At 43.8% G+C, this 57,671-nt stretch carries 42 protein-coding genes and 1 pseudogene (2 of these 43 cut by a window edge); 34 read left to right on the top strand and 9 right to left on the bottom strand.

Going from position 1 to position 57,671, the window contains the following annotated elements; all coding sequences use genetic code 11:
* Nucleotides 1-613, bottom strand: partial view of a DUF6799 domain-containing protein gene (locus D2V93_RS07660; protein ID WP_119619033.1) — the 5' portion only. 53 nt of this gene lie to the left of the window's left edge; the window shows 613 of its 666 coding nt (coding positions 1-613); it begins with the start codon at nucleotides 611-613; its stop codon lies beyond the left edge, outside the window.
* Nucleotides 614-1,291: 678 nt separating this feature from the next.
* Between D2V93_RS07660 and D2V93_RS07655 the strand changes: the two genes are divergently transcribed.
* The 3 genes from D2V93_RS07655 (at nucleotide 1,292) to D2V93_RS07645 (ending at nucleotide 3,638) form a co-directional block, all read left to right on the top strand.
* Nucleotides 1,292-1,537, top strand: coding sequence for a hypothetical protein (locus tag D2V93_RS07655; protein WP_119619032.1), 246 nt, complete (start codon nucleotides 1,292-1,294; stop codon nucleotides 1,535-1,537).
* 407 nt (nucleotides 1,538-1,944) lie between these two features.
* Nucleotides 1,945-2,850 (top strand): ATP-binding cassette domain-containing protein, encoded by a 906-nt coding sequence (locus tag D2V93_RS07650; protein WP_119619031.1) that lies wholly within the window; start codon nucleotides 1,945-1,947, stop codon nucleotides 2,848-2,850.
* A 2-nt stretch (nucleotides 2,851-2,852) separates the two neighbouring features.
* Complete coding sequence (locus tag D2V93_RS07645) at nucleotides 2,853-3,638, top strand: ABC transporter permease (protein WP_119619030.1); 786 nt, start codon at nucleotides 2,853-2,855, stop codon at nucleotides 3,636-3,638.
* 276 nt (nucleotides 3,639-3,914) lie between these two features.
* Here D2V93_RS07645 and D2V93_RS07640 read toward each other — a convergent pair whose 3' ends face one another.
* Both D2V93_RS07640 and D2V93_RS07635 read right to left on the bottom strand, forming a co-directional pair.
* Nucleotides 3,915-5,498 carry an aldehyde dehydrogenase (NADP(+)) gene (locus tag D2V93_RS07640; RefSeq protein ID WP_119619029.1) on the bottom strand — a complete coding sequence of 528 codons (1,584 nt, stop codon included), beginning with the start codon at nucleotides 5,496-5,498 and terminating at the stop codon, nucleotides 3,915-3,917.
* Nucleotides 5,499-5,684: 186 nt separating this feature from the next.
* Nucleotides 5,685-6,878: a fumarylacetoacetate hydrolase family protein gene (locus tag D2V93_RS07635; RefSeq protein WP_119619028.1), complete on the bottom strand. Its 1,194-nt coding sequence runs from the start codon at nucleotides 6,876-6,878 to the stop codon at nucleotides 5,685-5,687.
* Between the two features lie 259 nt (nucleotides 6,879-7,137).
* Between D2V93_RS07635 and D2V93_RS07630 the strand changes: the two genes are divergently transcribed.
* The 12 genes from D2V93_RS07630 to D2V93_RS07575 all read left to right on the top strand — a co-directional run bounded on the left by D2V93_RS07630 (nucleotide 7,138) and on the right by D2V93_RS07575 (nucleotide 24,294).
* Nucleotides 7,138-7,635, top strand: a complete 498-nt coding sequence (locus D2V93_RS07630; protein WP_072878919.1) for an RNA polymerase sigma factor — start codon at nucleotides 7,138-7,140, stop codon at nucleotides 7,633-7,635.
* Nucleotides 7,636-8,065: 430 nt separating this feature from the next.
* Entirely contained in the window at nucleotides 8,066-8,911 is an 846-nt protein-coding gene (locus D2V93_RS07625) for a FecR family protein (protein ID WP_182849964.1), read from the top strand.
* 271 nt (nucleotides 8,912-9,182) lie between these two features.
* Nucleotides 9,183-12,545: a SusC/RagA family TonB-linked outer membrane protein gene (locus D2V93_RS07620; protein ID WP_119619077.1), complete on the top strand. Its 3,363-nt coding sequence runs from the start codon at nucleotides 9,183-9,185 to the stop codon at nucleotides 12,543-12,545.
* 10 nt (nucleotides 12,546-12,555) lie between these two features.
* A complete protein-coding gene (locus D2V93_RS07615) occupies nucleotides 12,556-14,094 on the top strand; it encodes a SusD/RagB family nutrient-binding outer membrane lipoprotein (protein ID WP_119619026.1) in 1,539 nt (512 codons plus the stop codon).
* Nucleotides 14,095-14,125: 31 nt separating this feature from the next.
* Nucleotides 14,126-15,625 (top strand): mandelate racemase/muconate lactonizing enzyme family protein, encoded by a 1,500-nt coding sequence (locus tag D2V93_RS07610; protein ID WP_119619025.1) that lies wholly within the window; start codon nucleotides 14,126-14,128, stop codon nucleotides 15,623-15,625.
* 205 nt (nucleotides 15,626-15,830) lie between these two features.
* Nucleotides 15,831-16,769, top strand: a complete 939-nt coding sequence (locus tag D2V93_RS07605; protein WP_119619024.1) for an RraA family protein — start codon at nucleotides 15,831-15,833, stop codon at nucleotides 16,767-16,769.
* Nucleotides 16,770-16,794: 25 nt separating this feature from the next.
* Complete coding sequence (locus D2V93_RS07600) at nucleotides 16,795-17,268, top strand: nuclear transport factor 2 family protein (protein WP_182849963.1); 474 nt, start codon at nucleotides 16,795-16,797, stop codon at nucleotides 17,266-17,268.
* An 11-nt stretch (nucleotides 17,269-17,279) separates the two neighbouring features.
* Nucleotides 17,280-18,386 (top strand): bile acid:sodium symporter family protein, encoded by a 1,107-nt coding sequence (locus D2V93_RS07595; RefSeq protein WP_245978137.1) that lies wholly within the window; start codon nucleotides 17,280-17,282, stop codon nucleotides 18,384-18,386.
* A 45-nt stretch (nucleotides 18,387-18,431) separates the two neighbouring features.
* A complete protein-coding gene (locus D2V93_RS07590) occupies nucleotides 18,432-19,715 on the top strand; it encodes a mandelate racemase/muconate lactonizing enzyme family protein (RefSeq protein ID WP_119619022.1) in 1,284 nt (427 codons plus the stop codon).
* 26 nt (nucleotides 19,716-19,741) lie between these two features.
* On the top strand, nucleotides 19,742-20,677 hold the full coding sequence (locus D2V93_RS07585) for an RraA family protein (RefSeq protein WP_072879365.1): 936 nt from the start codon (nucleotides 19,742-19,744) through the stop codon (nucleotides 20,675-20,677).
* 88 nt (nucleotides 20,678-20,765) lie between these two features.
* Nucleotides 20,766-23,018: an outer membrane protein assembly factor BamB family protein gene (locus D2V93_RS07580; RefSeq protein WP_119619021.1), complete on the top strand. Its 2,253-nt coding sequence runs from the start codon at nucleotides 20,766-20,768 to the stop codon at nucleotides 23,016-23,018.
* A 61-nt stretch (nucleotides 23,019-23,079) separates the two neighbouring features.
* On the top strand, nucleotides 23,080-24,294 hold the full coding sequence (locus D2V93_RS07575; RefSeq protein WP_119619020.1) for a cupin domain-containing protein: 1,215 nt from the start codon (nucleotides 23,080-23,082) through the stop codon (nucleotides 24,292-24,294).
* A gap of 20 nt (nucleotides 24,295-24,314) precedes the next feature.
* Here the strand turns inward: D2V93_RS07575 and D2V93_RS07570 are convergent, their stop codons facing one another.
* From D2V93_RS07570 to D2V93_RS07560, 3 genes are all read right to left on the bottom strand, one after another.
* Complete coding sequence (locus tag D2V93_RS07570) at nucleotides 24,315-26,135, bottom strand: SMP-30/gluconolactonase/LRE family protein (protein WP_220473627.1); 1,821 nt, start codon at nucleotides 26,133-26,135, stop codon at nucleotides 24,315-24,317.
* 807 nt (nucleotides 26,136-26,942) lie between these two features.
* Complete coding sequence (locus D2V93_RS07565) at nucleotides 26,943-27,683, bottom strand: ribonuclease activity regulator RraA (RefSeq protein WP_119619018.1); 741 nt, start codon at nucleotides 27,681-27,683, stop codon at nucleotides 26,943-26,945.
* 24 nt (nucleotides 27,684-27,707) lie between these two features.
* Complete coding sequence (locus D2V93_RS07560) at nucleotides 27,708-28,676, bottom strand: sugar phosphate isomerase/epimerase family protein (RefSeq protein ID WP_119619017.1); 969 nt, start codon at nucleotides 28,674-28,676, stop codon at nucleotides 27,708-27,710.
* 110 nt (nucleotides 28,677-28,786) lie between these two features.
* Between D2V93_RS07560 and D2V93_RS07555 the strand changes: the two genes are divergently transcribed.
* From D2V93_RS07555 to D2V93_RS07495, 13 genes are all read left to right on the top strand, one after another.
* Complete coding sequence (locus D2V93_RS07555; protein ID WP_119619075.1) at nucleotides 28,787-31,120, top strand: chondroitinase-B domain-containing protein; 2,334 nt, start codon at nucleotides 28,787-28,789, stop codon at nucleotides 31,118-31,120.
* Between the two features lie 62 nt (nucleotides 31,121-31,182).
* Nucleotides 31,183-33,375 (top strand): alginate lyase family protein, encoded by a 2,193-nt coding sequence (locus tag D2V93_RS07550; RefSeq protein WP_245978134.1) that lies wholly within the window; start codon nucleotides 31,183-31,185, stop codon nucleotides 33,373-33,375.
* A gap of 6 nt (nucleotides 33,376-33,381) precedes the next feature.
* Nucleotides 33,382-33,735: a cupin domain-containing protein gene (locus tag D2V93_RS07545; RefSeq protein WP_119619015.1), complete on the top strand. Its 354-nt coding sequence runs from the start codon at nucleotides 33,382-33,384 to the stop codon at nucleotides 33,733-33,735.
* Between the two features lie 429 nt (nucleotides 33,736-34,164).
* Entirely contained in the window at nucleotides 34,165-37,230 is a 3,066-nt protein-coding gene (locus D2V93_RS07540; protein WP_119619014.1) for a SusC/RagA family TonB-linked outer membrane protein, read from the top strand.
* Between the two features lie 13 nt (nucleotides 37,231-37,243).
* A complete protein-coding gene (locus tag D2V93_RS07535) occupies nucleotides 37,244-38,626 on the top strand; it encodes a RagB/SusD family nutrient uptake outer membrane protein (protein WP_119619013.1) in 1,383 nt (460 codons plus the stop codon).
* Nucleotides 38,627-38,636: 10 nt separating this feature from the next.
* Nucleotides 38,637-40,559 (top strand): sialate O-acetylesterase, encoded by a 1,923-nt coding sequence (locus tag D2V93_RS07530; protein ID WP_119619012.1) that lies wholly within the window; start codon nucleotides 38,637-38,639, stop codon nucleotides 40,557-40,559.
* Nucleotides 40,560-40,732: 173 nt separating this feature from the next.
* Entirely contained in the window at nucleotides 40,733-41,434 is a 702-nt protein-coding gene (locus D2V93_RS07525; RefSeq protein WP_119619011.1) for a FadR/GntR family transcriptional regulator, read from the top strand.
* A gap of 213 nt (nucleotides 41,435-41,647) precedes the next feature.
* The gene (locus D2V93_RS07520; RefSeq protein ID WP_119619010.1) at nucleotides 41,648-42,916 is read left to right on the top strand and encodes an MFS transporter; all 1,269 of its coding nucleotides are present in this window, start codon (nucleotides 41,648-41,650) and stop codon (nucleotides 42,914-42,916) included.
* A 29-nt stretch (nucleotides 42,917-42,945) separates the two neighbouring features.
* Nucleotides 42,946-43,710 (top strand): SDR family NAD(P)-dependent oxidoreductase, encoded by a 765-nt coding sequence (locus D2V93_RS07515; protein WP_119619009.1) that lies wholly within the window; start codon nucleotides 42,946-42,948, stop codon nucleotides 43,708-43,710.
* 15 nt (nucleotides 43,711-43,725) lie between these two features.
* Complete coding sequence (locus tag D2V93_RS07510; protein ID WP_119619008.1) at nucleotides 43,726-44,481, top strand: SDR family NAD(P)-dependent oxidoreductase; 756 nt, start codon at nucleotides 43,726-43,728, stop codon at nucleotides 44,479-44,481.
* Nucleotides 44,482-44,514: 33 nt separating this feature from the next.
* Nucleotides 44,515-45,399: an alpha/beta hydrolase gene (locus D2V93_RS07505; RefSeq protein WP_220473625.1), complete on the top strand. Its 885-nt coding sequence runs from the start codon at nucleotides 44,515-44,517 to the stop codon at nucleotides 45,397-45,399.
* 139 nt (nucleotides 45,400-45,538) lie between these two features.
* Nucleotides 45,539-46,585 carry a sugar kinase gene (locus tag D2V93_RS07500; RefSeq protein WP_119619006.1) on the top strand — a complete coding sequence of 349 codons (1,047 nt, stop codon included), beginning with the start codon at nucleotides 45,539-45,541 and terminating at the stop codon, nucleotides 46,583-46,585.
* 18 nt (nucleotides 46,586-46,603) lie between these two features.
* Nucleotides 46,604-47,269, top strand: a complete 666-nt coding sequence (locus D2V93_RS07495) for a bifunctional 4-hydroxy-2-oxoglutarate aldolase/2-dehydro-3-deoxy-phosphogluconate aldolase (RefSeq protein ID WP_119619005.1) — start codon at nucleotides 46,604-46,606, stop codon at nucleotides 47,267-47,269.
* Between the two features lie 344 nt (nucleotides 47,270-47,613).
* Here D2V93_RS07495 and D2V93_RS18965 read toward each other — a convergent pair whose 3' ends face one another.
* Nucleotides 47,614-47,877, bottom strand: a complete 264-nt coding sequence (locus D2V93_RS18965; protein WP_335341139.1) for a helix-turn-helix domain-containing protein — start codon at nucleotides 47,875-47,877, stop codon at nucleotides 47,614-47,616.
* A 162-nt stretch (nucleotides 47,878-48,039) separates the two neighbouring features.
* Between D2V93_RS18965 and D2V93_RS18975 the strand changes: the two are divergent.
* A pseudogene (locus D2V93_RS18975) lies at nucleotides 48,040-48,204 on the top strand (hypothetical protein); the annotation flags it as partial.
* A 192-nt stretch (nucleotides 48,205-48,396) separates the two neighbouring features.
* On the opposite strand, the gene D2V93_RS07480 reads toward D2V93_RS18975, so the two are convergent.
* Both D2V93_RS07480 and D2V93_RS07475 read right to left on the bottom strand, forming a co-directional pair.
* Nucleotides 48,397-48,690 (bottom strand): CBU_0592 family membrane protein, encoded by a 294-nt coding sequence (locus D2V93_RS07480; RefSeq protein WP_119619004.1) that lies wholly within the window; start codon nucleotides 48,688-48,690, stop codon nucleotides 48,397-48,399.
* Nucleotides 48,687-49,292 carry a TetR family transcriptional regulator gene (locus tag D2V93_RS07475; protein ID WP_119619003.1) on the bottom strand — a complete coding sequence of 202 codons (606 nt, stop codon included), beginning with the start codon at nucleotides 49,290-49,292 and terminating at the stop codon, nucleotides 48,687-48,689. Before D2V93_RS07475 ends, D2V93_RS07480 begins: the two co-directional genes overlap by 4 nt.
* A gap of 190 nt (nucleotides 49,293-49,482) precedes the next feature.
* Between D2V93_RS07475 and D2V93_RS07470 the strand changes: the two genes are divergently transcribed.
* The 5 genes from D2V93_RS07470 to D2V93_RS07450 form a co-directional block, all read left to right on the top strand.
* A complete protein-coding gene (locus tag D2V93_RS07470; RefSeq protein ID WP_245978131.1) occupies nucleotides 49,483-50,724 on the top strand; it encodes an alkaline phosphatase family protein in 1,242 nt (413 codons plus the stop codon).
* Between the two features lie 40 nt (nucleotides 50,725-50,764).
* Complete coding sequence (locus D2V93_RS07465; protein WP_119619001.1) at nucleotides 50,765-54,010, top strand: SusC/RagA family TonB-linked outer membrane protein; 3,246 nt, start codon at nucleotides 50,765-50,767, stop codon at nucleotides 54,008-54,010.
* An 18-nt stretch (nucleotides 54,011-54,028) separates the two neighbouring features.
* The gene (locus D2V93_RS07460; protein WP_245978128.1) at nucleotides 54,029-55,834 is read left to right on the top strand and encodes a RagB/SusD family nutrient uptake outer membrane protein; all 1,806 of its coding nucleotides are present in this window, start codon (nucleotides 54,029-54,031) and stop codon (nucleotides 55,832-55,834) included.
* A 489-nt stretch (nucleotides 55,835-56,323) separates the two neighbouring features.
* Nucleotides 56,324-57,268 carry a FecR family protein gene (locus D2V93_RS07455; RefSeq protein WP_119619000.1) on the top strand — a complete coding sequence of 315 codons (945 nt, stop codon included), beginning with the start codon at nucleotides 56,324-56,326 and terminating at the stop codon, nucleotides 57,266-57,268.
* Nucleotides 57,258-57,671: the 5' portion of a sigma-70 family RNA polymerase sigma factor gene (locus tag D2V93_RS07450; protein WP_119618999.1), read on the top strand. The gene runs 171 nt beyond the window's last position; only the first 414 of its 585 coding nucleotides appear in the window; the start codon lies at nucleotides 57,258-57,260; the stop codon falls past the right edge of the window. Before D2V93_RS07455 ends, D2V93_RS07450 begins: the two co-directional genes overlap by 11 nt.

The raw sequence follows: 57,671 nt of genomic DNA, 5'->3' as shown, positions 1-57,671 counted from the left end.
TAGCCTTCATGTTCTTTGGGAACATCATTTTTCGATGTTGATAGGCATTCATGAATTTTTCACCGGCCAAGTTCAGGCATTCCCCATTTTGAAGTCGCATTTGCTGACGGCCTTGGTTCATATAGATGCCATTTGGATCGATACTCCCGCCGTTGGCCAGTTCCATACGTTGTTGCAATCGTTCTTGGGATTGGGTCCTTATTTGGTAAAGCTCGCCATCAATGAGCATTACTTGGAACCTGTTCTGGTTCCGCTGTTGGATCTGTGCATTGGTGAGACCTTTGTCATCCTGCATGGTCTTATACCGATATTGGTACTCATTGCGGTATTTGATACCATCATTGTCCAAACATTCCCCGTCTTTCAATCGAAGTCTCTCACGATCTCTGGTCACATAGGAACCATTTGGATTGACAACTGTTCCATCATTGAGCGTAATGGGATCCTGTAAAAGGATTTGATCACGGTCGCGGATTTGAAGCACATCCCCATCGACCAACATGAAACGGTCTCGATCTTGATCGGGATCTTGGACCCTGTCCCTATCCCTGTCCTGTGCCATCAGCGTGACTGTTCCCAGCACGGCGATAGCCACCAATACTAATCTTTTCATAATACTCGTATTTAAATTGAAATAAAGGACTAAAAGTAAGATCTCATTTGAATGGGCACAATGACCTAGGTCATTTTATGGCAGTAATTTTTACGGGGTGCGCCACTTTTTGAGAAACATCAAATTCAAAGGCCAATGAATTGATTTACAGAAAAGTGGACAAATTGGTTCTGTCGCATTAAATAGGCAAATTATAATAGAATCAATTTTAGCGGTTACCAACAAGATATATGATGTATAAGCATCATCGTTATCCCAGAATTGTGTTTATACAAGCAGTTTATTTTAAGTTACGTTTTACTTTGAGCTATCGTGATGTGGAAGAATCAATAACAATAAGAGGAGTAAAAGTATATCATTCCACTATACAACGATGGGTTTTCAAGTTTTCAAGAAAGGTGGAAAGTAATATGTATAAAAGAAAACGAGCTGTCTGTAATAGTTGGTGAATGGAGGAAACCTATATCAAGCCAGCAGGTATGGATCGGTATCTATATGGGCCGTTGATAAGTAGGAGAATACCGTTGATTTGTTGTTGATCAAGAGGGGAATGAAGGGATCGGCCCAGAAATTTCTCAATAAGGAGATAGTGAACAAAGGCAAACCCAAGGTAATAAATATAGACAAGAGCGGTGTTTATACCTCTGGCATAAAATATGGAACAAACCGAGTTGTTCCATGAAAGGGATAAAAGTTCTTCAATGTAAGTATCTGAACAATATAGTGGGGCAGGACCACAGTGCAATTAAACAACGTATCGTCATTGGTTGTGGGTTTAAAGAGTTTGAATCGGCTAATGATTTCACTGATTTGTCAAATTATTTTATGCATTCAACTCCATGGTTCCGGCGCAGCGAAACCTTTCGCGATACGACATCACCCGTACCTTTGAAAATAATCGGTCATGAACGATTTTTTATTTGATAAAAAATTTACTTGGAAAGTCTTGTATGAAATCCAAAATTTTCGTCATTTAATAGCAATCCTGCTTGGGTGATGGGATTAAATATACTGCCAATCTTCAATCCCGAATCAATGAAGAAATAGCATGGCAAATCCAATAGGAGATTCTTTTTTTCAATTTTCCGAATAACACCTATCTGATACATTGATATAGATACCAAAGCTTGGAATGGACGAAAGTAAGGTGACAATTAGGGTCAAATGCGATACGAACCATGATGTGAAATATAATTGTGTGCAAGGAATTTCAAAATGACTATGTAGACGGATAGTGTAAAAGTCAAACCCAAAGTCTTTCAGGCCTTTTGTAGGTTGTAACAAAAAAGTACCAGTCATCGTCATCCTTATCTAAGCATAAGCCATTCACTATGTACAGCCTTCAGATCACCAATCTTGTCCATCACTTTGCAGCCAACGACATGGTACTTGACAATATCAACCTTGAAGTGCCAGAAGGCAGTATCTATGGGTTTTTAGGGCCCAATGGGGCGGGTAAGACCACTACATTGAAACTGATATTGGGGTTGCTGAAAAAGCAGCAGGGAACCATTACCCTTTTCGGGAAACCGTTGGAAAAGAACCGTATCGATATCCTAAAACGCGTAGGCTCCCTTATAGAAAGTCCTTCACTATACGGACATCTTACAGCGCATGAAAATTTGAACCTGCTTCAAAAGGTATACCAATGCCCAAAAACAAACATTCAGGAAGTTTTGAATTTGGTGGGCTTGGCCCATACGGGCAAGAAGAAGGCCGGGCAATTCTCCTTGGGCATGAAGCAACGATTGAGCATAGCCATTGCACTGCTCCATGATCCCTCGTTGCTCATTTTGGACGAGCCTACAAACGGTTTGGATCCCAATGGGATGATAGAGATCCGTGAATTGCTGCTTAAGCTTAATAAGGAAAAAGGAATTACCATTATCATATCAAGCCATCTGTTGGCAGAGATGGAAAGACTGGTGACCCACATCGGTATCATCAACAAGGGAAAACTAATGTTCGAAGGGACTTTGGGTGAACTAAGGGAGAAACAGCAACAATTATTGTCCGTTATCCTTGAAACCGATGACAATGAAAAAGCAACCCGCATCATTGCGGATAACGACCTGATACCTTGCATGGAGGAAGGAAGGATTGTTTTGCCCGCCATTTCCAAAGATACGGTTGCCAGAATCAACCGACAATTGGTGGCAAACGGTCTTGAAGTTTACGAGATCAAGGCCGTCAGGAATGATCTGGAGGCAATTTTTATGGATTTTATCAAAAACTGAATATGACCATTTCTTTCATTCATAGTTTTCAAAGCGAATGGCTGAAGACCAAGAGAAGTCTTGCCTTGTGGATAGTGATCATCGGGGGATTTTTTACACCGGCAATCGTGACGGTCGCAAGAATAATCCAATATAGGACGCTACCTTCAATTTACGCTTCGGATGATTTTTGGAAGTTGCTTTGGCAAAATTCCTGGGAGTCGATGGCGTTGTTTTTATTGCCACTGGGTGCAATCCTGACCACCAGTTTAATAACCCAGATCGAGTATAGGAACAATACATGGAAGCAGTTGCATACCCTTCCATTGAACCTTACGACCATTTTCTTTTCCAAACTGTTTTTGGTTCTTGTCATCATGCTGGGTTTCTTTGTGCTGTTCAACATCGGCATTTATTTGTCGGCCCTTATTCCCTATTGGGTCATAGGTGGGGTACCCTATCCGGAGGCGCCTATACCATTTCAATATTTTTTGGAACAGGACCTAAAATACTTTGTTGACTGTTTGCCCATTGTGGCATTTCAGTACTTGTTAAGTTTGAAGTACAGACATTTTCTTGTTCCTGTGGGTACAGGTTTCATCCTTTGGGTCGGAGCCCTAGCGTCCCTCAGTTGGAAATATGGCTACATTATCCCATATACCTATTGTATGTTCACCTACCTGCAGGGAGGGGTGGTGAACAAAGCGGTGATACCGACCATAAATATTCACCTGCTGGCATGCGTCTATTTTGTCAGCATAACATTGGTAAGCTACTTACTGTACATGACCAAAAAGGAAAGATTTTGATTTGGTAAGGACTGCAAAAATATGCATCCCATTGGATACCGAATTTTCATAGTAGGAATCTAATAATACCTTTTGCATATGAAATTGCTCGTTCATTGGTATTTGAATGATTTATTTATTCCTTATTCCCATAATACGAAGCACTTTTTCTGTACTATAGCGAGCTTCGGAAGGCACCATTGCACCTAATTTTTCAATCGAAATGGTAACCGATAGTTCCGCTGCTACAAGTGCCATTAAGCTTCTTGAGTTAAGCTATGCCTCCTTTTTTTCTGGTCAGATAGGATTTGAGGTGAATGTACCGTTTACTTTTCTCATGATACCCAACGGATTGTCGTTTTGTAATTCGGCTGGTAGCATGGATTGTGGCCAATTTTGGAAACAGACAGGGCGTACCCATCGAATTATGGCTGATGTCCCCACCGAAGAGAACCTACTGTCGGTGGTCGCAGGGAAGGGGCCACCGTGAAACATGGACGGACATACCTCGACACCAGTCGGAACACTGTTGAAAATGATTCGACCCACCTTACTTTTTAAGGCATCTACTATCTTTTCATATTTTTTTATCTCCGGTTCATCACCCAATATGGTTCCGGTAAGTTGACCTTCCAAACTATGAAGGATATTGGTGAGCTCCTCCTCATCGGTACATTGGACAACAAGGGACAACGGTCCAAAAACCTCTTGGTGCATTACGGGGTTCTCCAAAAAATCCTTTCCGCTCACCGTAAGTAATTGCTGCCTGCCATAATTTGGAGGCAATTCTTTCCCAAATTCCGCCACAACGGATACTTTTTCGTGACTAGAGATTTCCTTTCGTCCCTTTTCATAGTTTTCATGTATGTTGGGATGCAACATACTCGATGGGTCCAAAAGCGACAGTTGTTCACCCAATGTGGAAACAAAATTGTCCAAAGCCTTTCCTTTAAGCCCGATCAATAAGCCGGGATTGGTACAGAATTGGCCAGACCCTAAAGTAATGGAGTTGGCATATTGGGAGGCCCAATGATCCTTTTTGTCTTCCAAGGCAGAGGGAAGCACAACAACTGGGTTCACACTCCCCATTTCTGCGAAAACAGGTATGGGTTCCTCCCGTTGTGTACCCAAATTATAAAGTGCCGTTCCTCCACGGATACTTCCGGTAAAACCTACGCCCTTTACTTTTGGGTGGGTAACCAATCTTTCTCCGACTTCGATCCCACTGCTGTTCAAGTTTGAAAAAACCCCATCGGGCATTCCTGTTCTTTCTGCGGCCTTTATAATGGCCGACGCGACAAGTTCACCGGTTCCCGCATGCATGGGATGGCTCTTTACAATAACAGGGCACCCCGCCGCCAGGGCACTTGCCGTATCACCGCCGGCAGTGGAAAAGGCGAAAGGAAAATTACTGGAACCAAAAACTACTATGGGGCCAATCGGGACCAACATCTTTCGTATGTCTTCTTTAGGTATAGGTGTGCGTTCGGGAATTGCGGTATCTATGGTCGCATCGGTCCAGGAACCTTCTTCCAGCAATGTGGCAAATGCATTGAGTTGTCCCATGGTACGGCCTCGTTCTCCCAAGGCACGACCTTCAGGAAGCCCAGATTCCTGCGTATAGGTCTCAATCAACTCATCGCCCAAATTCTCAATTTCTTCGGCTATGGCCCTTAGAAAACCTGCTTTTTTGACACCGGAAAGTTGCTTGTACTCCTGAAATGCCTGCTCCGCCAAATCCACTGCTTCGTCAATTTCTGTCGAGGAGGCTTCATAAAAAGTCCAAGCCGTAATTTGGTTGCTTTTTGGATTGAAGGTATGGAATGTTCTCTCGCCATTCGCCGATACTTTTGAACCGATATAGTTTTTGCCTGATATCATTTTTTAATTTTTTTCTCTTATTGATTTTTAAAGGGTATTTATAAGTCAAAGCCATGAAAATGATTCGCTGGAAGCTACTTTGATTTCAACACAGGGCTTTGGGCAAGTGGTTTTTGTCGCCGCCCAAAGCCATACATCGGAAAGGTTTGTATCATTGGCCTTGAGGGTATTTTAATGTACTTTCCATCAGTTCTTTTTTTGTGACCTTTTTAAAGAGTAGTCAACAAAAGCATTGATTCCGAAATTCCAATTGGGAATTTTATCTGCTGAGTTGACCCAATTCACCAGCATACCCAGTTTAGGGGATTCAATAATCACCCTGTCCTGTGGTTTATGGGTGAATCCCATATCTTTTTCATTTCTATCCAACGTTGGAGCGAACATGGTTCCGCAAAAAAGAACAAATCCATCGGGGTATTGATGGTTATCATTGATCACTTGTTTTACCAAATCTTCAGGCGACCTGCTTATTTCTCCCATATCGCTCGCATCTTTTAATTCAAAACCATCGGTCCCGGTAATCGTTAAGGATACCTTGGCAGTTTTTACATCGTCCAACGAAAAAGAGTCATCGAACATTCGGAACAAGGGACCAACGGCACAAGATCCATTTTGATCCTTTGCTTCTCCCAATAATAAGGCACTTCTGCCCTCATAATCCCGTAAATTCACATCATTGCCCAAAGTTGCCCCTACGATTTTGCCGGAATTGGTGACCACCAAGACGATTTCAGGTTCGGGATTGTTCCATTTGGAATCACTGAGCACACCAACCTCTGCGCCAAATCCCACCGATGAAAAAGGTTGGCTTTTAGTGAACACTTCTGCATTAGGGCCAATACCAACTTCCAAGTACTGGGACCAAATCCCCCTTTTCTTTAATTCCTCTTTTAAACTAGCGGCCTGTGGTGATCCCGGTACTATGTTGGTAAGGCTTTCGCCAATGACAGAGGTGATCTCGTCCCTTAGTTGCATGGCCAATTGAGGTTCTCCTTTTGCTCGCTCCTCAATTACCCTTTCCAATAAGCTTTTTATAAAAGTGACCCCGCAGGCCTTTACGGCTTGGGTGTCGTTAGGGGAGAGGAAAAATGGCTTGGCATGATTTTTTTGATAGTAAAATGAATTTCCCAAAATTTCTTCAAAAGGTCCCACTTTTTTAATATTTGGGTCTTTTACATTTAATATTTCTTTGTAGCTGCCTGAATTAATTAGTTCTCCCGTAGACTTGAAATAATACGATAAATCATATACCCATTCCTTATGGGCCCAAATTACATGGGGCCCTTCAATATTGTTATAGGCTCTTTCAGGTGGTATGTGGCATCTTCCTATCCAAATGCCTTCATTTGTAATGGAACCGTTCGTCAATAGGTCTTTCATGGTAAAAATTTTGATTTAGATTACGCCCACTTATACGTTTTGTCTCTCTAGCTTGAACAACTACAATACCTGCCGATTGCTAAATCGGCAATACAGATGTTGTTACTTGTAATTTTCACATTTTTTTTGCATAGATAACAACAAATTAATAAATTGCTGTTAAATTAAGTGTAAAATGTACAATTAATTATACGGTATCCAAATTCTTTTCCCCTACTGTACATTAGGCTTTTAGACAAGTTCAAAAATTATTACGGAAATGATAAATACTAAAATTTTGGAAAAGATGTTTCTTGAACATTACCAAGAATGGTGTTTGTTATCCTTTAGTTATGTACATGATCTGGATGATGCAGAAGATGTGGTGCAGGCCATTTTCATTAAACTGTTACAGAAAGAGGAGCATGGCTCCATTGGCAGTTTAAAACCCTACATCAGCAAAGCTGTAAGAAATGAAAGTTTAAAAAAAATCAAAAGTAAGCAAAGAACTTTCACTATTCCCCATTCCACTACCCACGTACCCTCCTATGAGAACGAGTTGATACAGTCAGAGATTTCCGAAACGATTTTCAGGGAACTGGAATCTTTGCCGGCACAGAATAGAAAGGTATTTGAACTTTGCGTCATAGAAGGGATCAAGTATGAAAGTGCGGCAGAAATCATGGGTGTAACGGTCAACACGGTAAAGTATCATTTGAAAAAGTCTTTTAAAATACTTCGCCTAAATTTGAGAAATATCCATTTATGGATGCTGTAGGATGTCATATTGATAAAAAAAAATACAAAAATTTAAGATTTTCACTACCCGCTTTTTGTTTTTATTGGTCTTATAAGTAGATGGTATGTTATCGTCGCTATAAACAAAGACCAAATTGATCGTAAAAATTATCCTTAAAAAATTAAAAGGGCACTTAAACGAAGAAGAAGAAATTCTATTTGAAAAGTGGTTGGCTGAAGATGATGAAAATCTTTCTACCTTTCAAAGGCTCACAAATTTACAGGGCAAATCGAAGGAATTGCGGGAGATAGACCACCTTGATCCACAAAAAGCTTGGGAAATAATCCAACGTGAACTTCACACAAATAAATCGAACAGACGCCCAATAATTTCTTACGCCAAGTTTATGCGCTATGCAGCAATTTTTGTTGGTGTTGTAGGGCTATCCCTTCTATATAGGTCATTTTATATGGAAAAGCAGGTGGAGATAGCACCTGATCCAACAGCCATTAGGTTGGAATTGGGAAATGGTGAAACCCGAATCCTCTCCCAATCTGGCGCTATGGAGATCGTAACAAAAGATGGCGATGTGCTGGGCAGCAAAGCTGACGGTGTGGTCGATTATTCCCAAAACAATATTGATGAAGATGAAGTTGAGGTGTACAATACGCTCCATATCCCCAATGGGAAAATGTTCAAAATTGTATTGTCAGACGGAACTACTGTCAATCTTAATGCCGGTTCCACCTTGGAGTATCCGGTAAAATTCATCAAAGGAAAGCATAGAAAAGTGACCTTGATCGGTGAAGCGTTCTTTGATGTTAAGAAAGATGAAAACAGTCCATTCATTGTCACTTCCCGTTCATTGGACATACGTGTTCTGGGAACCAAATTCAATGTGACTTCCTATCCCGAGGATACAGACCAGAAAACGGTACTGGTCGAAGGATCCGTTAGCCTCTATGAATCGGGCAGGGATTACGATAAAGACGATTCTATATTGCTCACCCCAGGAGATATGGGCTCTTGGGAGGGAACCGATAAAAAAATAAGCGTGAAACAGGTCGATACCGAATTATATACCAGTTGGATGCAAGGAAAACTCGTTCTCAAGGGAATGAAGTTCAAGGATATAGAAAAAAGGCTTGAAAGACACTATGGGGTGACCATACAGAACAAGAACAAAGAATTGGAGGACAGGGTGTTCACGGCCACTTTTGATGTGGAAACCATTGAAGAAGTGCTCAACACTTTCGTGTCCGAAACAAGTTTTGATTATGTGATAGAAAACGATCAAATAACCATTTTAGAATAAATAACCAAAAACCAGTTACACGCCTATGAAATAAATGCACAAAAAAAAATCGGGAAATGCGGCAACATCTTCCCGATTGAGATTATTAACTCAAAAAAATTAAGTTAACTAAAAACATTACAAAGGTATGAAAAATTACATCAAGAGCACTCTGCCTTGTCTAACAAACAACTTGTCGCTGACAGTGAAACTAACTGCACTTTTTTTGACGGTTTCCTTTTTTTCGACATACGCAAATTCCTACTCCCAAAAGACCAAACTCAGTTTGGAAATGGAAAATGTAGAGATTTCGCAAGTGTTCGAACAGATTGAATCTGTTTCAGAATTCAAGTTCTTTTATGACAACAAAAAGGTAAATGCCCACAGAAAGGTCTCCATCAATGTGGACAAAAAATTGATCACTGAAATACTGGACCAACTTTTCCAGGGAACCAACATCACTTATCTTTTCAACAAACAACAAATTATTTTAAAGACCAAGAACGCAATCGATAGCGCAACTCTGGAAGCGGGTCTTCCCCCTTTCCCTGATGACAACCCCCAGGCTACAATTTCAGGAAAGATCACAGATTCCAATGGCGTGCCGATACCAGGGGCTTCCGTAATTGAAAAAGGCACAACCAATGGTGTTGCCGCCAACTTTGACGGAGTTTACCAGATAACGGTCCAGAACTCCAATGCCATTTTGTTGGTCAGTTCCATCGGGTTTACAAGAAAGGAAATTCCCGTTGGTGAGGCCACAACCCTCAATATCGTATTGCAGGAAGATACCCAGAACTTGAATGAAGTGGTTGTTACTGCCTTGGGTATTAAGCAAGAGACCAAGAAGTTGGGATACTCCATAGCTCAGGTAGATGCCGAAGAGGTCAACGTGAACAGGTCCTCCAACTTTATGAACACACTTCAAGGTAAGGTGGCCGGTGTCAACATTTCATCACTGAGCACAGGTCCGGGTGGATCATCAAAGGTCAGGATACGCGGGCAATCCTCCATTTCTGGAACCAACAACCCTTTGATAGTGGTAAACGGTGTTCCCATTGATAATACAAGTTTTGGAACCAGTCCCGGCAGTACAAGTACAGAAGTAGGTACCAATAGCGATGGTGTCTTTTCCGATGGAGGCGATGGTTTTTCCAGTATCAACCCGGACGATATAGAAAGTATGACCATTCTTAAGGGTGCCACCGGGGCCGCACTTTATGGGTCCAGGGCAAAGGATGGCGTGATCATGATCACCACGAAATCCCGTGGCCGCCAACAAGGAATAGGCATCACCTACAACCTTAACGTAATGGACCATACACCTTTGGATTTTACAGATTATCAGTATGAATACGGACAAGGTGAATTCGGGGTAAGGCCAACATCTGCCAATCCCACCTCGGGACAATGGTCCTTCGGGGAGCGTTTTCAGCCTGGAATGACACAGGTTCTTTTTGACGGTGTGGAAGTTCCCTATGTTCCCGTATATGATAGGATAAAGAAATTCTACAGGAACGGAACCGATATTACCAATTCCATATCCATCTCAAGTGGATCGGAAAAGGGAGGTTTCAATCTCTCCCTTTCCAATTTGGGCAGTAAGGGCATAACCCCGAACAACGAATTCAACAGGAAGACCGTGAACCTTGGTGCAAACTATGACTTGTCGGACAAGCTCAGCATTGAGACCCATATCAACTATTCCTATGAGAAAAATGTGAACCCTCCCAATGTAGGTCAACAGGACAACACAATTCCAGTGGCCCTTTTCAATATGGCCAACTCCATGCCATTGGATCTCTTGGAAGAGAAAAAGTTTGATGCCAATGGAAATGAGTTTGTATATAGCAGATTTAGAAATCGCACAAACCCTTACTTCACACTTTCCGAACAATTTAACGAAATACGAAGGGATAGAATTTTCGGTAACGTCGCGGCACGATATAAAATTCTTTCGTGGCTCACCGGACAGATCAGGGTAGGGCAGGATTATTGGTCCCGTTCCCAGGAATTTAACGGATTTCCCACAGGACAAGCTTCCCGCCAAGCTGCTCCCGAACCATTTTTCAATGGTACCTACACCCAAACCGCAAGAAGATATAGAGAAACCAATGTAGACTTTTTGTTCTCCGGCGATTTTGATCTTTCAGAAGACCTAGGACTGGGATTCAATATCGGGGGCAACCAACTGAGAAGAAGGCAAGAGCTTAACCAGGTGGATGTTACCGATTTTGTGATCAGGGATTTGTACACCGTACAAAACGGTAGGGTGAAGAATCCCACCTTTTCCATGTCCGAAAGAGGCATAAACTCCTTGTACGGAGCTGTTGACCTATCCTATAAGGATACCTATTTCTTAAGCGGAACGGCCCGTAACGATTGGTTCTCCACACTTGCCAAAGAGAATAGGAGTATCCTGTATCCGTCAGTTTCCGGTAGTGTTCTGTTCTCCAATTGGATCGGGGATAGCGCAGAATGGCTTACCCTGGGCAAACTAAGGGCCGCTTATGCCGAAGTGGGTAGCGATACGGACGTGAATCCTTATTCCGATGCGCTGTTCTACGACATCAATGCCAACTTTTTCCCAGGACCGGATGGGGCTCCCAATCCAGTCGCCGGGGCCAATACGTCCATACTTCCCAATCCTGATCTTCGCCCCATGCGTGTCAAGGAAACAGAAATAGGTGTGGACTTGAGAATGTTCGATAACCGGGTAGGATTGGATGTGGCCGTATATCGAAAGACCACGATAGATCAGATCATTCCAGCCCAGATTTCCAATTCTTCAGGATTTATAAGCCAGTTGATCAACAGTGGTGAAAGTAGGAGCGACGGTATTGAAATGCTGTTGAACCTGACACCGATTCGCAATGATGATCTACGATGGGATTTCAGTTTCAATGCGTCCTACAATAAAACCAAAGTGATCAGCCTCCTTAGCGATGAGGAAGGAGAGAGTATATTGGTGGGTAACCACGTATTCAACGGTTACCTCTACCAAGTGGTAGGTGAGGAAATTGGTCAATTGGCCGGTTTCGGGTACAAGTTCGACGACCAAGGAAGACAAATATTTGCAAATGACGGAAGGCCTTTGAGGTCAGATGAGATCAAATTCTTTGGAAGTGCACTGCCCAAATGGGTTGGAGGTATCACGAACACTGTGCGTTACAAGGATTTCAACTTATCCTTTTTGATTGACTTCAAATTGGGAGGTAAGATGATTTCCGGTACCAACTTCAATGCCGTTAGACACGGGCTCCATAAAATGACCCTTCCTGGCAGGGATACCGGAGTTATTGGGGAAGGGGTGAACCAGGCAGGAGAACCCAATACTGTTGCAACGGAACCCCAGACCTACTGGGAAGTGGTGCGCTCACAGCAATTGATAGAGCCCATTGTGTACAATTCTGGGTTCTGGAAATTGAGGCAGATTACCTTGGGCTATGATTTCCAAAAGTTCATTCCAGAGAACTCCTTTGTACAAGGGGTTACCCTGAGCCTGATTGCAAACAATGTGGCGATACTCAAAAAATGGGTTCCCAATATTGATCCCGACTCCTTTGCCTATAGCTCGGACAACGTTTCAGGATTGGAATCCACAGGTGTACCGACGACAAGAAGTATCGGGTGTAACCTAAACATCAAATTCTAAATAAGACATCATGAAAAATATAGGGAATAGAATCATAATTTTTGTAATCCTGATAGGTGGTCTATTGGGGTGCGAAAAGAATTTTGATGAACTCAATACCAATACGGTAGACCCCACAAGCGAAAGTATAGACCCAGTGTTCCTGTTGAACAATGCAATAGTTGGGCTCTCCTTTCCAAGTGGCACCAATATCTACTATGATGAAGCCATTGTACAGCAGATAGTCACCCCGAACTCGGGATTTGTGGCCGGGGCCAACTATAATCAGGATAACCGGAACAATACCGGCAATCAGTGGGATGCATATTATGAAAACGTTATAAAACATACCAGTGACGTTATTTTTCAGCTAAACACTGAAGAATCGGACCGCACTAATTTATTGCAGATGGCCCGTATCCTGGAAGCCTATGCTTTTATGGTGTTGACTGATGAATATGGGGAAATCCCATATTTTGAGGCAGGTAAGGGCTTATCGGAGCAGGTGGTGTTGCCAAACTATGATCCCCAAGAACAGATCTACCCGGATTTGATCACAGAATTGACAGAAGCCAGGGATGCCCTGAGTGCTGCTGCCCCAGCTGAAAACGGGGAGGCCATGTACGCAGGAGATTTGGACCAGTGGAGAAAACTGGCCAACTCCCTCTTGGTCAGGATAGGTATGCGACTTTCCAATGTAGATGCTACCTTGGCACAACAGACCGTTCAGAGTGGCTTTGATGGAGGTGTAATGGAGTCAAATGACGATAATTTTGTGGTTCGCCATGACACCAATTTTACCAATCCCTACAGCCCTACCTTTAATGGGACAGAAGCCAATAACTTTTATTTGACGGATGTATTTGTGGACTACCTGTATGGAAACAATGACCCGAGGTTGGCCTCATTGGCAATCAGATATGTGGGTGCTGCATCAGGGCCGGACCAAGTAGTAGGCATCTCATCGAAGGACCCTGACGATCAGATAGGGATGCCTATGGGGTATGACAACAGTACCATCGGCACGGTAGTGGCCAATGAGGGACTGGCCAGTTTCTATGACTTTACCCAGTTGGATAGGTTTACATATGGGGCCCAATCGTCACCCATGTTTCTCTGCACCTATGCACAGACCCAATTGTTGTTGGCAGAGGCAGCGGTCAATGGTTGGGTATCGGGCGATGCGGCCGAATATTATGAGAATGGAATACGCGGACATATGGAGCAGGTAGCTGCCTACGGGGAAAGTGTGGCCATTGCGGGGACGGATATTGATGCTTATATAGCGGCCAATCCATTGGACATGGCCAATGCTGTTGAGGAAATCAACACACAATATTGGGTGGCTTCCTTTTTGAACGGCCCGGAGCTGTTTGCCAATTTTAGAAGGTCTGGCTATCCAGATTTGGCGCCCAATCCCTATCCGGCCCAAGACATCACAGGTGATTTCATAAATAGGTTGACCTACCCCCCTGATGAAATAGCAGTAAATCAGGAAAACCTTCAAGAGGCGGTTTCCAGAATGGGACCCGACAACTTGGATACAAAGGTTTGGTGGGATGTAGATTAATTGATAACCAAGATCATTACAAAAAATAAGTATGAAATCAGTATTGAAACAAATCATAGCTAAGAACAAGCAAGAAGAAAAAGACCTTGGGTTGGCCAGGCAGGCAGAAATGGAAAACCCGAGAACAGCCGACGACAGAAGAAACTTTCTGAAAAAGACGGCCTTGGGCGGTATTGCAATGACCGGGATGATGGGTTTGGGCATAGAAGATACCATAGCACAGACCACGTCTAAGGTCAGCCGGATGTCCGCACCTTCAGAACTCAAGATCACCGATATGAGGTATGCCCTTACAAATGTGATGGGCGGAACGGCCATAATCAAGATAGAGACCAATCAAGGCATTTATGGTCTTGGCGAGGTGAGGGACGCAGCGGACGTACGCTATGCACTTTTTCTTAAAAGCAGGATCTTGGGCAAAAACCCTTGCAATGTCGAAAAGATATTCAAGAGCATAAAACAATTCGGAGGGCCTGCCAGACAAGCTGGAGGGGTCTGCGCCGTTGAAATGGCACTCTGGGATATTTGCGGTAAGGCATACAATGTGCCCGCTTGGCAATTGCTCGGGGGAAGGTACAGGGACAAAGTAAGGCTCTATGCAGATACCCCCGAAGCATCCTCTCCTGAAGAGCAAAAACGATTGATAGATTTCAGGATAAATGAACAGGGATACACTTGGCTGAAAATGGATGTTTCCATTGGGGAACTAAGGGGCAAGCCCAATACTGTGGTCAATAGAAAGTTCTGGGAAAACGATAAAGGAGTTTTGGCCCAATGGGGCGATCGGAGCAATCCGATGTCCTACGCAAATACCATGCACCCTTTTACCCAGATACAGATTACCGAAAAAGGACTTGAGGAACTGCAGCAGGTAGTGGAGGATGTACGGAACATGGTAGGTTATGAAATTCCGATTTCAACCGATCATTATGGACATTTTGATCTCAATAACGGGATACGTTTGGCAAAAGCCCTTGACAAATATAGGTTGGCTTGGTTCGAGGATATGGTGCCATGGCAGTACAATGAGCAATGGAGGACTATCACCGATGCCATTGAGACGCCCACCACCACAGGGGAGGATATTTACCTATTAAAGGATTTCAAGCCACTTATTCACGACAGGGCGGTAGATATTATACACCCAGACCTGGCATCATCAGGCGGCCTTTTGGAAACAAAAAGAATCGGCGACTATGCCGAGGAATATGGTATTGCCATGGCCATGCACCAAGCTGGCACACCTGTTTCTTTCATGGCCAATGTGCATTGTGCGGCCGCGACGCAAAACTTTTTGGCCCTGGAGCACCACTCGGTGGATGTACCATGGTGGGAAAGCTTGGTAAAAACGGTCGGTGGTTTTAAGATGATCGACAAAGGTTTTGCCACCGTTCCGCTTACCGCACCAGGTTTGGGGATAGAGTTGGATGAAGAAGTGGTGAAGGAACATTTGCATCCTTCGGACAAAACATTCTTTAAATCCACTGAAGAATGGAACGAGCTTCGTTCCCATGACAGGACCTATAGTTGATAACGTGGCAACATTCTTCTGAATAAAGGCGGTGTCCCATTAGGTTCACCACTGTATTTGGGAGTAAGATTTTGAGTTAGTTTGAGTTAGTTTGGGTTTGATAGGAAGACTCCCGTTTTCAGCGGGGGTTTCCTATCTCACTTAATACGTTGGAAAATTAGTATGGATCATCCCATTTTATAAGGGAAAATTAAAAAGTACAAAAATGAAAAGTTTAAGGATAGTATTGGTGCTAAGTTGTTTTCTTGGTTTTTTTCATGTCAGATCACAAGGAGTAACGGCCTCACCAGAATACATTAAGGAACTGACCTCCAACTGGACCGGTGAGCGTTTTGCGGACGGAAGGCCAAAAGTCTCCGATGCTTTATTGCAAAGAATGAAAAATATTCAAATAGAAGAGGCTTGGGGCTTTTTAAGGCGAAAGGGATATAACAACCAATATGAAGGTGAATGGGAAATAATCCACCCAGAAAGCGCCATGACAGGTAGGGTCGTGACGGCACAATATATGCCGCTTAGACCGGACTATCAACAATTGGTAAAATTAAAGGGGGCCAAAGAAAACCGTGATACGATCGGTGGCAGCAACTCATGGCCGATCCAGCAATTGGTGCACGGGGACGTTTATGTGGCAGATGGCTACGGAAGAATTATCGATGGTACCCTGATCGGCTCCAATTTAGGAAACGCCATCTATGCCAATTCCAAAAACGGGGTGATTTTTGACGGAGGCGTAAGGGATGTTGCAGGTCTCTTGGATATCGAAGGATTCAATGGATGGTACAAGGGCGCCGATCCTTCCTATTTACAGGAAGAAATGTTGACCAGTATCAACATGCCCATCCGTGTCGGAAGGGCAATCGTTTTACCTGGCGACGTGGTTTTGGCGAACCAACATGGAACCGTTTTTATTCCTTCCCATTTGGCTTCGGAATTGGTGCTTTCCTCTGAAATAGTGGGCCTGCGTGATCTTTTTGGATTTCAAAGGTTACGGGAAAAAAAATACACAGCAGGACAGATTGATACCAGGTGGACAAAAGAGATCAATGCAGATTTTGAAAATTGGCTAAAGGAGTATCCAGATAGCAAACTGCCCATGACCAGAAAGGAACTTAATGATTATATGGCATCCAAAAAAGATTAGGTTCTATCACCATAAAACCAAACGAATGAAAAATTACCTTTTAAAAGATTCCCCTAAATTTTTGATGACCATAAAGCACTGCTTTTTGGGAATACTTCTCTGTTTCTCTACAGTTTTAATGGCTCAAAACAAGGATGCTGAGGTCAAAAAAATCGATGATGCCGTAAACCAGCTTTATAAGGCCATGGTCGATGGAAATAAAGATGAACTGGAGGAATTGACCATGGACAATCTAACCTATGGCCACTCCAGCGGTAAGATAGAGAATAAAGCGGAATACGTGGACGGTGTCTTGCATGGTGGGTTTCAGTTTTCGTCGATAATCCCAGTAGATCAAACTATTTCAATTTCAGGCAAGACCGGCATAGTTCGCCATATTTTTAAGGGCGAAGGCACCAATAACGGTACACCGGCGACAGTCAAAATAGGTTGCCTATTGGTGTTTCAAAAGGAAGGTGGGCAATGGAGATTATTGGCAAGACAGGCATATAAACTTTAATACCCCCGATTTTGAAAAATATCACAATATATACAATAGCACTGGGATTGGCGGGATTGCTGTTCCTGATAATTATTGGGATGGCCATAACGGGCCATATCGATCAGGCCGGACTTTTTATTCTTGGATTTTTTGCGTTGTTGGCCTTCGGGTTTAACGGGTACGAAAAAATGAAGGGGCTGATATTCACCACAATGATTTTTGCGGGGGTGACGGCAGCACTATATTATCCTGATTATTTTACCCATATGGGTGATTTCAAATTCACCGTACTGATTATTCCCTTGATACAGATCATCATGTTCGGCATGGGAACCACGATGAGCATCAAAGATTTTGCGGCCGTATTCCAATCACCAAAAGGGGTGATGATTGGAGTTTCGGCGCAATTGATAGTAATGCCGCTGATGGGTTATTTCTTGGCCCAGATCAGTAATTTTCCCCCGGAAATTGCTGCGGGGATAGTGCTCATAGGCTGTTCTCCCAGCGGTGTGGCCTCCAACGTAATGGCTTTTTTGGCCAACGCCAATGTCGCACTTTCGATAACCATTACCTCCATTGCCACGCTTTTGGCACCCTTTCTTACGCCTTTGATGATGAAGTTGTTCGCCGGTGAGTTCATTGAAATTGATGTGTTCGCCATGATGTGGAGCATCGTAAAGATGATCATCATACCTATCGGGGCAGGCTTGCTCTTCAATAAACTATTTGGCAATAGGACCAAATGGTTGGGAAGGGCAATGCCCTTGATATCCATGTTGGCCATTGGTCTTATAATCACCATTATCACCGCAGCAGGTAGGGACAGCCTTTTGGAAATAGGCGGAATATTGATGCTGTTGGTATTGGCGCATAATCTTTTTGGGTATTTACTGGGGTATTGGTATGCGAGACTCTTTAAGATGTCCGAAAAAGATGCTAGAACCATCGCCATTGAAGTGGGGATGCAAAATGGGGGATTGGCATCTGGTATAGCCAACAGTTTGGGTAAAATTGCCACCATGGGGCTGGCACCGGCCGTATTTGGCCCTCTAATGAACATAACAGGCTCTATTTTAGCTTCATACTGGCATGGAAAACCCACTGTTGAAAAGCCTGAAACTGTAATGACCAATTAAAAAATCAATAATTATTCATCCATATAAGTCAAAAACAAACAACGTATGAAAAATTCAAGAAGATCTTTTATATCCAAATCAATCGTGGCCAGCGCGGGATTGGGAATGGTATCCTCAGTAGCATTTGGTTCGGAATACCAGGAAGCCATGGACAAAAACCCGAAACTATCCGCACCATCGGATCTGAAAATCACAGACGTTAAATGTGGCTATATTAAACGCGGAAGTAGTTTATTTGTCAAAATATATACCAACCAAGGAATTTATGGTTGCGGCGAAGGTGTGGATGCCGTTAACGGCACCTACCATCTTGTCCAGATGTTTGGAAGACGGTTACGGGGTCAAAGTCCGTTCAATGTCCACAAGATTTTTGAGGATATCCGAAGGGGTGGGCATTTCGGTGGAGCCCAATCTGGAATGTACGTGGCCGTACTTTCTGCCATAGAGACTGCCTTATGGGATTTGTCAGGAAAAGCCCTTGATTTGCCCGTATATCAACTGCTTGGAGGCAAATTTAGGGATAAAGTGAGGGTGTATTGCGATACTGCACTATATCGTGTTGAGTTCCCCTCTCCGGATGATTTTGCCACCGCGGCCAAGGATGCCATCAGCAATTGGGGCTTTAATGCATTGAAATTCGACTTGGATTATGCAAGTGACCCTGATAAATACGATCGCTATAACTGGACGGCCAGTCCTGGCGAAATCATAAGAATGTATGACCAGCTTGCTGCAGTGAGGGAAGCTGTAGGACCAAAAATAGACCTTTGTGTGGATATGCACGGGCGTTACGATCATGTAACCGCCCAGACCATTGCCAAAAAAGTGGAAGACCTTAACCTGACTTGGTTGGAAGAGCCAATCCCAGCAGAAAATTTTGATGCCTTCAAAACACTGGCCGAGGAGACCAGCACACCCATTTCGGCAGGTGAAAATGTGTATTTAGGCCACGGATTTAAGCAATTGTTGGATAATGGGGTGGATATTATCATGCCCGATCTGCAAAAATGTGGCGGACTTGGGGAAGGACAACGCATTGCGAACCTCGCCAATCTATATTACGTTCCCTTTTCGCCCCATATGGTAGCTTCCTTCTTGGGGGCCATGGCCTGTGCCCATGTGTGCGTCACGGTGCCCAATTTCCATTTGATGGAATGGCAATCCTATTTCCACACAGATCCAATGTTCAAGGAAATCGTTACCTACGATGAAGGGGATTGGGTAAAGGACAGTTTTGTCACTGTTTCCAACAAGCCCGGTATTGGAGTGGATATAAACGAAGAGGCCATGAGGAAATATGCACCGGAAGGCGTGCCATTTTTTGAATGATCAACAGTAAATCAAACCATACTATTATGTCAAGAAAAACATACATGCTATTATTGGTCCTTGTCGGTCTGGCAACTCAAATGATGGCTCAGCAGATCAGCAAGGAAGAACTCATTTTTTTGACCCCGGAATGGAAAGGGGAGCGTTTTGAAGATGGTAGACCCAAAGTATCGGATGCGCTATTGGAAAGGATAAAATCCGTAAGTGTGGAAGAGGCTTGGGCCGTGATGAAGAATGAGGGTTATCGCTATCAAATCGCGGAGGATTGGAAAATGATCAATCCGGATAGTGTCTTGGTCGGGCGTGCGGTCACGGCAACCTTTATGCCAGGTCGTCCAGATGTCTGGAAAGCTATTGATGACCGTGGAAAGGCCCAGGGAAAACGAGGACAGAACACTTGGCCCGTGGATATTTTGGTCAAGGGCGATGTGTATGTGGCCGACCAATTTGGTGCTGATAAGGATGGCCCAACAATTGGTGACAATGTAGGTAATGCCATTTATGCGAAAACAGGTAATGGCATAGTTTACGATGGTGCCTTAAGGGATGTTGAAGGACTCATGGAGATAGGTGGCTTTACCTCTTTTTACACAAGTTATGATGCTTCACACCATAATCCTCCCGGAGATTTGAATACCATGCTCATCGGCATCAATAAGCCTACAAGAATCAGGACCGTAACTGTAATGCCCGGTGATGTTGTTTTGGGCAAAATGGGCGTGGTCACCTTTATACCTGCACATTTGGCAGAAAAAGTGGCGACAACTTCCGAGGTTGTCCGTTTGCGCGATATGTTCGGACATCAACGTATCAAAGAGGGTGTCTATACGGCCGGACAAATAGATACACGTTGGGCCGATGACATTGAAAAGGACTTTAGTAAATGGCTCAACGAACATATTGACGAACTTCCTGTTTCCCGAGAGCAAATCCAAGAAATTTTGAAGAAAAGAACTTGGTAAACTTAATATAAACGTTGACAACTACCATTGTTCGGCGGAGAGAAGAAATACTCTTCAGCTATGCATAATGGACTTTTCATTCATACTAATGTCAAATACTAAATTCACGTTTTCATCTTGGGGCCCCTTGGTGGTACAGGTAGTTTTAGTCCTTATCACGGGATGCCAGACCCCTACAAAAGAAATTGCGGAACACACCACGTGGTCACACTACGGAGGTAGTCCCGATCAATCCAAATTCTTTGAGTCGCCCAGCATCACAAAGTCCAATGTTGGGGAAATGGAGTTGTTATGGAATTATCCTTCGGGTGATGACCGTTTTTATTTTTTCAACCCCATCATTGTGGACAGTACCATGTTCGTTCTTGGAAAAAACAGTTCCCTCATTGCCATACATGCCCGGACGGGGAAAGAACTTTGGATACATACCGATCTTTCAGGCATCACGAGGAGGGGCATCAATTATTGGGAAAGTGGGGACAAAAAGGACAGAAGGTTGTTGTTTACACTGAATAATTCCCTTCAGGCCATTGATGCAGTTACCGGAAAATCAATTATGGATTTTGGTGACAATGGCTATGTGGACCTTCGTGAAGGGCTGGATCGAGATCCGACATCTGTTACCCAGATACAATCCATGATGCCCGGCGTTGTCTATGATGATCTTTTGATATTGGGATCTGCCCCGGGGGAAAGCTATTTTTCGCCACCTGGCCACGTCAGGGCCTACAACGTAGTTACCGGTAAACTGGAATGGACCTTTCATACCATACCCCGTCCTGGAGAATACGGTTACGAAACTTGGCCAAAGGATGCCTATAAATATGTAGGGGGTGTCAATGTATGGAGTGAAATATCGGTGGACACAGAACGTGGAATTGCCTATTTGCCCATCGGTTCGCCCACTTATGATTATTATGGAGGCGATCGGCTGGGCAGCAACCTTTTTGCGAACTCCCTGGTCGCAGTTGATGCCAAAACGGGTGAAAGGCTCTGGCATTACCAAACGGTGCACCATGATCTTTGGGACTATGACCTGTCGCCGGCCCCACAATTGCTCACGGTGGACAAAGACGGTAAAAAAGTGGACGCCGTGGCTATTGCCACCAAGCATGGTTTTGTCTTTGTGTTCGATCGTGTAACCGGGGAGCCTATTTTTCCCATCGAGGAAAAGCCGTTTCCCAAGAGCGAAATGCCGGGTGAGGAATCCTGGCCCACGCAGCCCATAACTTCGCTTCCCAGTTTTACGAGACATGAAGTTACGGAGGAGAACCTCAATCCGTACTTTTCGGATAGCCTTCGACAAGATTGGCTCAAAAGATTGGATTCCACCAAATCAGGACTGTACGAGCCTCCATCGGACAAATATGAGACCATCATAATGCCAGGGGCCTTGGGCGGAGCGAATTATGGCAACACCGCTGGTGATCCCCAAAATGGCATGCTGTACATCTTGACCCAGGAATATGCCTCCATCTATCGATTGAACAAGTTGGAACCAACAAAAAAAGAACTCACAAAGAATGATGTGGACAAAGTGAGATCTCTATATGAATCGTCCTGTATTGCATGCCATGGCCCAAATATGGAAGGCGGGGCCGGGCCATCCCTGAAGAACTTGGGGCATCATATGTTCTATGAGGAATTCAGAAACACCGTGGTCAATGGAAAAGGCGTAATGCCCGGTCTGGTACACGTGGATGAAACTTCCTTGAAAGCGTTGTTCCAGTTTCTTGGAGGGGATCCGGAGCGTAGAAGTTTCAGGCGTGGAGAACAGCAGGGAGAACCCATAGATGGGCCAGTAGTGGCCTCGGGAGGGGTGATTGTGCCACCCGATGTGCAACGGGGTGCCCCAATGCAGGAGTATCCACAAGGTGTGGAACACCCAGAAACCAGATATACTACGGATTATGGTCTGGATTGGCCAGGTTTGATCGATCCGCCCTGGTCATCCATCATTGCATATGACCTGAACGAAGGAACCATTAAATGGCGACAACCCGTAGGAGTCGATTCACTCTACGTCCAGGGTGATAAAACCAAAGGGGCACCGAACGGTACACAGCGGAAAGGTATGGTGATTACCTCTACGGGCATTGTATTTTCCACTGCAAAAGGGGGAAAAGTCTATGCTTTTGATGCAGAAAATGGCAATGTGCTCTGGGAAACAACATTAAGCCATGAGACCAATGCCCAACCCAGTATGTTTTCCTTGGATGGAAAGGAATATTTGGTGATCAATGCCACCTCCGATTTCAGAAGCGATAGTTACGACCACTCCAAGAAACCCGGAGCAGTCGCAAAAGGCTACTTGGTTTATGGGATACCGGACAAAGAGTAGCTTGTTGCATAGAAGCAGCTAACTCTATAAACCTAAAATTGAACTATACAAATACAATGTTATGAGACCAATACTCAGTTTTTTGTTCTGTTTGATGGGCAGTATCTGCATCGCCCAAAACCTTAATGAAAGAGTGGTTCACAATGAACCTTCTGCGTATAGGGAATTATCCAAAGTACATGACGGTGCAGGCAAAATGGGTTTTACCCAATTGATTGGACGAAATGATCTGTCCACCAATTTCCTGTACCTACATTCTGGGGTCATTCAACCCAAATCGGGGATTGGTCACCACTTTCACCATTCCATTGAAGAAATGTATGTTATTTTGGATGGAGAGGCTGAATTCACCATTAACGGAAGAACCTCCAAAATAAAGGGGCCGGCCTTGGTTCCCTGTAAATTGGGAGATTCCCATGGTATTTATAATGCATCCGATAAACCGCTCAAATGGCTCAATTTTGCCGTAAGTGAGGTCAAGGCGCAGGGAGATGCCTTTGACCTTGGTGATAACCGTGTTGGGGCCAAAAAGGATGATGTCCCTGTATTTGTGTCCTCCCAATTGGACACGGGTAAACTGAAACAAGACAATGAGGTTTATAAGGGAAAAGGAGTTTTATATAGAAGGATTTTTAGTCCAGAGGTTTTTAGAACGGATTGGAACTATGTGAACCACTTGGTAATTCCATCAGGGAGTACAACGGAAAAGCGTCAATTGGAAGGTGTTGAGGAAGTGTACTACATAATGAATGGGAGTGGATCGGTAACGGTCGGTTCCGCATCGGCCAAAATTCAAAAGGATGATTCGTTCCATGCTGGTTTGGGAGAAGAAATAGCTTGGTCAAATAGGGGCAATGATAATCTTGAAATACTTGTAATTGGCATTGCGGCTTCAAAAGATAGGGGACTGGCAATTGCCAAACCTTTGGAAACACCCAAGGCCATGGTCTTACAAATGGATTTTGTGGTGGAAAAGGAAAATGCCAAGGCTTTTGAAGAAATGTATTATTCCATCTACGTCCCTGCCATGGTCGTTCAAGACGGGTATCTCAGCTCGAAATTACTTCGACTTTTTCCAGATGATTTGGCCAAGGAAATACAGGCAGAACCTACTACATACAACTATCAGATCCAAATATCTTTTGATACGGAGGAAAACAGGAGAAAGTGGGTAGCAAGTGACCAGCACCAAATCGCTTGGCCAGCAGCTTCGGGACTTGCCAAGGAATTCAAATGGCGCGGATACCATGTTATGGGCGACGATGTACAGAATTAGATATTATCATTGATATTTTTTTAGAGGTAATTGACATACCCTTTTCTGTTGGTGCGAATCTTATACACCTTATCATAACTCACAATATAGAGTGTTTTCATATCCTCATCTCCAAAACCTAAACTTACTGGAAATGAAGGTAGATTGATCATACCTATAAAGGAGCCTTTGGAATCAAAAATCTGGACCCCATAATAAGTGGCCACATAAATATTTCCCATGGTATCAATGGCCATCCCGTCCGCGCTGGAGGATCTGCCTTTCCGATTTAGCACATTTCCGGTCAAATGCAGTTCTGCAAATTTCCTACTATTTGAAATCGTACCGTCCTCGTTCACATCATATGCCCAAACAAAATTATCCTTTGAACTGTCTACCGGATACCAAGATTCATCATCATAACAATTATTGATGTAGAGCGTTTTCCCGTCGGGAGTCAATAAAATCCCATTGGGCATGGCAAATTCATTGGGTTCCACCAAGCGGGTCACCTCTTTTTCAGGGGAAATATAATAAACGGCTCTTCCAGGTTGGAATTTTTCCGCTTCCATCGTAAACTGGGGATCGGTGAAATAGATGCCGCCCTTAGAATCGGTGATAATATCGTTGGGTCCGTCTATGGGCTTGCCATTATAGGTGTTGGCAATAACTTGGACTACTTGTCCGGATGTGGTCATTTCCACCACCCGGTGCCCAATCATGTCACAGACCAATAAATTGCCATTTTTATAGGGATACAATCCGTTCGCCTGCATTTTCCCTTCCGTAATATTTTGGTACGTTCCATCAGGGTCCAGTGCCACAATGGAACTCTTTTTTGGGTCGGCGTTCCAGTTTTGGTCAAAGTACATGTTGGAAAAATAGAGTTTTCCGTTCATCCATTTGGGACCTTCGCTAAAGGTCAGTGTAGGTTCTGTTTTTGAACCATCGATCACCAATTCGAGCTGAGCGTCCTTTGGGATAATTTCGTGATATCGCTCAAGTGCCGCCTGTTGCTTGGCCAGATAATCTTCCCGAACGGGCCAAAAAATATCAAGTGCATCAAAGCCCAATTCACCTGCTGTACCGGAATGTACCACGTTTCCTGGAACAAGGACTATATCCTGAGGTTTCAATTCCATCTCTTGGTCCAGAACGGTTTGTTTTAGGGTCCCTCTCAACAGAATAGTGATTTGCTCCTCTGGATGAATGTGTGCCGGAGATTTGGAATTTGGGTCCGCCGAGACAAAACTTAGCTGCATGTCCCCTCCAGAAACCAATCTTGCATAGACCCCTTCGGTAAGTTGGGTAAACTGAATATCGAAAAGGTCATAAACTTTATTGGGTACAACGGTCGGTTCATTCTTGGATATCTGTTCCTTGGCTTTCGAAGGAAGTTCATCAACCCCCATTTTTTCTAGATAATCAAACCTTATAGGGCTATAAACCTCCATCACTTTGGCTCCAGTATCTCCAGCGACAATCTCGCTTTGGCTTCCTTTGTCTTGATAAATAAAATCAATTCTCGGTGTACCGCTATGAGTGCCATCTGGTTCTTCCCGTCCCCTTGCCATCATTTTATAAGTATTGCCATCTCCAATGAAATTAATGGAACCCTCAGTTACAATCAAAAATCTATCGGCAGGCAAGTTTTCTTTCGGGATGGTGGAATTGGGTTCCAGTTCCAATACACTGACCAAATTCCCATTTCCCCAGAAAATTTTGGCCATGACGCCAGGATATAATTGCACACTTTCCAAATTTTGGATATTTGCGGGTGTTCCCACTTCCAAATTGGGAGTCACGGAACTTGAAGGAAGGTCGGGCAATTCCTTAACTGTCAGCCCATATTGCTCAATCAATTCTGTATTTCGCTTTTCCCATTTTGGCTTGACCGAAGAGTTACAGCTACTGTTAAGAATTAAAATAATACTTAATAAACCAGGAAGGGTTTTCATTAAATGGGAAATGCGTAACATATTCAATAATTATCCTTAAAATTTCAGTTTCGATGTGATTTAATACTTATTAAATATACGGTAAAAAGGCTTGTGTCACCCTTGTGGTTGGGAAATTGGACCGAATTGCAAGAAGCATTTCACGCTTAACCAAGCTGATTGGGGACACTGAGCGTAAAGGGGTCAACTACAAGGGCATTCAAGTAACTTTCATTGACACCACATTCCCAAGGTAGATTTATCTTAAAACTTTTGGTTTTTATAAAGGGAATAGAACACACATAATTGTTTTAATGTAGCTTATCATTTTCAAAAGGCAATACTGAAAAATCAGTAGAAAAAATTACATGGTTTGAGTGATTGACCAATACATAAGAGCCCAATAATTTTATTCAGCTTTAAACTTGGTATTTAAAACTGAAACATGATCTCTCAAAATCTGCATTTAAGAACGAAACAACTACCTATTTTCCTGTCTCTTATACTACTCTCGGTATTGTTTAAGAGTTGCTCAAAAGATGATGGCAATACGGTGTCCGAATCATTTTCCCCTAATGTTCCTTCAATATCCGGGGATTTGGGAATGAAGCAATGATATCCTCATCCAAACCCTCAAACTTGCTCCTTTTGTAGCTTTGGTAAAGTCTCTTCAGCAAATTGGAATACCACCCAATACAGGAGTCAAGGCCTTATGCTATCATTACTGGGATCTTATATCCTTTTATCCATTGACATTTCTTCCTGGGTTGAATCCCAAATCTCATATTCGTTTCGGATTTCGGGGCAGGTCATGGGATACAATCCAATAATGGAGTGCCCATTTTTCACTTTTTCCATCACAAATTTTTCAAAGCGGGTCATTTGAAGGCATTCTTCAACGACCTCCTTTACCACCTCCTTTGGGATGACCATCACGCCATCATCATCACCCACAATATAATCCCCAGGGAAAACGGCAACATCGCCACATCCAATGGGCTCGTTCAATGAAATGGCTTGATGAAGGGTCAGGTTGGTAGGGGCCGAGGGTGTTTTGTGATAGGCGGGGAAATCAAGTTCTGCTATTTCACCCGAATCTCTAAAGCCTCCATCTGTCACGATACCTGCAACGCCCCTTTTCATGAGCCTCGTGATCAATATGCCGCCTGCCGAAGCAGCCCGGGCATCTTTCCGGCTATCAATGACCAATACATGGTCTTCTGGACATTGTTCCACAGCAAGTCTTTGTAGGTGCCTAGGATTTTTAAATACTTCGATGGGGTTCAAATCTTCCCGAGCCGGGATATACCTCAACGTATAAGCTTGTCCCACCATGGTTGGCTTTCCTGTTTTCAAAGGCCTGACATCTTGGATGTATTGATTTCGATAACCCTTTTTAAAGAGACAGGTTGCAATAGTAGCCGTACTTATGGTGGTCAATATTTCTTTGATTGTTTTCGAATTAGGTTCCATGATAGTTGGATTGACAGTTTCGCTTCAATTGATTTTATCCCATGTGTTCTTCAGAAAGTCCAAATCGGCTTTCATTTTCTTAAATACCTCTTTTGGATGCATTTGGATTTTGGAAGCTCCGTGTTCTGCACCCCCCAGATCATACTCCAAATGCAATGAGATGGGGACATTGATACGATATCGCTTCAATAAGGAAAAGTACTGTTCAAAATTGACCATGCCCATGCCCAACGGGGTGTTTATGGGCTTCCACTTCCCCTGTACGGTTCCCCACTTGAAATCCTTGATCACTATTGATTTTATATAAGGGCCTATGCGCCTCAAACCCAACTCCCAATTAAGCCCTCCTTCCACAACGGCATGTCTTATATCATATTGACAGCCTATGAACTTATTTTCGGTATCGGACAACAGCATGGCCAAATCCCATATCGAAGAACCAACAAAATTACCTGCATGGTTTTGATAACATCCAATCAGGCCAAGTTTTTCATTGATGGATTCCAAACTTCTGAATTGCTCCGAGTAGATGGATTGACTTTCAGTGATCGGTCTCTTCTCTGGATACGAAAGCCAACCCATCCGATAATGGGTCAGTCCAAATTTTGCCGCGGTTTCGAGTACCTTCAATCCAGTGGTGTCTTTGGTATCCAACAGGTCTGTGGTCATCATATTTGGTTTTAATCTATGGCTTCTCATGGCTTCAACGGCTTTAGGCAAATCATCTTCGACGCGTGTAGGCAGTACATGTCCTTTCTCCCTGACGGTCAGATCCAATCCATCAAAACCCATTTCTGCGGCCGCATCAGCCATGTCATTATAGTTCAGGAATTGAAGGTGCTTTGAGAAAAGATTCACTTCAATCGCACTTGATCCAACCGCTTTTCCACCTATGGGAACTGGTATAAAACCCATCATAGGAATGGTAGCAATACCCATTCCGGAAAGTTGGGTGAATCTTCTTCTAGATATATATGATTCTTCTTTCTTCATTTTGATTGCTTTTTTTCATCTATTAGACTGTTTTTTTGTTAAAATTTTGCAGCTGTCACAAATATATGTATTTTTGGTCAACCAAATTGGTTAACCAATTATTGTTTTCAATGAAGTTTCACCATTTTATTTTGTGTTCCCTTATTTTGATCGGTCTTCAATCCTGTGGCAAAAAAAAGTTGGAGGGTATTTTAGTGGAGACGGTCCATGACTTTGACCGTGCCGTATCCGATGCTAAACCTGGGGATGTCATTGTTTTGGCCAATGGTATCTGGAAAGATGCTGAATTATTGCTGGAGGGAAGGGGGACCAAGGAAAAACCAATTACATTGATTGCACAGGAAAAAGGGAAGGTCAGTTTGGAAGGATCTTCGAATCTTAGGTTATCTGGGGTGTATCTACATGTTGAAGGATTGATCTTTAAAAATGGAGGTACACCTACGGGAGAGGTTATCTCTTTTAGGAAAGACAAAAGTTCTTTGGCCAACAATAGTCGGGTGACAGCATGTGTCATTGACAATTTTAATACTACTGAAAGGCACAATCCGGAAACTTGGGTGGCCATTTATGGTAAGGGAAATCGCATTGACCACAATCATCTAGTTGGGAAGCGAAACCGAGGCGTGACCATGACGGTCCATGTTAACTCAAGTGAAAGTCAAGAAAACTACCATAAAATTGACCATAATTATTTTGGACCTAGACAGACTTTGGGATCCAATGGAGGCGAAACCCTTCGTATCGGTACCAGTCATTTTTCCTTGGCCAACTCCAATACTTTGGTGGAGGCGAACTACTTTGATCGTTGCAATGGGGAACATGAAATCATCTCAAACAAATCGTGTCAAAATACGTTCAAGGGCAATGTTTTTTATGAATGTACCGGTACTTTGACCATGCGACACGGTAACGGGACCTTGGTGGAGAACAATGTCTTTTTCGGCAATAATAAACCCGGTACCGGAGGGATTCGGGTGATTAATGGCCAACAAACGGTCAGAAACAATTATGGAATAGGGTTAAAGGGGAGTCGATTTAGAGGGGCATTGGTGGTGATGAACGGTGTGCCCAATTCCCCACTCAATAGGTATTCCCAGGTTGAAGATGCTGTCATTGAGAATAATACCTTTATTGATTGTGATCATATCCAGTTATGTGCTGGTAGTGATACTGAGCGAAGCGCAGCGCCGATAAATTCCAGGATTTCAAATAACATTTTCTACAGCAAAGATCGGGATGACCTGTTTACTGTCCATGATGATATTTCCGGAATCATTTTCGAAAACAATGTTATCAGCCCCAATATCCGTCCCATAGTTGAAAATGGATTTGAAGCAATGCCCTTAGCGTGGGTTACAAACGAAAATGACCTCTTGGTGCCAAAAGGTCTAGGCGGCACTATTGGGGCACGGCCATCCCTTGATCATGTTTCAAAGGAAAACACTGGGGTGAGTTGGTACCCTAAGGAAATTCAGGACGTTGCTTTGAATTCGGGAAAAAAAATAAGTGTTTCCCCAGGGTTGAATACCCTATTCGATGCTGTGAAGCGTACGTCGGCCGGAGACATTGTTGAACTAGGTCAAGGAACCTATACCGTGACCAAGACCATTTCTGTTCCACATCCCTTGACCATTCGATCAAATGCCACCGAGGCACCCTTGATTTTGTACGGGAAAAATTTGCTTTTTGAAATTGGGAACGGAGGTAGCCTATCCTTGTCCGGACTGGTGTTTGATGGTGGGGAGGCCCCGGATATGGCTGGTAATACCGTAATCTCGACCAGTAGCTATTCGATGAACAAAAACTATAATCTTTTTATAGACCATTGCGAGTTTTTGAACTTGGATGTGAACCATTCCTTCGATGTGGTGAGTGTTTATAAAAATACGTTTGCCGATACCATTAGCATAACAAATTCAAGGTTTAGGAACATTTCTGGTAATGTTATTGCCTTGGACAAGGAAATTGATGATATAGGGATATACAATGCAGAGCATGTCATTATGAAAAACAATTTGTTTGCTGCCATTGGGGGCATGGTCTTGGGTTTGTACAGGGGAGGCACTGACGAGAGTACTTTTGGCCCTTTTTTGGAAATGGACCATAATGTTTTTGACAATGTGGGACATGATGTAAAGAATAAACAGCATACGGCCGTCTCACTTTATGGGGTTCAGGACATCGAGATCAAGAACAATATATTCAATAACAGCAAGGGCTTGAACATCCATTTAGTGATAGGGGAGCCAAGGGTCAATATGGCCAATAATAATTTTTATAATTCGGATAAACCAAAGATTACAGGAGACCAAAAATATAGTGTTGAACACCTTTGGTCGTTCGCCCCCGGATTTGTGGATGATCGGACGTACCGCCTTGCCGAAGATTCTGTCTTAAAAGGGAAAGGTACCGATGGCGGGGACTTGGGATTGATTAAAAGCTAATGGAAATGGGTGGTAAAAAAGTACAGACCTTAATTACGCTATGCTGCATGTTGTTAGTGGGTATGAATTGTAAAATTTCTGCCCAGGAACACCCCAGCCTGATTCTTACAAAAGCCGGCGTGGCGAACATACAAAAAGAATTGGGGAAGGTGCCACTGTTGGACCTGTCATTGGAAAGAATAAAAGCGGAAGTGGATGCTGAAATGGCATTGGACATAGATACCCCGATACCTAAAGATTACTCCGGGGGATATACCCATGAAAGGCATAAGCGCAATTACCTGACCTTGCAAAAAGCGGGGATTTTGTTCCAGATATTGGAAGATGAGAAATATGCCATTTACATTAGGGATATGCTGTTTCAATATCAGGAAATGTACAAGGATTTACCTGTGCATCCAAAAGAACGGTCCTATGCCCGGGGAAAATTGTTTTGGCAATGTCTTAATGATAGCAATTGGTTGGTCTATGTCAGCCAAGCCTATGACTGTGTTTACGACTGGTTGTCAAAAAAGGAAAGAAACCAACTCGAAAGGGACCTATTTCGACCCTTTGCCGACTTTATATCCATAGACAACCCCCAATTCTTTAACCGTGTCCATAATCACAGCACATGGGGGAATGCAGCGGTTGGAATGATTGGATTGGTCATGGGGGACGAAGAGTTGATCGATAGGGCCCTCTATGGCATCAAAAATGACGGATTGTCGCCAGAGGCCAAGGACAATGACGGTGGGTTTATCAAGACAGCGGGCAAAGCCGGTTTTTTTGCAAATATCGAAGAACCTTTCTCACCCGATGGCTACTATACGGAAGGGCCATATTATCAACGTTATGCCATGTACCCTTTTCTAATCTTTGCGGCAGGGCTCCAAAACGTAAAGCCAGAACTGAAGATTTTTGCCTACAAGGACAGTGTGTTGGTCAAATCGGTAGGGGCACTGATCAATCTTTCCGACAAGGACGGGAAATTTTTCCCCATGAACGATGCCCAAAAGGGCATGTCGTACTATTCCCGTGAATTGGTGACGGCCGTGGATATTGCCTATCATTATGGGGGGAAGGACCCAAAGTTGCTCAGTATTGCGGAAAAGCAAGGAAAAGTGCTATTGGATGATTCAGGTTTATCCATCGCATTGGGGATCCGCGAAGGGAAAGCTGAGCCCTTTAAAAAAAGCTCGATAAACCTATCGGATGGCCCAAATGGTGATCTGGGAGGTGTTTCAATTTTACGAAAGGAGAACGTAGAGCTGGTCTTTAAATATACTGCGCAAGGATTGAGTCATGGCCATTACGATAAATTGTCCTTTATGCTCTATGATAATGGAACTGAAATCCTCCAGGACTATGGTATGGCCCGTTTCGTGAATATTGAACAAAAAGGGGGCGGAAATTACCTAAGGGAGAATGACACTTGGGCAAAACAGACCATAGCCCACAATACCCTGGTCCTAAACGAAACATCCCATTTTAATGGCAAGTATGAAATCGGTAGTCGCCATCATTCAGAGTTGTTCTTCCATGATATGTCGAGCAGCGATATCAATGTAGTCAGTGCCAAGGAATCCAATGCCTATTCCGGAACGGAAATGCACCGCACAATGGTGGTCTTGAGCGCTGTGTTCCTTGATCAACCAGTTGTCCTTGATCTGGTGAAAGTCGAATCCAAGACAGACAACCAATATGACTTGCCCTTTCATTTTTTGGGTCAGGTAGTCAAGGTGGGCTTTGCTTACGAAACTCCTACCGAACTCCAACCCTTGGGAACCGAAAATGGCTATCAACACCTTTATTTGGAGGGAAGGGGTAGATCAGAATCACAGAATTCGAAACTTACCTGGCTTCGAAATGGAAAGTTTTATACCCTAACAACGGTTTCCGCACCTGATGATGAATTGCTTTTTACACGAATAGGGGCCAATGATCCGGAATTCAATCTACGTAGGGAGGGCAGTTTGGTGATCAGAAGGAAAAATAGGGGAGATACCGTATTTGTGACGACCATTGAACCCCATGGCAGCTATAGCCCGGTATCCGAATTTTCCGTGGGTTCCAATAGTGGGATCAAAGCATTGAAGTTGGTTTTTGATTCGCCCGCTTATACAGTGGTCACCATAGAAAATCATGAAGGAAAAGTTGGGTTGTTCATCTTATCGAACAAGCATAATTCGAAGCTAATGGAGCATAGCCTGAGCTTCGGAAATAATAACTATCAATGGACAGGACCTTACCTGTTCATTATTGAAAAACCATAAGACATTATGAAAACATTTAAGCCAAGCAAGGAATTTTTATTCGACGATGATATTCAATGGGAGACCATAGGGATCGGGGTCAAACGAAAAATATTGGCCTACGACAATCAGATCATGTTGGTGCGGGTGCATTTTGAAGAAGGCGGTATAGGGCCTGTCCATAATCATTATCATTCACAAGTGACGTATGTGGTCAGCGGAGAATTTGAATTGACCATAGATCAAGAAACCCGATTGTTGAAAGAAGGAGATGCCTTCTATATCCCACCTCATGTGGACCATGGAGCCGTTTGTAAAAAAGAAGGTTTTCTCATTGATGTGTTCAGTCCGATAAGAGAGGATTTCATGATCGATAGGTAAGAATCCCATGGAATGGCATATCTGTAGCAAAGAATTCCATTTTTTATCAAAGATATAAATTTCACGCTATTTTTTTAAGGATTTATTTTTCAGTGACTTTTAAAAGACTTATATTTGGTTTACCAATTTGGTAAACCAGTTTGGTCAACCGACGAAACCTGATTCAATTAACTAAACAAACTGCAAATGGAAATCACACTAGAATAAAAAAAAGGATAGGTGCACACCTATCCTTTTCGGAGTTTACTTCTTCGGAGGGAAGTAAATTTTGTAGCACATAGACAAATGAACCACATGCTTGATCCAAAATTACTAAAAAGATATCAAACTAGGATAAAGCGTGTTTTAAAGGAGCAAGCCAATTAGTTGCCCTTATGCTTGTGTTTCGACACAAACTTTAACTGCACACATAAAAATTAACTAAACAAAATGAAAGTAAAGACCATACTTGCGTTGTTTACATTTTTACTATCCAATGTTTACCTTTTTGCACAGGACCAACGTTTGATATCTGGAAGTGTCACCGACGCCCAAAATGACCCGATCCCGGGGGTCACCATTATTGTACAGGGTACAACTCGGGGCACAACCACGGATTTTGAAGGAAACTATGAAATTGCGGCGACCACTGGGGAAGTACTCCAGTTTTCATATTTAGGTTTTGAAAGACAACTTGTTGAAGTGGGATCCCAAATTGCTGTCAATGTAGTCCTGCAAGAAAGTGCCAGTGAATTGGATGAAGTGGTGATCATTGGCTATGGCACCCAGAAAAAGGCAAACTTGACAGGGTCCATAGCAAAAGTTGTGAATGAGAATTTAGATCAGGCTCCTACTTCCAGAATTGATGATGCCCTGAAGGGCCAAATTGCAGGAGTGAATATCTTATCCAGCAACACTTCTGCCGGATCTGCACCTTCCATTACCGTAAGGGGACAGGGTTCCATATCCTTTGAGTCCAATCCCTTGATTGTGATCGATGGTATTGCCGTCGGGACAGATGCTGATTTCTTGTCAAGCATTGATACCAATGATGTGGAATCCATAGAAGTGTTGAAAGACGCTTCCTCTGCCGCGATCTATGGTTCCAGGGGCGCAAATGGTGTGATTGTCATTAACACCAAAAATGGTGTGGAAGGTCCGGCCCGATTTTCCTATAATACGTATGTGGGCTACCAATTTGTACCACGGCGTGATGGGATTATTGCCGACGTGGATGAAGGATTTAGATACACCTTGGAGAACAACAATGGACAATTGACCGATCAGCTCCGTTATATTCAACTTTTGGGCACCAAGACGGATTGGCAAAAGGTTCAAATGCCCGGAGGGTATATCCAAAATCATTCCTTTTCGGTATCCGGGGGCTCAAAGTTTAGCAAATACCGAGCTTCATTGGGGTATTTGGAAGATGAAGGTGTTCTACTCACCGATAAATTCCAAAAAATCAATATTCGATTGAATTTGGATACCAAAATAGGGGACAAAGTGGATTTTGGGGTCATGCTCAATCCATCGCGAACGGAACAAAGGGTGTTCCCGCCCCTTTTGCATGATGCTTTGCGACATGCACCCTGGGCACCCATTAGGTATGATGAGCATACCATTCAATTTGTCAATCCCTATATCCAAGGCGGTAGATATGCAGATTTGCAGGTTGGGGACTTCGTTTCTGAATTGTCCTTTGATGATTATGACCTCGAAAATGGAATGCCAATACCTGCATCTGGGGTGGATATCAATTCTACTGGAAATTCAACGGCTTATGCCGATGTTGTGGAAAGGGATTACCGGGTGTTCCAGAACAAGATTTTTGCCAATGCCTATCTCAATTACCATTTTAGCGATGACCTGTTCTTCAAGCAAAGTGTTGGAGGGGATTACAGGAACATAAAGGATGTGAGGTTCACGGGCATCTATGCCACTAGGAATGGGGCTGCCGATTCCCAATCCACGGAAAATACAAATGCAAGGTTCCATGTGGTGTCTGAAAGTACCTTGAACCTCAGTACACAGGTGAAGGACCATTTTGTGGATGCCGTTGCCGGTTTTGCCTATGAAAAATGGATAAGGGAAAACACCAAACTTTCCGCATCCGGATTTGAAAATAATTTGATAACAACCATTCCCCAAGCCAACTTGGTCGGAGGTAGCACCTATAAGACGGAGGAAAAACTGGTATCCTATTTGTCCAGGATCAATTATTCCTATGACGATAGATATTTGGTATCATTGAGTGCACGATGGGATGGAAGTTCCAAGTTTGGTGCGGACAAAAAGTTTGGCTTTTTTCCGGCTGCATCCGTGGGGTGGCGAATATCCAATGAGAAGTTCTTGGCGGACAGCAATACCATAAGTGAACTTAAGGTAAGGGGCAGTTATGGGGTCACGGGGAGTAATGCAGGTATAGGCGAGTACGATTATATCGGATTGTTACAACCTGTGGGAACCGGTATCCCAGGAGTGCCCAACGGATTCAATGCAGTGAATATTTCCAATCCAGAACTGGGTTGGGAGAAATTGGTGGAGTTGAACCTGGGTCTGGATGCCACCCTTTTTAGGGGAGTTTTTGGAGTGACATTCGATTATTACATCAGGACCAGTGATGATTTATTGTTGAACCAACCGATACCCTCCATTACAGGTTTTGATCAAGCATTGGTCAACCGCGGAAAGGTTGAAAACAGGGGTTTTGAACTTGAGTTAAGGTCTAGGAACATCAGTACGGAGGATTTTAACTGGAAGACATCCGCACTTTTCACGCACAATAAGAATACCCTCCTCGATTTTGCTGGGGCAGATGGATTGATCAGTGCAGTGGACAATAGAAGACCTGCCGAGTTCATTGCCTTGGAAGGGCATCCCATATCTTCATTTTATGGATATGTGAAGACAGGTCAGGAAATCGATCTTCAATATATCAATAATCCTTTCTATCCAATTTTTGCCCAATCACAGGATACTTATGTAAAGGACTTGAATGGTGACGGGGTGATTACCCCGGAGGACCGTACCATATTGGGCGATCCCTATCCAGACTTGATTTGGAGTGTGACCAATAATTTGTCCTATAAAAACTTTGACTTCAGCTTTATGTTCCAAGGTTCCCATGGAGCCGAAATCAGGAATATAGATTCCCAATATTATAGAAATGAGTTTAGGCCAGAGCAGGATTACAATGCTTTATTTCCTGATGCAGATCAAGTTCAACAACGAATATTTACGGATGAGGATGTTCAAGATGCAAGTTATGTGGCCTTACGGAACCTGAATATTGGGTATAGCCTGCCAAGACCGGTTTTGGATAAGTTGAGTGTCCACAAAATCAGGCTTTATATGGCCGCACAGAACTTGCTTTACTTAATGTCGAAAGATTATGAAAGTTTTAATCCCGAAGGTATAAATGAGGGGCAGGACAATCCACTTACCTACGGGTACCAAAGAGGAGCCTATCCCATATTTAAGACGATTTCACTAGGATTGAATTTTGAATTTTAAAAAGATCGCTGTTATGAAACCCATGAGAATAAAAAATAGAATAGCAGTATTGGCATTAGTGTCTGTACTATGTGCCTGTAGCAAAGATGACCTGAGCTTAAAACCCATTTCATCCATAGGCGATAATGCATTTTATCAGGATGAAGATCAAGTCAAAGGTGCCGTGATAGCCATATATGACGGATTGCAGGAAATTCCCAAAACGGAATTTGCACTCACCGAAATGAGAAGTGACAACACCCGATCCAGAATTGGACAGGGCGATATAGGGGAATTTGAGATATACAGGATACTGCCGACCAATTTTTATGTAGGTCAAAACTGGAAGGACAACTACAATGTTATTTTTAGGGCCAATCGAGTTTTGGGCGCATTGGATGTCGTAGAAAACGGGGACCTGAAAGCACAGTTTGAAGGGGAGGCTAAATTTGCACGCGCCCTGGCCCATTTTAACTTGGCCAATGCTTTTGGGGATGTCCCGATCTTGGACAAGGAAGTGGGGCTTACCGATGAGGATTTTTCAGATTATTTGGTTCGGGATGCCGTTACGGAAGTGATGTCTTTCGTTGTTGGGGATCTACAGGATGCGATGGAGCTGTTGCCGGAAAGAGGGGCTATTGAAGAAGGTAGGGCAACCAAAGGCGCTGCAATGGCACTTTTGGCAAAAGTTTACCTGACACAAGGGAATTATGCTAGTGCACAAACCCTCACGTCCCAACTTTTGGCCGATTCCAATTATGCGTTGGTGGAGGAGTATGGCGATGTGTTCTATTCTGAATTGAACAGTGAAATCATTTTTGCCATATTGTATATTGATGATGATTCCAGTGAAGGTCAAAATTTTGCCTTTGAATTCACATTGGCTTGTGGTACTTGCTATAATTTTCTTGAAGACAATTTTGCCTCTGCTGTCGAGCCTGAGGACACGGAAAGGGCAGCCGTTTTATTCAATGATAGTGATGATGAAACTATTGGAAAGTACCTCCCAACATCATCCAATATCCGCTTGGCCGGAAACGATTGGATAGTACTTCGCTTGGCAGATGTTTACCTGATGCACGCTGAGGCCATTATGTCCGGAGGAGATTCGACCAATGACATTGAAGCCATTGGTGCATATAATGCCATCAGGGCCCGGGTGGGTTTATCCACACTGCCCGAGGATGGCACTGGTACCCTCACAAAGGAAGCATTACTTCACGAAAGACGAATTGAGTTGGCTTTTGAAAATCACCGGTTTTATGACCTGGTCCGCTTTGGGGTTGCCCAAGACGTCTTGACTGCGCATGCTACCAGTGAAAACAATTCATTTTCGGAAACAGATTTGTTGAACCCAATTCCCCAGGCAGAAATCAATGTAAGTGGTGGATTGTTGGAACAGAACCCAGGTTATTAAAAAGGGACGTATGACAAGGACCAAGAACTTCATTTGGATAACTCTTATTTTATTGCTTCCTTTTTTTGCAAAGGCTGAGATTGTTGTGCCCAGCTATTTCTCAAGCCATATGGTGATGCAGCGAGGTAAACCCTTAGTTGTATTTGGAGTGGCTGACCCTGGAGAGAAAGTGACGGGTACATTCAGATCGGAAACTGTTTCGGTAATGGCCGATAACCAAGGGGATTGGAGCATAACCTTTAAGCAGGGTGATGCAGGAGGGCCCTACCAAATGAGACTTGAAGGCAGCACGAATTCATTCGTTTTTGATGACGTCTATTTAGGTGATGTCTGGTTTTGTTCAGGACAATCCAATATGGGATGGAAGGTCATCAATGCCAACAATGGTGAAAATGAAGTTAAAAGCGCCAACTATGGTCAATTAAAACTCTTTACGGTTCCAAGGCATATGGCCAGTAGTACAAAGGACCTACCCCAAGGGGGCATCTGGGAAGATTGTACCCCAGAGTCCATTGGGGAGTTTTCTGCGGTAGCCTATTTTTTTGGGAGGGAACTGTATCGCGAACTTGATGTCCCCATTGGACTCATCCACTCTTCATGGGGCGGCACCAATATCGAATCCTGGATGGATGGAGTCCTTTTTAAGGACTATCCGAATCGGTTGGATTCCATACAGAAGTTCAAAGGGATGGATTTGGACAGTCTCATGGACGACTACAATGAAAAGGCCAAAAACTACAGTGAATATCTCGATGCAAACGATATGGGCAGTAGGGAAAGATGGTGGGACAAAAAGTGGGAATTTGACCAATGGGACGTTATGGACTTGCCGTCTCTATGGAAAGATACCCATTTGGAGAAAACCTATGGAGTTGTTTGGGTGGCCAAGGAAGTCGAATTGAGCGAAGTAGAAGCACAACAAAAGGGGGCTTTGAGCCTTGGTCGGATAGATGATGAAGATGTGACTTTCATCAATGGAGTGAAAATAGGGGAATCTACCAATAAGGATATTCCGAGATGGTATGATATTCCACAGGGCACCCTCAAGAAAGGCAAGAATGTGGTGCTCATCAAAACCAAGAATTTGAGGGATATCGGAGGGTTTCGAAGTGCTGCGGAAGACCTATATATGAAATTGGGCAATATAAAGTTGGACCTGTCCGGCCCTTGGTTTTTTAAGATAGGGGTACCGAGGGTGAAAGAACCTCCCTTTCGAGTTCATCCAAACAACCATCCAAGCTCCTTGTACAATGCCATGGTAAATCCATTTTTTAGGTTGGCGATAAAGGGGGTCATATGGTATCAAGGAGAATCAAATGCGGGGAATCCAGAGGAATATGCTCAATTTTTTCCATCGCTTATAGCGGATTGGAGAGACAACTGGAAAAACCAAGAGATGCCATTCATATTTGCTCAATTGGCCAATTATTCCAACCAAAATGGTAGATGGCCATGGATACGGGAAGCGCAGGCAAAGGCAACGCAACTACCGTATACGGCAATGGTGACCACTATAGATGTCGGGGATGATTTTAACATACACCCCACAAACAAGCAAATTGTAGGTCTTAGAATGGCAAATGCCGCTATGGCTTTGGATGGGCTGGGTTCCAGGGTACTGCTTTCCGGTCCAAAGCTCCTAAAGCTTGAAATAGGAAAAAATGGTCCAATGGTAAGCTTTGACCGCCCTATTTTGATCAAGGGGAATGATCGGAGCATAGAGGGTTTCGCTGTGGCCGGTGAGCAGGGTGAATTTAGGGAGGTCATAGCCAAAAAGGTTGGGAACAATAGTGTCGTCTTGAAAAGCCCGGGCCATTTAAAAATAGAATACGTGAGGTATCTATGGGATGACGCGCCTCCTAAGGTCATGATCTTTGGGGAAGATGGTCTTCCTGTATCCCCATTTCGAACGGATACTTTTAAAAGGGAATGATTTGTTTTGAGTTAGTTTAGTGATTTATAAGGCTATTGGCCATGGTTTGCGCCAATAGCCTTTAAAAGAAAATGGAGACAAATAAGTAATGGGATTCATTTGTTCTTGTAACCGTATTTTTCATAAATTTAGCAAACCAATCTGGTTAACCAGTTTTACAGTTTTTGATGAGCATGAAAATTGAGCTACTGAATACAAGCGATAATCAAGATATCCAAAACAAGATCATTTCAGGTCTAAAGGACTTTATTGAATTTAAGAATCTTGAACCGGGTGAAAAGCTGCCCTCCGAAAGGATGTTATCCGAAAGATTTGGGGTCAGTCGTAGCCATATTCGGGAAGCCATTCAAAAACTCGAGTTTTTTGGGATACTGAAGTCAAGGCCCCAGAGTGGAACCTTTATCGCTGATATAGGTCGTGTGGCCATGAGCGGCATGATGGATGATATTTTGCGTTTGGAAAAGTCTGATTTCAAATCGTTGGTGGAAACACGGATATTATTGGAACTTAAAACGGTGAGACTGGCTGCTCTGCGAAGAACTGAAGCGGATTTGAAAAAAATCAGGGAGGCCTTGGATGCCTATAAAGCAAAAGTACACGCAAATAAAGATGCCGTGGAAGAGGATTTATTGTTTCACCTGGCCATTGCAAAGGCAAGTAAGAACAGTACAATGAATACCTTCATGCTGATCATCACCCCTGAAATTATCACAAACTTCGAAAAATATCATGTTTGTGATGCCAACCAATCATTTTTGGGAATACAGGAACATGAGGATATCTATGAGGCCATTGCGAGCGGAAATCCACAACTGGCTAAGGAGAAAATGAAAGTACATTTTAAAATTTTATATCAGTATTGCTATAACACGTAAGGTAAACGAAACCAACAAAAAAGATAAAAGTGCACAATTTTATTTTTTTTGAAAAAAATAATCGGAGGGAGTAGACTTTTCTGGACATGCCTATCGGAATCTACCGTTGTTGATGACCCAACATAAGGAGTTTTCATGTAGATGTTGAGCAGCTAGGTTCCAAAAGGAACGGCATGATGCTTTTGCCCCCCCCTATAAATTTAAATAAGAGAGATGAAAATAAACGGCCTGCGTTGGTGGGTGATCGCTTTGATCTGTATCGCCACGGTAATCAACTATATCGATAGAACAGCTTTTGGGGTTATGTGGCCAGAAATGGGCAAAGACCTTGGTATGGATGAGTCTGATTATGCCGTTATGTTGAACGTGTTCATGGTCACTTATGCCCTGGGAAAATTTTTATCAGGAAAACTTTATGACCAAATAGGGACCCGTTTGGGATTTGTATTTTCCATCGTGCTTTGGTCAGGCGCAGCCATACTGCATGCGTTTGCCAAAGGTTTGGTGTCGCTATCCATCGTTAGGGGGATGTTGGGTATCGGCGAGGCAGGCAATTGGCCGGGAGCGGTCAAAAGTAATGGCGAATGGTTTCCGGTGAGGGAAAGGGCAATTGCGCAGGGTATCTTTAATGCTGGGGCCTCTTTGGGCAGCGTCATTGCTCCTGCATTGATTGCCTTTTTATACGGGCATTACGGTTGGAGGAGTACTTTCATCATTTTGGGAGTCATCGGATTTGCTTGGGTGATTCCTTGGATGGTGGTCAACAAATCAAAACCCCAAGATCACCCGTGGCTGACCGATAAGGAAAGAGCCTTGATTTTCGCCGATGGCAAAGATGCGAAGGCAACGGATGGTAAAAGGGGGCTTTCCTTGGGCCAGATACTATCATTTAAGGAATCATGGGGTGTATTGGCAGCAAGGTTCTTTATAGAGCCCATATGGTGGCTTTTTGTAGGATGGATGCCTTTATACCTCCATTCGAAGTTCGGGTTCAGCATAGCTGAAATAGGTAAAACCATCTGGATTTCCTATTTGGGGGGTATGGCCGGAAGTATTGCCGGTGGATGGTTTTGTGGAAAGCTTATGGAGACCAAGTCTGTGGACTATGCACGAAAAGTATCCATATTGATAGGGGTTGCCATGATTTTTATAGGGTTGATGGGGATCATTTTCTTGGTGACGGGCAAAAATCCAATGACTTTCATCTATATCGTGGGGATCGTGCTATTTGGTTTTCAGTTTGCCATTGGTAATATACAGACCCTTTCCAGTGATCTATTGAATGGCCCTTCAGTTGGGACATTGGCAGGACTGGCAGGTACAGTGGCGGCCCTTTCCGTAATCATCATGAACTGGCTTATCCCAAAAATCACCACAGTTTCATATACCCCGGCATTTGTAATCATTGCAGTTTTGGCCCCGTTGGCACTGCTATCGATTTATATGCTGATACAAAAGATAAGACAAGTTGAAATAAATTAAAGAATATACTAATTACAACCATTTAAGGAATGAGCAATTCAAAAGAGAGAATAGCAGTAATCACTGGAGCCACAGGAGGCATCGGGTTTCAAGTTGCCAAAAGATTGGGCAAGGACGGCTATACCGTTGTGCTGAACGGAATTGAGGATGAAGTGGGGGCACAAAGGATACAGGAGCTTTCCGCCGAGGGAATTTCTGCAGCGTACCATGGTTTTGACGTTACCAATGAAGATGCCGTCAATTTAAGTATTCATCAAATCGGTGAAAAATATGGACGGATCGATGCCCTGATCAACAATGCAGGAGGTCTTGGGGGGCGGTCAAGATTTGAAGACATGACCACTGAATTTTATCGGTCGGTAATGGCATTGAACCTGGATTCCACTTTTTTTGTATCGAGGGCGGCGATTCCGTATCTCAAACACGGAAAGAATCCATCCATAATCAACTATACGTCCATTGCCGGTTGGAACGCAGGTGGTCCAGGTGCTGGGATCTATGGTACTTCCAAAGCGGGAGTACATGCCATTACACGGGCCATGGCAAAAGACCTTGCGGAATACGGAATTCGTGTGAATGCAGTATCCCCTGGAACTATTGACACCCCTTTCCATACACAGATCAAATCAACAAAGCCGGAGGTTTTCGCTTCGTGGAAGAACAATATTTTGTTGGGCAGGTTGGGACAACCAGAGGAAGTGGCATCCGTAATTTCGTTCTTGGTTAGTGATGATGCAGCTTTCTTGACTGCAGAAACCATTCAAGTAGGTGGGGGACAAGGACTCGGTATCTAAAAACAAAAAAATAGGATGGGTAGGTTAGAAGGAAAAACGGCAGTGGTCACGGGAGGCTCTAGGGATATTGGTAGGGCAATCGCCATCAAACTGGCCAAGGAAGGAGCCAATGTTGTGGTGAATTATTTCAATTCCGAATCCAGTGCAAAGCAGACAGTGGAGGAAATAAGAGTCATGGGAAAAAAGGCCATTGCGGTCAAAGCCGATGTTTCAAGCATCACCGACATTGCAATTTTAAAGATGAAAACGATGGAGGCATTTGATGGCAAGGTAGCTATCTTGGTGAACAATGCCGGGGGACTTTTTGCGCGTAAAACCCTTCAAGAACTGGACGATACATTTTATGACCTTGTCATGGGTGTAAACTTTAAATCCACCGTTTTTGTTACCCAAGCCTTTGAACCTTTGATGGTTGAGGGCGCTTCCATTATCAATGTATCTTCACTTGCGGCACGGGATGGCGGAGGCGCAGGATCCTATTTGTATGCTTCTTCGAAAGGAGCAGTCAGTACGTTCACTAGGGCCATGGCCAAGGAATTGGGAGCGAAGGGCATTCGGGTAAACGCGATTTGCCCTGGCCTTATCGCGACCAAATTCCATGACGATTTCACCAAAGATGAAGTGAGGGCGAAAGTAGTCGCAAATACCCCATTGCATAGGGAGGGAAGAGCAGAAGAGGTTGCTGACCTAGTTGCTTACCTGGCTTCGAGTGATTCCTCGTTTATCAATGGAACCACTATAGATATCAATGGTGGATTGGCCTTTAGTTGACCCTATGTGCAATTGTGGAAAATGAAGATTGTGATGAGCTTACCCCAGTATCTAAAACCCTTGGCCCGTATTCGACTTGTATTGTTGGGAATACTAGTGGTCCAGACCATTGGTGCCCAAGAGTTTGAAAAGGTTGAATTGCCTCCGAATTACCAAGCGAAGATAGATTTGGTCTATGCGGAAGTCGAAGGATGGCAGGGCAAACTGGATTTTTATTACCCAATGGACAGTGATGGGCCGACCCCGCTGATCATCAACATACATGGTGGAGGTTGGAACCACGGTAAAAAGGAATCGCAACGGGGATTCGGGCCTTTTTTTGCGAAGGGAATGGCTGTGGCCAATGTGGAATACCGCCTGGAATCGCAGGCTAAAGCGCCCGCAGCTGTAGAAGATGTCCGTTGTGCCTTGACGTATCTGGTACGAAATTCACAACAATTGAACATCAACACCGACAAAATTGTGCTCATGGGTGCTTCCGCAGGAGGGCATTTGGCCTTAATGGGAGGCTTATCTGAACGCATGTCCTTGTTCAACAACCATTGCGGTGAAAGGGAAACTGTAAAAATCTGGGCCATTATTGATAAATATGGGGTTACGGATTTAAGGCCAATCCTAAAAGCGTCCTCAGTAAAAAAGTGGCTTGGGACTGAATCCGAAAATATCGCTTTTGCCGAATCGCTATCACCCATTACATGGGTAGACACACAAAGCCCTCCCATATTCATTGTTCATGGTGATGCCGATCCCATTGTGCCCTATATTCAATCGCAGCTGTTGTATGAAAAATTGCAATCCCAAGGCATCCCTTCAAAGTTTATCACTATTCCTGATGGAGGACATGGAAAGTTCAAGGAAAGTGATGAGAAAATGGTCATGCAAGAAATCCTTCAGTTTTTGGAAGAGCTGGAAAAGTAATGCATGACCCACCCACCCTTTTAGAGTACAATAGGGATCCAATACCCATTGATGCAAGGTAAAGGGCGGAACATATGGCTTTCACTATGCCATACATTTGAATAAAAAATCAACTATTACCAATAAAAGAAGAATACAAATGAAAAGAGTAGTAACGTTTGGAGAGATCATGCTAAGATTGGCACCCCCTGGATTTTTACGATTTTCCCAAGCCAACAGTTTTGATGCCGTCTATGGGGGAGGAGAGTCCAATGTGGCCGTGTCCCTTGCCAATTATGGAGTGCCAGTGGATTTTGTAACCCGCCTACCAAAAAATGATATAGGGGAATGCGCCCTTATGGAACTCCGCAAACGGGGAGTGGGTACAGACAAGATCATCTATGGTGGAGATCGTTTGGGTATTTATTTTTTGGAGACAGGAGCGGTTTCAAGGGGTAGTAAAGTAGTGTATGATCGTGCACATTCAGCCATGGCGGAAATTCAAAAAGGCATGGTGGACTGGAAATCAACGTTTGAAGGGGTGGAATGGTTCCACTGGACAGGAATTACACCCGCTATTTCACAGGGAGCAGCCGATGCATGTTTGGAGGCCGTGAAAATGGCCAGTGATATGGGAGTGACCATATCAACGGATTTGAACTATAGGGCCAAACTTTGGAAGTATTGTAATGATGCCAAACGGGAAGAGATCATGTCCGAGCTTACCGCTTATTGCGATATTGTACTTGGCAATGAAGAGGATGCTGAAAAACACTTTGGAATCCAACCAGAAGGACTGGACATCACTACACAGGGAGACCATGTGAAAGCCGAAGCATTTTTATCCGTTTGTGAACAGATGATGGCTCGTTTTCCTAGGGCAAAAAAGGTGATCACGACACTCCGGGGATCAATTTCTGCATCACATAATACTTGGGCGGGTGTACTGTATGATGGTGAAACCATGTACAAGTCACCAGAGTACCAAATCACAGATATTGTGGATCGTGTCGGTGGTGGGGACTCATTTATGGGAGGGCTTATCTATGGATTGCTCAAATACCCAGATGATGATCAAAATGCTTTGAACTTTGCAGTAGCGGCATCCTGTTTGAAACATACTATTAAAGGGGATGCAAACTTGGCCACGGTATCGGAAGTGGAAAAATTAATGGGCGGGGATGCATCTGGAAGGGTGGCCCGTTGATAAAAAATAGGGAATAGGATGGCACAATTTTCAAGAATTGATGTAGTCAATACAATGAGGGATACCGGACTGGTACCCCTTTTCTATCACCCCGATGTGGCATTGGGAAAAAAAGTCCTAAAGGCGTGTTACGATGGTGGGGCACGATTGATGGAATTTACGGCAAGGGGCGATTTTGCCTTTGAAGTTTTTTCAGAGTTGAACAAATATGCCATCAAGGAACTTCCAGGAATGATCATGGGCGTAGGATCCATTACAGACAGCGCGGCGGCTTCACTGTTTATGCAGATGGGGGCAAATTTTATTGTCACCCCATCATTACGTGAGGACATAGCCTTGATCTGTAACCGGCGTAAGGTACTTTGGTCCCCTGGCTGCGGCTCGCTGGCTGAGATCAATCGCGCTGAAGAACTGGGCTGTGAGGTAATCAAACTCTTTCCAGGTTCTACTTACGGTCCAGATTTTGTAAAAGCGATCAAAGGTCCCCAGCCATGGACCAGTGTGATGCCCACAGGAGGTGTAAGCACCGATGAATCCAACCTGAGGTCCTGGTTCGATGCAGGGGTTACTTGTGTTGGTATGGGGTCGCAATTGATATCAAAGACAATGTTGCAAGGGCAAGATTTTGAAGGTCTGAAAAGGGCGGTGGCATCAATCCTTTTGCTTATAGGCAAACTTAAATGATCAATGATCTCAAAACTATACTGGCTTAGATTTAGCAAATGGTGAACAAGCCGATGGCAGGGTTTTATGCTACACTGTGGAGATTATTGTTGATGGATTTTTTAAGGAAAATCTGTATTCCATATTCTTCCTTTAGCTCAAATTTATCCCATACTAAAGCAATGTATAGCCATAACAAGGATATAACAAGCGGGACCACCCATCTGTTTGTCCACGGCTGTCCGAAATATGTGATCGATGCTCACGAACGATTAAGAATGGTGCTCCTTGAAAGGCAGGGGAGTAGACGTCTTGAGCTTTTGGTCAAATAAGGATTTGAGACGACCCTTCCTTGCGAAGCCTATTCAACATTCGATATTCATTGGGGCTATAGCCCACTTGTTTTTGAAGAAGCAGTTGAAATGTTGAGGGTATTTGAAACTCAGTTCATAGGCGGTCCCACTCATGGATTTTTCGGTATTGAAGATTTTCTTCTTGGCAATTTCGATCATATAATCCTGTATATGGTCCTTTGCCGATTTTCCCGTTTCATTTTTGGTAAGTTTACCGAAGTAATTTCGGGCTGTTCTTTTTCCACTTGATATGAGGGTATCCTCCCGACGAACCACTAAATAGGTAGTATCAAACCACTGTTAATCGACTGATTGTCAGAAATTTTTGTTTTTTGTGCATTCATCTGATATCAAATAAGACCATATAAAAGGTGTAGAGTTCGGTGAATGCTTCGGTACGTTTCTTGTGCATAATTTAGCTTCAGTTTGACGCTGTTCATGGGTGTTTTGCAAAATAGTTTTGTCAAACCAAAAAAAAATTTTATTATACTCAATTCCAACACTTTAAAGGTTCTAATCTTCACTAGGGACATTTCCAATAACCCTGAAAAATTGACCATTTATGCCCGTATCACTGTCAATGGAAAACGTGCCGAGATAAGTTTGAAACGTTATGTTTCGGTGAATGAATGGGATGAAAACAAGGGAAGGCTCCATGGGCCGACCCATAGCCCGTTTATTGAACAGCTATCAGGATGAGGTGTATGGAGTGTGTGGGACGGATAATGAGAACCACCAAAAATGGATAAATTGAACCACCTTAATTTTAGCTATAATTAGATCTGAATCAGTCACTTATTTGTGATTTTTTCTATACTCACTTTTTTCCGTTTCGAGTGGTGTACTACGACCGTTTTTTGCAGTCTTGATCAACCCATAACAGGCAATAATACCCCATACAAAGTTGATAAAAAGAACGGCCCAAGCCGAATAATAGGCGCCATTGGCCACAAAGAGAACACTGCCAGCTATATTGTACCAATGGTATATGGGCTGGTTGGCTTGCCATTTTCCCCGAATGAGCATATAATAGGCCAAAAGAAAACAGAAGGACCCTATCCATCCCAACAATTCAAAGAAAAGGCTCATGGATCGACATATTTAAAAAGGCCCAAACAGTGATTGATGTAGATGTCCTGTTGCTTCTGATGTGCAACTTTTCCCTGTTCGAACATCCCCATGTAATAATAAGATCCATCTATGAGTGCAAAGATGATCTCGGTCAGTTCATCAATATTGGTATTGCATATGATTCCATTGCTACGGGCCTGGTTCAACTCTTCCCTAAGCACATCGTGCAATTTTAAGAGATACTGCTTGAAACTGTCGTTGATTGCCTCGTTACGATAGATCATGGCATAGCAACTATAAAAGACACCATCGTCGAAATACTGGTTCCATTTTCTGGAAAACAGGTTATGGATAAGGTCTTCCAAGTCCTGCCGGGTCCGTATGGCCCCTAGGTTTCCTTCCATCAAAACATTCAAATGCTGTTGTAGGATATATTCGTTCAGCCCCAATAAAAGTTCTTCCTTGGTATTGAAATAATGCATGACCAAACCATTGCTTATCCCCATGGATTCTGCCACTTTGGCTATGGATGCATTTTCTAGGCCAATGTCCCTGGCCACTTCATAAAAGGATTGGATGATTTCCAATCTTCTAATGGCCCCCAAGCTCTTTCTGCCCATTCTTGTTTATTTCTTTAGAATTGAATGCCTTGTTATCAAGGCAACAATAATACTCTTTTTTCAAAAAATAAATTGATTGAACAGTCATTCAATTTATTTTACGATTCCATAACAATGACTTAAATATTCTTTAATTGAACAGTCGTTCAATTTATATTCCTTTGACCTCACTTAACAAATCATTATGAATATGAGCAAGCTTACCCTCTTTATCGGGATTTTGGTCTTCGGTATGGTCCAGGCCCAAAATATGGAAAAGGATTTCGCGGCAAAAAAAGTGGTCTTTATCATTGTGGACGGTATTTCGGCAGATCAATTAAAGACAGCCGACACTCCTTTTTTGGACCAAATTGGGGATTTAGGGGGCTATACCGAAGCCTATGTTGGGGGAGGAAAAGATACCTACTCCGAAACACCTACCATTTCTGCTGTGGGATACAATAGTTTGATTACCGGGACCTGGGCCAACAAGCACAATGTTTGGGGCAATGAAATCAAGGCTCCCAACTACAATTACCCGACCATTTTCCGATTGTACAAGGACCAATATCCCGACGGAACCATCGGGGTATTCTCCTCATGGCTGGACAACCGAACCAAGTTGGTGGGCAATGGTATGGAAGAAACAGGGGGAATCAGGGTTGATTACCATTTTGATGGATTGGAACATGATTCCATCAATTTTCCCCATGATGTCCAAAGAAACTTTATGAAGCTCATCGATTATACCGTTGCTGATCATGCGGCCGAGACCATTCTGGAAAAGGCTCCCGACGTATCTTGGGTATATCTTGAATTTTCTGATGATATGGGCCATGGTTTTGGAGATGGCGACCGTTTCAATGCGGCCATCCATTTTGAAGACAAATTGATCGGTAAAATATGGATGGCAGTTGAAGAGCGCCAAGCTTCCCACAATGAGGAATGGCTGTTTATAGTGACCACGGACCATGGTAGGGGAGCCAAGGACGGTAAGCACCACGGGGGGCAGAGTGAGAGGGAGAGAAGTACCTGGATAGTGACCAATTCAAAGCAGACCAACCCATACTTTAATGAGCGTATTCCCGCAGTTGTCGATATCCTACCCACCATGACCGATTTCTTGGGGATCAAAGTGCCGATCCATATAAGACGGGAATGGGACGGTGTCTCGTTGGTACAACCAGTGGATGCAATCGACCTAAAGGCCAAAAGAAAAGGGAACAACCTTGTGGTTTCATGGCAAAACCTATCCGAAGGGGAGGGAAAACTGTATCTGAGCGGCACCAATGATTTTAAATCTGGAGGCAAGGACGATTATAAGTTTATGGATACCGTCATCCTTGGGAAGGGACAGGTCGAAATTCCCATGAGAAAAATCCCAAAGGGGTTTTGCAAGCTTGTCCTGGAAACAGAGCACACAACACTGAATACTTGGTTTTCAGAAGAATAATCAAACCATTTTTTAAATCCCATCTAAACTTTTAAATGAAATGAAGAACACATTACTTTTAGTACTGTTTTTGACCACTGCCTTTATGGGCCTTGCCCAAAAGGAAGTCACAGGAACGGTCATTGATGCCTCCGGAGTGCCCATGCCCGGCGTGACTGTCATGGTGAAAGGTAGCACCAATGGGACCGCTACCGATTTTGATGGTAATTATTCCATCACAGCAACGGAAGGACAGATATTGGAGTTTTCCTATATCGGTTTTTCCAAGAAGGAGGTGACCGTAGGTGCGGCAAACACCATCGATATTACCCTTGAGGAAGATATCCAGAGCTTGAACGAGGTGGTTGTTGTAGGGTTTGGCACCCAAAAGAAAGTGAACCTATCTGGTGCGGTCAACAATGTTTCTGTGGAGCAGCTATCCTCAAGACCCATTAACAATGTTACCCAAGGCCTCCAGGGAATTTCCCCAGGGCTCAACATTGATTTTTCCAGTGGTGCACCCGGGGCCAATCCCAAAATCAATATCAGGGGATTCACATCCATCAATGGTGGTGATCCATTGGTGCTCATTGACAATATTCCTTCTGATGTTTCCTATCTCAACCAATTGGCCCCAGAGGATATCGAGAGCATTTCGGTGTTAAAGGACGCCTCATCTGCAGCCATTTATGGAGCCAGGGCGGCTTTTGGGGTTGTTCTTGTGACCACGAAAAGTGGATCTGACGGCAAAATGCGGATCAATTACAATACCAATGTCACCTTGGGGACGGCCACCGTATTACCGGATAAGATTTCCGACCCATACATCTATATGAGGCTACAGGAAACCGCTTCAAAGAACACTCCATGGCACAACCAGTATTTTACAACGGAACAGTTGCAGTGGGCACGTGAACGCAGCGATAATCCCTACGGGACCGTGGGGGTACGTGAAAGTACGGTAAACCCAGGACTTTGGGAATATATGGGCAATAGGGACTGGACCGATTATTTTTTATCGAGTTCCACCTATTCCCAAAACCATAGCCTTAGTGCCACTGGGGGAACGGATAAGATAAACTATTTTATTTCCGGGTCCTATAACAAGGACAATGGTTCCTTGATCCTGGCCGAGGATTATTTTACCCGTACAGGGATGCGGTCCAAATTGAACGTACAATTGACCGATTGGTTGTCGGTGGGTAACAATACATCCTATATCAAAGGAAAAAGAAAAAACCCTTCCTATTTTAACATCTCCACCCTTTTCGATTTCAACACCTACGCCTATGCTGAAAATCCAGATGGGAGCTGGGCCAATACTCCTGTGGGACGAATGGCGGCCCAATTGACGGATGGAGGGGATGAAGAATACAATACCTATACGTTCCGTACCAATTTCACGGCACAGGCATGGCTGGTCAAGGATATGCTAAAAATCAATGGGGAATATACCTACGAGCAGGAAAACCAAAATTACGATGCATTTTATTCCAAGTATCAGATAGGGTTTGGTCCCAACGATGTGAGGGAAGAAGGCAACAACCAGGTATGGAGGGATTTTGGTGTGGAACAATACAACGTCCTGAACCTTTATGCGACCTTCAACAAAACCTTTGGGGAAAATCATCAATTGACCCTGTTGGCCGGGTATAACCAAGAGGAATATTGGGACGAGTATATTTCACTTAGCCGAAGCGGTGTGATTTCTTCTTCACTACCGGTGCTTAATTTGGCAACTGGTCCCATTCTGTTGGATGAAAACGATACAGCAGTATATAGCTGGGCGCTTAGGGGTGCTTTTTATAGGGCCAATTATATTTTGAAGGATAGGTATATTTTGGAACTTAATGGACGATACGATGGTTCGTCCCGTTTCCCAAAGGATAAGCGTTTTGGGTTTTTCCCATCGGTGTCCGCAGCGTGGAACGTTTCCCGGGAACCTTTCATGAAAGCATTGGAGCCCACTTTGAACCTATTCAAGATAAGGGCTTCCTATGGTTCCTTGGGCAACCAGGATGTTGGTGCTTTTGGATATATTCCTACCATGAGTGCAGGTCAAGGAGGATATATCATAAACGGGGAACTTCCCACACAGGTGAGTTCTCCCGGTCTTGCATCTTCCAATTATACGTGGGAAACCGTGATCACCAAAAACTTGGGCGTGGATTTGGGCTTTTTCAACAACAAGCTAACCGCCACTTTGGATGTATACCGTCGGGACACCAAGGATATGTTGACCGTGGGGACCGATTTACCAGGCGTTTTAGGTGCATCCGAGCCCAATGAGAATGCAGCGGATCTGAAAACGGAAGGTTGGGAACTTTCCCTTGGCTATAAGGATAGTTTCGGTAATCCTAGCAATCCCTTCAATTTTAGTACAAGCTTCGTGCTAAGTGATAGCCGATCTTACATAACCCGATTTGAAAATCCGAACAATAGCCTTACCCAATATCGTGAAGGGATGGAGTTGGGTGAAATATGGGGGCTCACTTCTGATGGACTGTTTCAGTCCCAAGCCGAGATAGATGCCTTGGACGAGACGGCCATTATACCATGGGGAGCCTTGGAAATTGTGGAAGGTTGGCCCAAATACAAGGATTTGGACGGTAACCAAAAAATCGAAAAGGGAACCACGGCCGATGACCCAAAGGACCTTAGTGTTATTGGAAACATGTTGCCAAGATATCGCTTTGGCCTTAACCTGAACATGGATTGGAACAATTTTGACCTGGGCATATTTCTACAAGGAGTGGGCAAAAGGGATTTTTATCCCAAAGATTACATCTATTGGGGCTTTTACCAACAACCATACGCCGGAGGTTATGCCCACCTGAACGACTTTTATAGGGCCTCCGATGACCCCGCCGATCTTATGGCTCAACACTCACAGGCCTATATAGATGCGGGTTATGCCAGTGCCAATACCGATGCAAGGTACCCCGTGTTCCAGGCATGGTTGGCCGACCGTAACCTAGGAGAGCGAATAGACCAGGCTCAAGGACTGGCCATTCCCCAAACCGGATATATGCTCAGTGCTGCCTACCTAAGGCTCAAGAACATCACCTTCGGATACACCATCCCGTCTACCTATACCAAGAAAATGGGCATTACATCATTGCGATTGTACTTTTCCGGGGACAACCTTTTCGAGTGGTCCGAAGTAGCTGACTTCTTTGACCCCGAATCCATATCCGATGTGAATAATAGGATCAACCCGGCACATAGTGCAGGACGACAGGAAACCAGTGGGTACCAATATCCCTATCAACGAAAGTATGCTTTCGGTATCAATGTCACCTTTTAACTAGAAATGAACTCAAAAATGAAACACAATAGAAAATATATGAGGAGGTCTTTCACCACAAGCTTGACCGTTGCCCTATTGACCTTGGCCGTGGGGTGTAATGACGATTATCTTGACCGGTTGCCCGAAACGGAAATCGGGGTGGATAATTTTTTCAATACAGAGGAAGACTTGGCCATCTATGTAAATGGTCTATATAGTTTTCCCGGGTTGGGATTGTATTACGATGACGCAACGGATAATGCAGGGACGACCGGCAACCGTGAGATCAAGACCATCATGACCACCGAAGCCAATTCCCAGACCATAACCTCGGGCTGGGGATGGGGCAGTCTTAGGGATATCAATCTTTTTTTGGAAAATGCAGATAAGGCGAACATAGGCGAAGACATCAAAAGCCACTATATAGGCGTCGCTCGATTTTTTAGGGCACAATTTTATATGGAAAAGGTAAAAAGATATTCGAATGTGCCTTGGTATGACCATGTACTTGCCACGGATTCGGAGGACCTTTACAAGGCAAGCGATTCAAGGGAAACAGTTGTGGACCATATTTTCGAGGACTATCAGTTTGCCATGGACCATGTCAAGGAAGATGTTCCGACCGGTGCAGTGGACAGGTGGACGGTCATGGCCTATTACAGTAGGAATGCCCTTTATGAAGGGACTTTTAGAAAGTATCACAGTGAGTTGGGGTTGGAAGCAACTGCTAACACCTATTTGCAATTGGCCGAAAGTGTATCCCAAGATATTGTGGACCAAGGTGGATTTGCCATATATAACACAGGGAACCCCAATGGGGATTACTTGGCTCTTTTCAACAGTCAAGACCTTACCGCCAACCCAGAGGTCATTTTTACCAATATACATGAGGTTGATATAAAGAACACAGATGATCCACAATACCTATTCGGGAGCTATGAGATGTCCATGGGGCGCGACCTACTGGAATCCTATCTCATGACAGATGGTTCTTATTTCAGTGAAGAACCAAATATGGGGACCATGACCTTTGTGGAAGAATTCCAAAACAGAGATCCTAGACTGTCACAGACCTATGCATATCCAGGGTGGGAACTATATTATACATCCACCTATAGCCCTGGAACCGCAAACTATGTACAAGAGCTAAAGAAGAATTTTACTGGCTACCACCAAATCAAAGGTTTTGCCAATGATCCATCCCTGGACGTCAGAAGGGGAATCGATATTCCTGTACTCCGATATGCGGAGGTATTGTTGAACTTGGCCGAGGCAAAGGCAGAGTTGGGCACCTTGGACCAGACTACATTAAATGAAACGGTGAACCAACTCAGAAGCCGAGTTGGAATGCCCCCATTAAATATGGATGTCGCCCTAGACCCAGTACAGGCGGCACGTTATCCCAGTGTTACCAGTGCTGTTTTGCTGGAGATTAGACGGGAGCGTAGGGTGGAACTTGCCATGGAGGGAAGGCGGCTGGACGACCTGAATCGCTGGAAGGCCGGAAAACTTTTGGAAGAGGAACCTCTTGGAATGTACTTTCCGGGCCTTGGTCAATATGACCTTACTGGAGATGGGGTGGAAGATATTGAGCTATTGGGAGCTGCCGATCCCATTCCAGACCCGAAGGAGTTGAACGATTTGGGAGTTGCCCTGGTGTACTATCGGGCAGGAAGTGTTGGAAGCAATGCAGATGTGTATTTGACCAATGGTACCAGCGGATATGTGGTGGGTACGCCCGAACGCGGAACATTTCAGGAACCCAAACATTATTACCGCCCCATTCCAGCTCCAGAAATGGCATTGAACCCAAACTTGGAACAAGTTTTTGGGTGGGATTGATTCAGTAGTTTAGTTATCATAGTTAGTCAGAGGGAGGGGTTTTGCCCCTCCTTTTTTTATCAAAAAATGGGTCATGAACGTAGGACATTTATCAAAAATTCGGGGCTTATTGATTATGAGCATATTACAGGGTCAGGGCAATGAATTGTGATCCTTGTGGTATGACTCAAGTTGAAGGGTACACATCCTGAGAACTGCCTGAACCAGCCAAAGTTTTGAAATTGAAGATTGTTCTCCAGTTACTTATCAGGATTTCAATATGCTCAATCTTTCCCGGCGAAGGTACATTTTCAGGACAGTTCGGGCAGACCGGTATGCCAAAAATAGAATCTACTCCTGCTTTTTATAAAGTCATTCCCAAAGCAGACTACGATTGGTGATCAGTTAACATTTACTTCATGGTTTACTAGCATTTTCTTGAAACCAAACACTACGGGATTTTTCAATTTCGTGTCTCTTAGTTATGTAACCCGACAATAGGGGAATACTATGAGAAATAACACGGTGGAAGAAGAATGCATCCGCTACCTGGCCAAGGAAGGAAGTGAGGAGGAGCGATTTCTTTTTGAGGTGGAATTGAGCATCAATGATGACCTGAAGAAAGAATACGCCATCTATAAAAAAATCTGGGAAGAATACCCTGCGACATATTCCCAAGAGCACCATAAGCGACAATACCCATTTCAAAAAAGCAGCAAAAGGGCAAAGCTTACCCGTCTTATGGCGATCACGGGAATTGCTGCGGCACTTGTGGTGGGGTGGTTGCTAACTTCGGACTTGTACATGTCATACCCCAATAAGTTCACTACACAGTCCCAAGAACGGGTGACATTCTACCTGCCCGATAGTACCAAGGTCATTTTAAATTCAGAAAGTAGCTTGGCATACCACAATGATTTTTTGACCAACCGTACTGTGCATTTGACCGGAGAGGCATTTTTTGATGTGGTCCACAATGAAAATCAACCATTTATGGTATTTACGGAAGATGTAGAGGTTCTGGTGCTCGGAACGGAGTTCAATGTCAATACTTCCGATACCCTGGGAACCATATCCTTGGAAAAAGGAAAGGTCAACGTAAGGATTCCGGATAGTGGGATGAACATTACGCTGTATCCCAATGAACAAGTGGTCTATGATCCTTTGAACAGGCATATCGACAAAAAAATGTTCGACCCCAAGGAAGCACTCGCCTGGAAGGATGAGGTTTTGGTGCTCCGGGACGAGATATTGGAAAAGGCACTTCCCAAGATCAACAATTATTATGGGGTACAATTTGTCCTCAAGGACAGCGTGGTTGCCAACAAATCCATTAAAGGATTGTTCAAGGGCAAAAATATCGATGATTTTAAGGAGGCCATGGAATTCATCACGGGAGTTGCCATAGAGAGTTTGGAAGAACAAACCTATCTGATACATACCAATGAAGACTAGTTCCCTCAGCCCTTCATCATCTAGAAAAGAAAACCAGGATCTTCGACTCTTTGCCCAATTGGAAGAGGGTAAATATGAAGCTCTGATGCTATTGCACCAAAAGTTCTACCGCCCCTTATGCCGGTTCGGGGCAATGTTTGAACAGAATACCCTCATCATAGAGGAAAAAGTAGCGGATGTTTTCATCGAGTTATGGACCCGAAGGGATGCGCTATCCGAAGTAAAGTACCCCAAAGCCTACCTGTACATCATGGCCAGGAACAAATTATTGCGGACGGCCAAGGGCGAGAGCCTGTTGACACAGATCCATGACCATTTGAACTATTCCAATGCAGAGCAGCCAAGTCATGAAGAAGAACTGATCCACCAAGAGGAAAAACAAATAAACCAAAAGCGTATAGAA

The organism is Flagellimonas taeanensis, from assembly GCF_003584105.1.
In the GTDB taxonomy this organism is placed as follows: domain Bacteria; phylum Bacteroidota; class Bacteroidia; order Flavobacteriales; family Flavobacteriaceae; genus Flagellimonas; species Flagellimonas taeanensis.
Note: the sequence above shows the minus strand (reverse complement) of the source record. Positions and strands in the feature narration are given on the sequence as shown.

Excerpts from the sequence above, each read along its gene's own strand:
- D2V93_RS07635 (WP_119619028.1), bottom strand. The coding sequence starts at position 6,878 with ATGAAAGACCTATTGACGAACGGTTCCATTACAAATGAAGGCATTTGG.
- D2V93_RS07590 (WP_119619022.1), top strand. The coding sequence starts at position 18,432 with ATGAAAAATTCAAGAAGATCTTTTATATCCAAATCAATCGTGGCCAGC.
- D2V93_RS07565 (WP_119619018.1), bottom strand. The coding sequence starts at position 27,683 with ATGGAACCTAATTCGAAAACAATCAAAGAAATATTGACCACCATAAGT.
- D2V93_RS07515 (WP_119619009.1), top strand. The coding sequence starts at position 42,946 with ATGAGCAATTCAAAAGAGAGAATAGCAGTAATCACTGGAGCCACAGGA.
- D2V93_RS07580 (WP_119619021.1), top strand. The coding sequence starts at position 20,766 with ATGTCAAATACTAAATTCACGTTTTCATCTTGGGGCCCCTTGGTGGTA.
- D2V93_RS07575 (WP_119619020.1), top strand. The coding sequence starts at position 23,080 with ATGAGACCAATACTCAGTTTTTTGTTCTGTTTGATGGGCAGTATCTGC.
- D2V93_RS07645 (WP_119619030.1), top strand. The coding sequence starts at position 2,853 with ATGACCATTTCTTTCATTCATAGTTTTCAAAGCGAATGGCTGAAGACC.
- D2V93_RS07470 (WP_245978131.1), top strand. The coding sequence starts at position 49,483 with ATGAGCAAGCTTACCCTCTTTATCGGGATTTTGGTCTTCGGTATGGTC.
- D2V93_RS07465 (WP_119619001.1), top strand. The coding sequence starts at position 50,765 with ATGAAGAACACATTACTTTTAGTACTGTTTTTGACCACTGCCTTTATG.
- D2V93_RS07625 (WP_182849964.1), top strand. The coding sequence starts at position 8,066 with ATGGAAAAGCAGGTGGAGATAGCACCTGATCCAACAGCCATTAGGTTG.
- D2V93_RS07550 (WP_245978134.1), top strand. The coding sequence starts at position 31,183 with ATGAATTGTAAAATTTCTGCCCAGGAACACCCCAGCCTGATTCTTACA.
- D2V93_RS07530 (WP_119619012.1), top strand. The coding sequence starts at position 38,637 with ATGACAAGGACCAAGAACTTCATTTGGATAACTCTTATTTTATTGCTT.
- D2V93_RS07475 (WP_119619003.1), bottom strand. The coding sequence starts at position 49,292 with ATGGGCAGAAAGAGCTTGGGGGCCATTAGAAGATTGGAAATCATCCAA.
- D2V93_RS07600 (WP_182849963.1), top strand. The coding sequence starts at position 16,795 with ATGAAAAATTACCTTTTAAAAGATTCCCCTAAATTTTTGATGACCATA.
- D2V93_RS07555 (WP_119619075.1), top strand. The coding sequence starts at position 28,787 with ATGAAGTTTCACCATTTTATTTTGTGTTCCCTTATTTTGATCGGTCTT.
- D2V93_RS07545 (WP_119619015.1), top strand. The coding sequence starts at position 33,382 with ATGAAAACATTTAAGCCAAGCAAGGAATTTTTATTCGACGATGATATT.
- D2V93_RS07615 (WP_119619026.1), top strand. The coding sequence starts at position 12,556 with ATGAAAAATATAGGGAATAGAATCATAATTTTTGTAATCCTGATAGGT.
- D2V93_RS07505 (WP_220473625.1), top strand. The coding sequence starts at position 44,515 with ATGAGCTTACCCCAGTATCTAAAACCCTTGGCCCGTATTCGACTTGTA.
- D2V93_RS07535 (WP_119619013.1), top strand. The coding sequence starts at position 37,244 with ATGAAACCCATGAGAATAAAAAATAGAATAGCAGTATTGGCATTAGTG.
- D2V93_RS07480 (WP_119619004.1), bottom strand. The coding sequence starts at position 48,690 with ATGAGCCTTTTCTTTGAATTGTTGGGATGGATAGGGTCCTTCTGTTTT.
- D2V93_RS07655 (WP_119619032.1), top strand. The coding sequence starts at position 1,292 with ATGAAAGGGATAAAAGTTCTTCAATGTAAGTATCTGAACAATATAGTG.
- D2V93_RS07605 (WP_119619024.1), top strand. The coding sequence starts at position 15,831 with ATGAAAAGTTTAAGGATAGTATTGGTGCTAAGTTGTTTTCTTGGTTTT.
- D2V93_RS07495 (WP_119619005.1), top strand. The coding sequence starts at position 46,604 with ATGGCACAATTTTCAAGAATTGATGTAGTCAATACAATGAGGGATACC.
- D2V93_RS07585 (WP_072879365.1), top strand. The coding sequence starts at position 19,742 with ATGTCAAGAAAAACATACATGCTATTATTGGTCCTTGTCGGTCTGGCA.
- D2V93_RS07640 (WP_119619029.1), bottom strand. The coding sequence starts at position 5,498 with ATGATATCAGGCAAAAACTATATCGGTTCAAAAGTATCGGCGAATGGC.
- D2V93_RS07540 (WP_119619014.1), top strand. The coding sequence starts at position 34,165 with ATGAAAGTAAAGACCATACTTGCGTTGTTTACATTTTTACTATCCAAT.
- D2V93_RS07610 (WP_119619025.1), top strand. The coding sequence starts at position 14,126 with ATGAAATCAGTATTGAAACAAATCATAGCTAAGAACAAGCAAGAAGAA.
- D2V93_RS07620 (WP_119619077.1), top strand. The coding sequence starts at position 9,183 with ATGGAAAATGTAGAGATTTCGCAAGTGTTCGAACAGATTGAATCTGTT.
- D2V93_RS07525 (WP_119619011.1), top strand. The coding sequence starts at position 40,733 with ATGAAAATTGAGCTACTGAATACAAGCGATAATCAAGATATCCAAAAC.
- D2V93_RS07460 (WP_245978128.1), top strand. The coding sequence starts at position 54,029 with ATGAAACACAATAGAAAATATATGAGGAGGTCTTTCACCACAAGCTTG.
- D2V93_RS07630 (WP_072878919.1), top strand. The coding sequence starts at position 7,138 with ATGATAAATACTAAAATTTTGGAAAAGATGTTTCTTGAACATTACCAA.
- D2V93_RS07520 (WP_119619010.1), top strand. The coding sequence starts at position 41,648 with ATGAAAATAAACGGCCTGCGTTGGTGGGTGATCGCTTTGATCTGTATC.
- D2V93_RS07510 (WP_119619008.1), top strand. The coding sequence starts at position 43,726 with ATGGGTAGGTTAGAAGGAAAAACGGCAGTGGTCACGGGAGGCTCTAGG.
- D2V93_RS07560 (WP_119619017.1), bottom strand. The coding sequence starts at position 28,676 with ATGAAGAAAGAAGAATCATATATATCTAGAAGAAGATTCACCCAACTT.
- D2V93_RS07650 (WP_119619031.1), top strand. The coding sequence starts at position 1,945 with ATGTACAGCCTTCAGATCACCAATCTTGTCCATCACTTTGCAGCCAAC.
- D2V93_RS07455 (WP_119619000.1), top strand. The coding sequence starts at position 56,324 with ATGAGAAATAACACGGTGGAAGAAGAATGCATCCGCTACCTGGCCAAG.
- D2V93_RS07500 (WP_119619006.1), top strand. The coding sequence starts at position 45,539 with ATGAAAAGAGTAGTAACGTTTGGAGAGATCATGCTAAGATTGGCACCC.